53 protein-coding genes, 4 tRNA genes and 1 pseudogene (1 of these 58 running past the window's edge) are annotated in these 57056 nt (G+C 67.0%); 39 read left to right on the top strand and 19 right to left on the bottom strand.

All coding sequences use genetic code 11. The annotated features are described in order from the left end of the window. Positions 1-328, bottom strand: the 5' portion of a protein-coding gene (locus A5713_RS01485; protein ID WP_068091786.1) for a nucleoside deaminase. 173 nt of this gene lie to the left of the window's left edge; only the first 328 of its 501 coding nucleotides appear in the window; it begins with the start codon at positions 326-328; its stop codon lies off the left edge, out of view. 94 nt (positions 329-422) lie between these two features. Between A5713_RS01485 and A5713_RS01480 the strand changes: the two genes are divergently transcribed. Beyond that, positions 423-1319 (top strand): class I SAM-dependent methyltransferase, encoded by an 897-nt coding sequence (locus tag A5713_RS01480; RefSeq protein WP_068091783.1) that lies wholly within the window; start codon positions 423-425, stop codon positions 1317-1319. A gap of 34 nt (positions 1320-1353) precedes the next feature. Here A5713_RS01480 and A5713_RS01475 read toward each other — a convergent pair. Next, positions 1354-1426 (bottom strand) — tRNA-Lys (locus A5713_RS01475). A 124-nt stretch (positions 1427-1550) separates the two neighbouring features. Between A5713_RS01475 and A5713_RS01470 the strand changes: the two genes are divergently transcribed. From A5713_RS01470 to A5713_RS01460, 3 genes are all read left to right on the top strand, one after another. Beyond that, a tRNA-Glu gene (locus A5713_RS01470) sits at positions 1551-1623 on the top strand. A gap of 29 nt (positions 1624-1652) precedes the next feature. Beyond that, positions 1653-1726: transfer RNA gene (locus A5713_RS01465), tRNA-Asp, on the top strand. Between the two features lie 29 nt (positions 1727-1755). Next, positions 1756-1829, top strand: a tRNA-Phe gene (locus A5713_RS01460). 205 nt (positions 1830-2034) lie between these two features. Here A5713_RS01460 and A5713_RS01455 read toward each other — a convergent pair. The 6 genes from A5713_RS01455 to A5713_RS01430 form a co-directional block, all read right to left on the bottom strand. After that, positions 2035-2583, bottom strand: a complete 549-nt coding sequence (locus A5713_RS01455) for a TetR/AcrR family transcriptional regulator (RefSeq protein WP_158243990.1) — start codon at positions 2581-2583, stop codon at positions 2035-2037. Positions 2584-2723: 140 nt separating this feature from the next. Beyond that, the gene (locus A5713_RS01450) at positions 2724-5621 is read right to left on the bottom strand and encodes an RND family transporter (protein WP_068091778.1); all 2898 of its coding nucleotides are present in this window, start codon (positions 5619-5621) and stop codon (positions 2724-2726) included. Beyond that, entirely contained in the window at positions 5618-6052 is a 435-nt protein-coding gene (locus tag A5713_RS01445; RefSeq protein WP_068091775.1) for an MmpS family transport accessory protein, read from the bottom strand. Before A5713_RS01445 ends, A5713_RS01450 begins: the two co-directional genes overlap by 4 nt. Positions 6053-6542: 490 nt before the next feature. Next, a complete protein-coding gene (locus A5713_RS01440; protein ID WP_068091773.1) occupies positions 6543-7196 on the bottom strand; it encodes a TetR/AcrR family transcriptional regulator in 654 nt (217 codons plus the stop codon). Between the two features lie 9 nt (positions 7197-7205). Continuing rightward, on the bottom strand, positions 7206-7622 hold the full coding sequence (locus tag A5713_RS01435) for a hypothetical protein (RefSeq protein WP_068091770.1): 417 nt from the start codon (positions 7620-7622) through the stop codon (positions 7206-7208). A 78-nt stretch (positions 7623-7700) separates the two neighbouring features. Continuing rightward, on the bottom strand, positions 7701-9410 hold the full coding sequence (locus A5713_RS01430; protein WP_068091762.1) for a CocE/NonD family hydrolase: 1710 nt from the start codon (positions 9408-9410) through the stop codon (positions 7701-7703). Between the two features lie 61 nt (positions 9411-9471). Here A5713_RS01430 and A5713_RS01425 point away from each other — a divergent pair, with 61 nt between their 5' ends. The 7 genes from A5713_RS01425 to A5713_RS01395 all read left to right on the top strand — a co-directional run bounded on the left by A5713_RS01425 (position 9472) and on the right by A5713_RS01395 (position 15759). Next, a complete protein-coding gene (locus tag A5713_RS01425; RefSeq protein ID WP_102419542.1) occupies positions 9472-10071 on the top strand; it encodes a TetR family transcriptional regulator in 600 nt (199 codons plus the stop codon). A 42-nt stretch (positions 10072-10113) separates the two neighbouring features. Then, on the top strand, positions 10114-10815 hold the full coding sequence (locus tag A5713_RS01420; RefSeq protein ID WP_068091759.1) for a M15 family metallopeptidase: 702 nt from the start codon (positions 10114-10116) through the stop codon (positions 10813-10815). Positions 10816-10870: 55 nt separating this feature from the next. After that, positions 10871-11683, top strand: a complete 813-nt coding sequence (locus tag A5713_RS01415; RefSeq protein WP_068091756.1) for a methyltransferase domain-containing protein — start codon at positions 10871-10873, stop codon at positions 11681-11683. A 95-nt stretch (positions 11684-11778) separates the two neighbouring features. Continuing rightward, positions 11779-13356 carry a methylmalonyl-CoA mutase family protein gene (locus tag A5713_RS01410; RefSeq protein WP_068091753.1) on the top strand — a complete coding sequence of 526 codons (1578 nt, stop codon included), beginning with the start codon at positions 11779-11781 and terminating at the stop codon, positions 13354-13356. Continuing rightward, a complete protein-coding gene (locus A5713_RS01405) occupies positions 13356-13787 on the top strand; it encodes a cobalamin-dependent protein (protein WP_068091750.1) in 432 nt (143 codons plus the stop codon). The genes A5713_RS01410 and A5713_RS01405 overlap by 1 nt, the downstream gene beginning before the upstream one ends. Further along, on the top strand, positions 13772-14728 hold the full coding sequence (locus tag A5713_RS01400) for an LLM class F420-dependent oxidoreductase (RefSeq protein ID WP_068091749.1): 957 nt from the start codon (positions 13772-13774) through the stop codon (positions 14726-14728). Before A5713_RS01405 ends, A5713_RS01400 begins: the two co-directional genes overlap by 16 nt. Positions 14729-14775: 47 nt before the next feature. Beyond that, on the top strand, positions 14776-15759 hold the full coding sequence (locus A5713_RS01395) for a CaiB/BaiF CoA transferase family protein (RefSeq protein ID WP_369804348.1): 984 nt from the start codon (positions 14776-14778) through the stop codon (positions 15757-15759). Between the two features lie 72 nt (positions 15760-15831). Here the strand turns inward: A5713_RS01395 and A5713_RS01390 are convergent, their stop codons facing one another. Beyond that, the gene (locus A5713_RS01390; protein ID WP_068091744.1) at positions 15832-16734 is read right to left on the bottom strand and encodes a LysR family transcriptional regulator; all 903 of its coding nucleotides are present in this window, start codon (positions 16732-16734) and stop codon (positions 15832-15834) included. 163 nt (positions 16735-16897) lie between these two features. On the opposite strand from A5713_RS01390, the gene A5713_RS01385 reads away from it, so the two are divergent. Both A5713_RS01385 and A5713_RS01380 read left to right on the top strand, forming a co-directional pair. After that, positions 16898-17791, top strand: coding sequence for an SDR family oxidoreductase (locus A5713_RS01385; RefSeq protein WP_068091741.1), 894 nt, complete (start codon positions 16898-16900; stop codon positions 17789-17791). Between the two features lie 8 nt (positions 17792-17799). Continuing rightward, positions 17800-18690: an LLM class flavin-dependent oxidoreductase gene (locus tag A5713_RS01380; RefSeq protein ID WP_231980205.1), complete on the top strand. Its 891-nt coding sequence runs from the start codon at positions 17800-17802 to the stop codon at positions 18688-18690. A 6-nt stretch (positions 18691-18696) separates the two neighbouring features. Here A5713_RS01380 and A5713_RS01375 read toward each other — a convergent pair whose 3' ends face one another. From A5713_RS01375 to A5713_RS01365, 3 genes are read right to left on the bottom strand one after another with little or no spacing between them, the layout of a single operon-like run. Then, the gene (locus A5713_RS01375; RefSeq protein ID WP_068091739.1) at positions 18697-19962 is read right to left on the bottom strand and encodes an amidohydrolase family protein; all 1266 of its coding nucleotides are present in this window, start codon (positions 19960-19962) and stop codon (positions 18697-18699) included. Between the two features lie 3 nt (positions 19963-19965). Next, complete coding sequence (locus A5713_RS01370) at positions 19966-20280, bottom strand: DUF4286 family protein (RefSeq protein ID WP_068091873.1); 315 nt, start codon at positions 20278-20280, stop codon at positions 19966-19968. 23 nt (positions 20281-20303) lie between these two features. Continuing rightward, on the bottom strand, positions 20304-20639 hold the full coding sequence (locus A5713_RS01365) for a 2Fe-2S iron-sulfur cluster-binding protein (protein WP_068055534.1): 336 nt from the start codon (positions 20637-20639) through the stop codon (positions 20304-20306). Positions 20640-20762: 123 nt separating this feature from the next. On the opposite strand from A5713_RS01365, the gene A5713_RS01360 reads away from it, so the two are divergent. The 4 genes from A5713_RS01360 (at position 20763) to A5713_RS01345 (ending at position 25066) form a co-directional block, all read left to right on the top strand. Further along, positions 20763-22166 carry a class I adenylate-forming enzyme family protein gene (locus A5713_RS01360; RefSeq protein ID WP_068091736.1) on the top strand — a complete coding sequence of 468 codons (1404 nt, stop codon included), beginning with the start codon at positions 20763-20765 and terminating at the stop codon, positions 22164-22166. Then, on the top strand, positions 22144-23049 hold the full coding sequence (locus A5713_RS01355) for an acyl-CoA dehydrogenase family protein (RefSeq protein WP_068091735.1): 906 nt from the start codon (positions 22144-22146) through the stop codon (positions 23047-23049). The genes A5713_RS01360 and A5713_RS01355 overlap by 23 nt, the downstream gene beginning before the upstream one ends. Next, positions 23036-24133, top strand: coding sequence for an acyl-CoA dehydrogenase family protein (locus A5713_RS01350; RefSeq protein ID WP_068091731.1), 1098 nt, complete (start codon positions 23036-23038; stop codon positions 24131-24133). The genes A5713_RS01355 and A5713_RS01350 overlap by 14 nt, the downstream gene beginning before the upstream one ends. A 165-nt stretch (positions 24134-24298) precedes the next feature. Further along, positions 24299-25066 (top strand): enoyl-CoA hydratase/isomerase family protein, encoded by a 768-nt coding sequence (locus A5713_RS01345; RefSeq protein ID WP_067921218.1) that lies wholly within the window; start codon positions 24299-24301, stop codon positions 25064-25066. Positions 25067-25206: 140 nt separating this feature from the next. Here the strand turns inward: A5713_RS01345 and A5713_RS01340 are convergent, their stop codons facing one another. Beyond that, the gene (locus A5713_RS01340; protein ID WP_068091722.1) at positions 25207-26058 is read right to left on the bottom strand and encodes a proline iminopeptidase-family hydrolase; all 852 of its coding nucleotides are present in this window, start codon (positions 26056-26058) and stop codon (positions 25207-25209) included. A gap of 199 nt (positions 26059-26257) precedes the next feature. Between A5713_RS01340 and A5713_RS01335 the strand changes: the two genes are divergently transcribed. The 3 genes from A5713_RS01335 to A5713_RS01325 all read left to right on the top strand — a co-directional run bounded on the left by A5713_RS01335 (position 26258) and on the right by A5713_RS01325 (position 29331). Further along, positions 26258-27397 carry a thiolase family protein gene (locus A5713_RS01335; protein ID WP_067921309.1) on the top strand — a complete coding sequence of 380 codons (1140 nt, stop codon included), beginning with the start codon at positions 26258-26260 and terminating at the stop codon, positions 27395-27397. Beyond that, complete coding sequence (locus A5713_RS01330) at positions 27398-28276, top strand: ArgK/MeaB family GTPase (RefSeq protein ID WP_068091719.1); 879 nt, start codon at positions 27398-27400, stop codon at positions 28274-28276. A 140-nt stretch (positions 28277-28416) separates the two neighbouring features. After that, a complete protein-coding gene (locus A5713_RS01325) occupies positions 28417-29331 on the top strand; it encodes a thiamine pyrophosphate-dependent enzyme (RefSeq protein WP_068091869.1) in 915 nt (304 codons plus the stop codon). Here A5713_RS01325 and A5713_RS01320 read toward each other — a convergent pair. Then, a complete protein-coding gene (locus A5713_RS01320) occupies positions 29324-29977 on the bottom strand; it encodes a response regulator transcription factor (protein ID WP_068091715.1) in 654 nt (217 codons plus the stop codon). The two genes, A5713_RS01325 and A5713_RS01320, sit on opposite strands and share 8 nt — an antisense overlap. Positions 29978-30084: 107 nt before the next feature. Between A5713_RS01320 and A5713_RS01315 the strand changes: the two genes are divergently transcribed. Continuing rightward, positions 30085-31305: a sensor histidine kinase gene (locus A5713_RS01315; RefSeq protein ID WP_068091866.1), complete on the top strand. Its 1221-nt coding sequence runs from the start codon at positions 30085-30087 to the stop codon at positions 31303-31305. 31 nt (positions 31306-31336) lie between these two features. On the opposite strand, the gene A5713_RS01310 is transcribed toward A5713_RS01315, so the two are convergent. Together A5713_RS01310 and A5713_RS01305 are read right to left on the bottom strand one after the other, a co-directional pair. Next, positions 31337-32968, bottom strand: a complete 1632-nt coding sequence (locus A5713_RS01310) for an FAD-dependent oxidoreductase (RefSeq protein ID WP_068091712.1) — start codon at positions 32966-32968, stop codon at positions 31337-31339. Positions 32969-32994: 26 nt separating this feature from the next. Further along, positions 32995-33672, bottom strand: coding sequence for an IclR family transcriptional regulator (locus A5713_RS01305; protein ID WP_068091709.1), 678 nt, complete (start codon positions 33670-33672; stop codon positions 32995-32997). 134 nt (positions 33673-33806) lie between these two features. Between A5713_RS01305 and A5713_RS01300 the strand changes: the two genes are divergently transcribed. From A5713_RS01300 to A5713_RS01265, 8 genes and pseudogenes are all read left to right on the top strand, one after another. Next, entirely contained in the window at positions 33807-34670 is an 864-nt protein-coding gene (locus tag A5713_RS01300) for an alpha/beta fold hydrolase (protein WP_068091706.1), read from the top strand. After that, positions 34670-36394, top strand: coding sequence for a bifunctional 3-(3-hydroxy-phenyl)propionate/3-hydroxycinnamic acid hydroxylase (locus A5713_RS01295; RefSeq protein WP_068091695.1), 1725 nt, complete (start codon positions 34670-34672; stop codon positions 36392-36394). The genes A5713_RS01300 and A5713_RS01295 overlap by 1 nt, the downstream gene beginning before the upstream one ends. Further along, positions 36342-37259 (top strand): 3-carboxyethylcatechol 2,3-dioxygenase, encoded by a 918-nt coding sequence (locus A5713_RS01290; RefSeq protein WP_068091692.1) that lies wholly within the window; start codon positions 36342-36344, stop codon positions 37257-37259. Before A5713_RS01295 ends, A5713_RS01290 begins: the two co-directional genes overlap by 53 nt. Then, a pseudogene (locus A5713_RS01285) lies at positions 37256-39005 on the top strand (FAD-binding protein). Before A5713_RS01290 ends, A5713_RS01285 begins: the two are co-directional and overlap by 4 nt. 2 nt (positions 39006-39007) lie before the next feature. Continuing rightward, entirely contained in the window at positions 39008-40306 is a 1299-nt protein-coding gene (locus A5713_RS01280; protein ID WP_068091686.1) for an LLM class flavin-dependent oxidoreductase, read from the top strand. A gap of 30 nt (positions 40307-40336) precedes the next feature. Next, positions 40337-41158 carry a coniferyl-alcohol dehydrogenase gene (locus A5713_RS01275; protein ID WP_068091683.1) on the top strand — a complete coding sequence of 274 codons (822 nt, stop codon included), beginning with the start codon at positions 40337-40339 and terminating at the stop codon, positions 41156-41158. Then, complete coding sequence (locus A5713_RS01270; RefSeq protein WP_068091679.1) at positions 41155-42147, top strand: cyclase family protein; 993 nt, start codon at positions 41155-41157, stop codon at positions 42145-42147. The genes A5713_RS01275 and A5713_RS01270 overlap by 4 nt, the downstream gene beginning before the upstream one ends. Beyond that, on the top strand, positions 42147-42971 hold the full coding sequence (locus A5713_RS01265) for an alpha/beta fold hydrolase (protein WP_068091676.1): 825 nt from the start codon (positions 42147-42149) through the stop codon (positions 42969-42971). The genes A5713_RS01270 and A5713_RS01265 overlap by 1 nt, the downstream gene beginning before the upstream one ends. Here A5713_RS01265 and A5713_RS01260 read toward each other — a convergent pair. Both A5713_RS01260 and A5713_RS01255 read right to left on the bottom strand, forming a co-directional pair. Continuing rightward, positions 42968-44599, bottom strand: coding sequence for a multicopper oxidase family protein (locus tag A5713_RS01260; protein ID WP_068091672.1), 1632 nt, complete (start codon positions 44597-44599; stop codon positions 42968-42970). The genes A5713_RS01265 and A5713_RS01260 overlap by 4 nt on opposite strands. 159 nt (positions 44600-44758) lie before the next feature. After that, entirely contained in the window at positions 44759-45523 is a 765-nt protein-coding gene (locus A5713_RS01255) for an SDR family oxidoreductase (protein ID WP_068091861.1), read from the bottom strand. Positions 45524-45671: 148 nt separating this feature from the next. On the opposite strand from A5713_RS01255, the gene A5713_RS01250 reads away from it, so the two are divergent. After that, positions 45672-46478, top strand: a complete 807-nt coding sequence (locus A5713_RS01250) for an SDR family NAD(P)-dependent oxidoreductase (protein ID WP_068091669.1) — start codon at positions 45672-45674, stop codon at positions 46476-46478. 9 nt (positions 46479-46487) lie between these two features. Here the strand turns inward: A5713_RS01250 and A5713_RS01245 are convergent, their stop codons facing one another. Continuing rightward, positions 46488-47132 carry a PAS domain-containing protein gene (locus A5713_RS01245; RefSeq protein ID WP_068091666.1) on the bottom strand — a complete coding sequence of 215 codons (645 nt, stop codon included), beginning with the start codon at positions 47130-47132 and terminating at the stop codon, positions 46488-46490. 205 nt (positions 47133-47337) lie between these two features. Between A5713_RS01245 and A5713_RS01240 the strand changes: the two genes are divergently transcribed. The 9 genes from A5713_RS01240 to A5713_RS01200 all read left to right on the top strand — a co-directional run. After that, positions 47338-48003 carry a TetR family transcriptional regulator gene (locus A5713_RS01240; RefSeq protein ID WP_068091663.1) on the top strand — a complete coding sequence of 222 codons (666 nt, stop codon included), beginning with the start codon at positions 47338-47340 and terminating at the stop codon, positions 48001-48003. Between the two features lie 11 nt (positions 48004-48014). Continuing rightward, positions 48015-48209 carry a ferredoxin gene (locus tag A5713_RS01235; RefSeq protein WP_068091857.1) on the top strand — a complete coding sequence of 65 codons (195 nt, stop codon included), beginning with the start codon at positions 48015-48017 and terminating at the stop codon, positions 48207-48209. A gap of 1 nt (position 48210) precedes the next feature. Next, positions 48211-49458, top strand: coding sequence for a cytochrome P450 (locus A5713_RS01230; RefSeq protein WP_068091660.1), 1248 nt, complete (start codon positions 48211-48213; stop codon positions 49456-49458). A 51-nt stretch (positions 49459-49509) separates the two neighbouring features. After that, entirely contained in the window at positions 49510-50685 is a 1176-nt protein-coding gene (locus tag A5713_RS01225) for an amidohydrolase family protein (protein ID WP_068091851.1), read from the top strand. Beyond that, on the top strand, positions 50682-51929 hold the full coding sequence (locus A5713_RS01220) for a Xaa-Pro peptidase family protein (protein WP_068091657.1): 1248 nt from the start codon (positions 50682-50684) through the stop codon (positions 51927-51929). Before A5713_RS01225 ends, A5713_RS01220 begins: the two co-directional genes overlap by 4 nt. After that, positions 51919-53037 (top strand): Xaa-Pro peptidase family protein, encoded by a 1119-nt coding sequence (locus A5713_RS01215; RefSeq protein WP_068091654.1) that lies wholly within the window; start codon positions 51919-51921, stop codon positions 53035-53037. Before A5713_RS01220 ends, A5713_RS01215 begins: the two co-directional genes overlap by 11 nt. 2 nt (positions 53038-53039) lie before the next feature. Beyond that, a complete protein-coding gene (locus tag A5713_RS01210) occupies positions 53040-54032 on the top strand; it encodes an enoyl-CoA hydratase/isomerase family protein (RefSeq protein WP_068091651.1) in 993 nt (330 codons plus the stop codon). Between the two features lie 14 nt (positions 54033-54046). Further along, positions 54047-56449 (top strand): CaiB/BaiF CoA-transferase family protein, encoded by a 2403-nt coding sequence (locus A5713_RS01205; protein ID WP_068091849.1) that lies wholly within the window; start codon positions 54047-54049, stop codon positions 56447-56449. A gap of 6 nt (positions 56450-56455) precedes the next feature. Continuing rightward, positions 56456-57056, top strand: a 601-nt coding sequence (locus tag A5713_RS01200; RefSeq protein WP_068091648.1) for an SDR family NAD(P)-dependent oxidoreductase, incomplete at its 3' end; no start/stop codon positions are given.

The raw sequence follows: 57056 nt of genomic DNA, 5'->3' as shown, positions 1-57056 counted from the left end.
CGAGGTAATACCGCTCGTAGGCCTCGCGGGTGATCAGAAAGATCACTTCCCGGGGGGAGCAGTAGTACAGCGATCCCAGGCACATCGGACACGGGTGCGCCATCACGTAGATCGTGGCGTCGACGAGGTGCTCGGTGCCCAGCTTCATGCACGCCTCACGGATCGCCAGGATCTCGGCATGCGCGGTCGGGTCGTTCGTCTGGGCCACCCGGTTGGCGCTCTCGGCGAGAATCTCACCGTCGTTGACGATCACCGTCGCAAACGGGCGACCGCCCTCCGCGACGTTTCGGCGGGCCAGCTCGATCGTCCGCTGGGCGAAGTCGGTCACAGCTCGCAGGGTAGTCGCGCCAGGGTGCGGAATCGGCGCTGTGATACTGACTAGATCGTCTATTCAATTTGTGATCGGGATGAGGGAGAGCACCATGGCGCGCACCGATCGCGATCGCTGGGATCTGGGGACCAGCGTGGGGGCGACGGCGACCATGGTCGCCGCCCAGCGGGCCCTGTCGTCGGACGCGAAGTTGATCGACGACCCGTACGCGGCCCCGCTGGTGCGCGCCGTCGGAATCGACGTCTACGTCCGGCTGGTCAACGGCGACATCCCCGCCGGCAGGGCTTCCGAGTTCGACCCGCACCGGATGGCGCGAGGGATGGCCTGCCGCACAAGGTTTTACGATGACTTCTTCCTGGAAGCGACGCGCAATGGCATCTCGCAGGCCGTGATCCTCGCGTCGGGGCTGGACGCGCGCGCCTACCGCCTGCCGTGGCCGGCGGGCACCGTCGTCTACGAGGTGGACATGCCGGAGGTGATCGAGTTCAAGACCCTGACCCTCGAGGATCTGGGCGCCGAGCCGACCGCCGAGCGGCGCGCCGTCGCCATCGACCTGCGCGACGACTGGGCCGCGGCGCTCCGTAAGGCCGGCTTCGATCCGCGGGCGCCCTCGGTGTGGAGCGCCGAGGGACTGTTGGTGTACCTGCCGGAGGAGGCCCAGGACGCGCTGTTCGACAACATCACCACGCTGAGCGCCCCGGGCAGCCGGCTGGCCTTCGACTTCGTGCCGGACACCGCCGTCTTCGCCGACCCGCGGTGGCGGGCGCACCACGACCGGATGAGCGAGCTCGGGTTCGAGGTCGACTTCAACGACCTCGTCTACCACGGCGAGCGCAGCCACATCGTCGACCACCTCAGCCAGCGGGGCTGGCGAACGTCGTCGCAAACCGTCGCGGAACTGCATGCCGCCAACGGCTTCGCCTACGCCGACGACGAGGTGGCCCAGGCATTCGCCGATGTGACCTACAGCAGCGCGGTGCTCGGGTGATGAGCGCCGCTCTGCCGAGGCCAACACGCGTCGGTGCCCCCACTAGGACTCGAACCTAGGACCTGCGGATTAAAAGTCCGTAGCTCTACCAACTGAGCTATAGGGGCTGCGGACATTCAGGATACTTGGGCCCAAAGCGCGGCTCGTTTGAGGATTGGGCCCGCGGTGACCTAAGCTGACGTGGCTCCTAACGAAACCTCGTTGCGAGTACCCCGGAGTGATTCGGTTCTGGCCCCCATCGTCTAGTGGCCTAGGACGCCGCCCTTTCACGGCGGTAGCACGGGTTCGAATCCCGTTGGGGGTACGCGACGCGGTGACGCGGAGCAGCAGCAAGGCCCTGTGGCGCAGTTGGTTAGCGCGCCGCCCTGTCACGGCGGAGGTCGCGGGTTCGAGTCCCGTCAGGGTCGCCGATTCGGCGAGGCACTTCATGCCTTCCGGCCAGGTAGCTCAGTCGGTACGAGCGTCCGCCTGAAAAGCGGAAGGTCGGCGGTTCGATCCCGCCCCTGGCCACCGTGAAAGAACGCACGGCGCGGCGGACGGCGCCCTATGTCTCGCCGCAACCCGGGATCTGGTCAGACTCGCGGGGGCCAGGGTCGAGCTCGGCAGCGCGACGATTGACCGTCACTGGATGCTCGTGCCCATTTCGTGCCCTCGCGAGGGGTGGCCGCCGCGACAGGGGAGTCGTTCGTCGCCGGCACGCCTCTCGGCTGAGTGGCTACCGGCTTGCGCAGGGGTTCACCGCCGCCGTTGGCTGGTCGCCGGGGCGACCGAGCATGGTGTCGATGATCTGCTCGATCTCGAAGGGCGTGGGAACGGTTCGCACCAGCAGCGCGTGCTGGAGGATCAGAGCCGGTCCCGTTTGTACGGCGAGGGCCGTTACCGAAGCGGGGTCAACCTCACCGGAACAGATGCCGGCAAGGATGATGTTCTCGAGGACGGCCGTACTGCGTGCCAGGACCGAATCGACGTATAGGGACCGTATTTCGGCGTCGTGGAAGAGACCTACGATGACGATCGATTCCGGGTAAGGCGTGTTGCCGACGAGAACCTCGGCCAACGAGCTCAGGGTCGCAAACAAATTCTGCCGCGACGACCCCAAGCGCTGGCCGGTTGGCATCAACGGAACCAGCGACTTCAAAGCGGCCAGTATCAAGTCTCGTTTTCCGGGCCACCGGCGATACAGTGAGGCCTTGCCGCAGCCTGCCCGAGCGGCGACCTTCTCCATGGTGAATCGGTGGTAGCCCGCCGTTTTCAGTTCGGTCAATGTCGCGTCGTACACGGCTCGTTCGAGTTCGCTCGCCCGACGGCGACTTGTCACCGCCGGTCGTCCGGTCGTCACTTACGGCTCGGATTGGCTGAATCGGACCGCTTCGCGCGTGATTCGCGAGCCTGACGCGTGCGCAATCATGCCCTTTGCGCCACGGGCTCTTTGCGCAGCGGTTGCGGCCATGGTTGGGGACGAGGCCGCGGGCGGACGCGGGCTGGCCACCAGAACCAGCGGCCCAATAGCGCTGCGAGGGAGGGCGTCATCAACGAGCGCACGACCAGGGTGTCGAAGAGCAGGCCCAGACCGATTGTGGTTCCGACTTGGCCGATCACGATCAGTTTGCTCACCGCCATCGACATCATGGTGAAGGCGAACACCAGGCCGGCGGAGGTGACCACCGAACCGGTGCCGACCATAGCGCGAATGATGCCGCTGTTCAGACCGGCGTGGATCTCCTCTTTCATCCGCGAAACGAGCAACAGGTTGTAGTCCGATCCCACCGCCAGCAAGATGATGACCGACATCGGCAGCACCATCCAGTGCAGCGGAATCCCGATGATGTGTTGCCAGAGCAGTACTGAGAGTCCGAAGGAGGCGGACAGGCTGAGCACCACGGTTCCCACGATGACTGCCGCGGCCGCCACGGCCCGCGTGAGTACCACCATGATGACAAAGATCAAGATGAGTGCGGCGACCGCGACGATCAGTAGGTCATAGTCAGCGCCTTGCTGCATGTCGGTGTACATGGCCGCGCTGCCGCCGAGATAGATCCTCGATCCCTCCAGCGGCGTTCCCTTGATGGCATCTGCGGCTGCGATTTTCAGCGGCCCGGTGCGCGAGGTTCCTTCCTCTGTCAACGGGTCGCCTTGATGAATGATGGTGAAACGTACAGCATGGCCGTCCGGTGACATGAACAACTTGATGCCCCGTTTGAAGTCCGCGTTGTCGAAGGCTTCCGGCGGCAGGTAGAACGAGTCGTCGTTCCTGGCAGCGTCGAACGCTTGGCCCATCGCAGTGGCGTTGTCCTGCAAGGCCATCGTCTGGTCTTGTTGTGCCTTCTGCGCCTGATACTGGTTAAGCATCATTTGCTTCTGGTTTCTCATCGATTCGATCATCGGCGGCATCAGGGCGACCATTTGGGGCATCACCGCGTCGAGGCGCTCGATGTCGGGCACCAGATCGTCGAGGTCGTCACTCATGGTGCTGATGCCGTCGAGGGCGTCGAACACCGAACGCAATGCCCAGCAGGCCGGGATATCGAAGCAATGCCTTTCCCAGTAGAAGTAGCTGCGTATAGGTCGGAAGAAGTCGTCGAAATCGGCCATGTGGTCGCGCAACTCCTGCACATCCGCACTGGTCTTCCTCATTTTGGTGGCCATGCTGTGGGTGATCTGGGCCATTTGCTGGGTGATGCTGAGCATCTGCTCCATCGAGTCGATGTTGACCTGCATGTCGTCGGCCTGTTTGAGGGTGTTCTTCAAAACGGTCTGTTGGTAGTCGTTGTTCATCACCTGGCCGGTGCTGTTCATGCTGATGTTGTACGGGATCGACGTATGCTGGATCGGCTTGCCGTCCGGGCGCGTTATGGTCAGCACTTGGGCGATGCCATGAACGCGGACAAGCGCTTTGGCGATTTTGTCGATCACCAGGAAGTCGGCGGGGTTGCGCAGATCGTGATTGGATTCGACCATCAAAAGATCAGGATTCATCTTGGCCTGGGAGAAATGGCGATCGGCGGCGGCATAACCCACGTTGGCCGATACGTCAGCGGGCAGATATATGCGGTCGTCGTAGGTGGTGCGGTAGCCGGGTAGCGTCAAAACGCCGACCAGGGACAACAGGATCGCACAGACCAAGATCGCGCCCGGCCACCGCACGGTCGCCGTACCGATGCGGCGCCATCCCCGCGACCGGCTCGAACGTTTCGGCTCCAGCACCTGCCTGAAGCGACTGGTCACCGCGATCAGCGCCGGACCAAGCGTCAAGGCCGCGGCGACCACAATCGCCATACCGATAGACAAGGGGATCCCCATCGTCTGGAAGTAGGGCAGCCGCGTGAAGCGCAGGCAGAAACTCGCGCCGGCGATGGTCAATCCGGAAGCCAGCACGACGTGCGCCGTGCCGTGAAACATGGTGTAGTAGGCGGCTTCTCGATCTTGGCCGGCCTTACGCGCCTCCTGGTATCGCCCAATCAGGAAGATGGCATAGTCGGTGGCCGCGGCGATCGCCAGTGTCACGACCAGATTGGTCGCGAACGTCGTGAGGCCGAAAACCCCGAAATAGCCCAGAAAAGCCACCAGTCCCCGGGCACCGGACAATTCCAGGACCACCATCGCAAGCACGATGCACACCGTGATGAACGATCGATACACCAGCAGCAGCATCCCGATGATGACGGCGAAGGTGAGCAGCTCGATGACCTCCATGCTCTTATCGCCCGTCGCGTTTTGATCTGCGCTCGTCGCTGCCGGGCCGGTCACATAGGCCTTGACCCCCGTAGGCGCAGGCACGCTGGCGATGACATGGCGGACGGCGTCCACAGATTCGTTGGCGAGCGCTTCTCCTTGGTCGCCGCTGATGTAGACCTGGACGTAGGCGGCCTTGCCGTCGACACTTTGCGCACCCGCAGCCGTCAGCGAATCACCCCAGAAATCCTGCACGTGCTGGATGTGCTTGGTGTCGCCCCGCAACTCACGCACCACGCGGTCGTAATACTGGTGCGCGTCGGCGCCCAACGGTTTGTCCCCTTCGAACACGATCATCACCGAACTGCTGGTGTCGTATTCGTGGAACACCTTTCCCACCCGCTTGGTGGCGATCAACGACGGCGCATCGTTGGGAGTCATCGACACCGCACGCATCTTCCCGACCGTTTCCAGTTGCGGAACAACGGTATTGAGGATCACCACGATGGCAATCCAGGCAAGGATGATCGGCACCGCCAGGGCGCGGATCATGCGCGGTATACGGGGGTGGGCCGCGTGACGGGCCGCCGGTATGGGCTGGGTCCGGACCTCGTCCGTAGCCGCGGTCACGCCGACTTCACCAAGCAGAACGTTTCGGCATTGAAACCAGTGACCGATCTTTCGTCCTTGACCTCGCGATCGACGGTGATCCGGCAGGCGATCGACTGACCGTCGCCCTGCGCGAGGAGGTTCGGTGTGGCGGCCGGTGCAGTCGTGCGCAACGTCAACGACCACGGCAGCAATACGTCGGGGGCCCGCTGAGGCTTCCCGTCAAGGTCGAGATAGTTGATCACGGCGGTGGCCGCAGAGCCGAACACCTCATACGTCACGACCTTGGGGGTGAAGCGTTCCGCGGTGTCGGAGCCGTTGGGCGCCACCAGGACGGCATTGGAACCAAAGACTGCGCGCAGATTCATCACAGCGACACCGCCGATCGCAACTGCCACCACGATGAGAAGTGGAAGCCACACGCGCCGCACGAGTCCGAAGATCGCCGTCATCGTGACGCCCAGCGGTCAACGAATGAAGCAGCGTCCGCCCCATGCGTCCCGCCCCGCGCCGAGGACTCAATACCGCGGGGGCGCAGAGGGTTTGCGCACGATTCGTCAGCGTGGGGATAGGCGCACACGTGCGGACCTCTCATTGGCGGGCGGTCACCTCCGGCGACGGCCGATGACGGCGTTGCGGTTCTTTCGACAACCTAACCAGATAAGTGGACAAAGTCAATCCACTTATTCTGCGACGGTCGTCATACCAAGGGTCGCCTGTGAATTGATGCGCAGCTCGTCGCCCAAGATGCGCAGCCGCGATCACAAATGGATAATCCGGGCGTTGTTGAACTACCGCGTCAGGGTTCTAGGCGGCGGCCGATCAGCGCTGCTACGCAACCGCGGATAGGTGGCGATCGATCACCAAATCCGTTGTTGACGAGGGCATACGGTCTTCACGTGGCCATCGTCTCCGAAGGGGTATCAGCCCTTCCCGTCACGATCACTCAGACGCTGGATGCATCGCCGCGTCGAGCTGCTCGTCGTCGAGCGCACCAATCGCCAACGGCTGCTGTCCCCTGCGCCGGCGCATGCCCTCGAGGAGCATGGACACATATCGTCGCCACAGCTCCGGCTCAACATGGGCGGCAAACTCGCCGACCGTCCCCGCCATCAGGCCGAGGAACGGCATGTCGGTGGGTGAGACGTCCGCACGCAGATAGCCGTCGTCCTTGGCCCGTTCAACGAGCTTCGAGACCACGGGGGCCATCCGCAATCGCGAGGCCTCCACCCGGTCTCCGCCGTAGGTCTTGCTGAACACGGCTTCCCGCAGCCCCCGGTCGGTCACGGTAAGTTCACACATCTGCTCAACGAACCACACAAATCCGTGCCAGGAGTTCTTGTCTCGCAGTGCCGACTCCGCAAGCGCGGTGAGCTGGTCGATGCCGTCTTCGAAGATTGCCTCGACCAGGTCTTCTTTCGTCGGAAAACGCCGGTAGACAGTACCTACGCCCACGCCTGCGTGGTGTGCAACTTCGTTGAGGGTCGCCTCAAGTCCCCTGGACGCGAAGAGATCTCGGGCAGCCTCGACCACCCGCTGGCGATTGCGCTGAGCATCCTTGCGCAGCGGGCGGCACGGCCAACCATCCACTGACACGTCACCAGTCTAATCTCCCGGTCCGTCGATCGAATCGGGGTCCGGCCAGCGATAAGGCGCCGCGGTTTGCGCGCCACCGGTGACGGCAGGTGGTTCCATGCGCATTCGCCAGCTAATACACGGCTCGCTCGATCGCCGGTACGATGTCGGTGGTTGCGATGGACCCGCCGCGAACTGGCCCAGCGCCCCGTAGACGACGCCCGTCATGATGCGGTGCCGCCGGCGATGTGTCGCCGAGTTGCGATGAGGGTTTACCCGCCAGAAGAACGATGTTGCTGTCCGAACCTCGAGGGTTCCGCGCGAAACCAGCTGCGCGGTAATCACCTTGCGTTGGATCTCGTTGGTCCCCTCACCGACGATCATCAGTGGCGCATCGCGGAAGTCCCTCGCGAATTGAAGGTTGGTGTAGCAGAGCTGGTGTGCCACTACGAACCATGCGCGGGCTCACCGACCTGCACATCGAATTCACTCCGGCGGACTGACGATCCTTCTTCGCGCCGACGGCTAGCCGAGTACCGGCAGCAATAGCCGCGACGACGAGCGCACCGCGTTCAGGCTCGAGGTGCCGACGCTGGCATGCCGGAAGTTCATGATCGCCGGCGTCGACGGGTCATGGTCGTCACTGGTGAGCGTCAGGCGAATGCGGTGGCCCGCCCGGAACCGGCGAGCATTGGGAACCAGCGGGATTCGGTATTCGACGTCCTCTCCCAGCGGTACCGCTTGCGGGTGGCGGCAGGGCAGCACCGGCGCGCCGGGGCGGCTGGCCGCTTCGTCGACCTCGCGCAGGCTGGCGCGCAACCAGCCCGCGGTCACGGCGGTCGTCTCCCCGTCGGGTGCCACGTCGTGCAGCATCGCCATCCAGGCGGTGTCGATCGCCGTCGCCGAGGCCACCAGCCGCAGCTCGATGTCCCCGACCACATCGACGTCCTGGTCCAGCGGCGCGCTGGTCCACACCAACAGCGACGGCGGGTCGATCTCGCTGGCTTTGATGCGGCCCAAGCCGGAGCCCAGCACCATGAATTCGCGACCGCCGGGCTCGCCCTCGTCGGCCCCCAACGTGCCGTCGGCGCGCAGGGCCAGCTCGCAATGCGGGGTCGTTGACGGCGGCCAGGAGTCGGCGGTTCGCCACTCGTCGGCGCCTGGCAGGAAGTAGCGGATCGGCGGCCCTTCGGTGATTCCAGTGTCGCGGCCCTTGAGCCAATGGTCGTACCAGGCCAGTGCCTCGGTGTGCATGCTCTCCCATGGCCAGGTCAGCCCGAACTCGCCAAGCATGCCCATCCGCACATGTGCGTTGTGCGACAGCCCGTTCCAGGTGGTGAACGTCGAGGGCAGGTGCAAAGGCACGTTCTGCCAATCACACCCCAGGTAGACCGGGATGTCGATTTTGTCGAGTAGCGGCAACAGGTTTCGCTCCTCCCACCACTCGTCGCGCGTCGGGTGCTTGACCGCCGCCTGATGCCACAGCTCGTCCCACGGGTGGGGATCGTGCGGCAGTCTGAGCAGCTGGCGCAGCATGGTGACTGCCGCCTCGCCGTTCATGGTCTCGAATTTCTTGTGCACGCCCGGACTGTTCAGTACGCGTCGCGCCAAACCGATCGGCTTGCTGCGCCACAGTTTGTCGCTGCGCTCGGAGGTCAGGCCCATCATCGCGAGAAACGGGGTGATGAATGACGAACTCAGTAGTCCTTGGTGGTTGGCGCCCTCGTACAGGTCGCTGGTCACGGCAAGGGGAAAGATCGCTTTGAGGTGAGGCGGCCGCTCGACGGCCGCCTCGAGCTGGGTCATCGCGAAGTAGCTGATGCCGATCATGCCGACGTTTCCGTCGCACCACGGCTGGGTCGCGACCCACTCGACGAGGTCGTGTACATCGCGGCGCTCCTGCGCGTCGAAGAAGTCGAAACAGCCCTCGGAGCCGCAGGTGCCGCGTAGGTTCGCGATCACGTGCACGTAGCCGCGCGGCACCCAGAAGTCCGTCCTGCCGGCCTCGATGAACCCCGCGGGTGCGCCCAGGTCCTGCATCTGCCGCGGATACGGCGAGGCGGCCAGCAACGCGGGGAAGCGGCCCTCGGCGTCGGGCCGGTGAACATCGGCCAAAAGCGTTGCGCCGTCGCGCATCCTGATTGCAGTGTTGATGTCGGTGCGTGACGCGTACTGCGCCTCGCTGAGGTTGCGGTATTGCCGGCCCGTCGTCTGGGGGCCATTGAGCGTGGTCACAGTTTCACGCTACGTTGAGATTAGTCTCAACGCAACATGAGACTTCCGGTATGGTGAGACGGTGGCGAAGCCACCGATCACCCCGGGTCCGCGCGACGAGCGCGGCGTGCTGGCGGCGCGCATCCTGGCCGCCGCCCGCGACGAATTCGCCGAGTGCGGCTGGGACGGCACGGCCATGCGCGCGGTCGCCCGGACCGCGGACGTCGACCCGGCCCTCATCTATCACTACTTCGGCTCCAAGGAGGGCCTGCTCGACGCGGCCACCACGCCGCCACAGAAGTGGCTCGACGCGGTGGCGGCGACCTGGGCGACACCCAAGGCCGACTTGGGCCGGCAATTGATCCGGACCGTGCTGGACTCCTGGGCCGATGAGGAGGTGGGTCCGGTCCTGCGGGCGATCGTGCTGACCGCCGCCCATGAAGACAAGACCCGAGCGAAACTGAGGCTGATTGTGGAGCGTGGCCTCATCGGCGGTTCCAGCCTAGGGGCCAACGAGGAGGAACGACTGCGGCGCAGCGGTCTGATCGCCACCCAGCTGATCGGCTTCGCGTTGTTGCGCTACGTCTGGAAGATCGAGCCGATCGCTTCGATGCCCGACGACGAGGTGGTGGCGGCGATGGCCCCGAACCTGCAGCGCTATGTCGAGGGCGACATTGGCTAGCAGATAACGCAAGTCGGCGCGGCCAACCGCGACAATGGCCGGATGCGTGTTTTGCGCCGGGTCCTTACGCCTGTGGCCGTCGCGGGTCTGGTCGCGGCCTGCGGGGCCGGGAGCGCCCAGGCCGGTCCCGATGTCCCGCCGGTGAGCGATGCGGCGCGTGCGGCCGGGTTCGTCGACGTCCGCAGCGTCGTCCCCGACGCCGTCATCGATCTGCGCTACGCGACGACCAACAACTTCACGCGCACGCAGCTGTACCCGTCCGACGCCCGCTGCCTCGTGCATCAATCGATGGCTGCGGGGCTGGCCGCGGCGGCGACCGCGCTGCGTCCGCAGGGGCACCTCCTGGTGTTCTGGGACTGCTACCGGCCGCACGATGTGCAGGTCAAGATGTTCAACGTCGTCCCGAACCCGGCGTGGGTCGCGCGCCCCGGCCAGTATGCGCACAGCCACGAATCGGGACGCTCGGTGGACGTGACGTTCACAACGACGCAGCAGCCGTGCGCGTCCGGCCAGCATGCCGACGGCCTCTGCCTGGCCGACATGGGGACCGACTTCGACGACTTCTCCCCGCGCGCAACCGCTTTCGCAACCCAGGGCGTCAGCGCCGACGCGCAGGCCAATCGTGCGGCGCTACGGAACGCGATGAAGTACGGCGGCCTGGCCCCGTACTCCGGGGAGTGGTGGCATTTCGACGGCCCCGGCGCCGCGGTCGACCGGCCGATCCTCGACGTGCCGGTCGATTAATCTCATATAACGAGACAATAGTTTCAAGATATGAGCGAGTCGGTAGGCTTCGGGCATGACCGACGAACGCGGGCCCACCTACACCCACGGACACCACGAGTCGGTGCTCCGGAGTCACCGGCGACGCACCGCGGAGGATTCCGCGGCATACCTGTTGCCCCACCTGAAGTCCGGCACATCGCTCCTTGACATCGGTTGCGGACCCGGGACGATCACCGCCGACCTCGCCGCCCGCGTCGCACCGGGACCGGTAACCGCCGTCGACCGGTCGGCCGACGTGCTCGGCGTGGCCCGCGCGGAGGCCGAGCAGCGTGGCCTTTCGAACGTCTCGTTCGCCACCGCCGACGTGCATCGGCTCGACTTTCCCGACGGCGCATTCGATGTCGTGCACGCGCACCAGGTGCTCCAGCACGTCGCCGACCCGGTGGGCGCGCTGCGCGAGATGAGGCGGGTGTGCGCACCGGGCGGCGTGGTGGCGGCCCGGGACGCCGACTATGCCGGCTTCATCTGGTTCCCGCAGTTGTCGGCGCTGGATCTGTGGCGCGACCTCTACCGGCGGGCCGCTCGCGCCAACCGCGGCGAACCCGATGCGGGACGGCGGTTGCTGTCCTGGGCCCAGCAGGCGGGTTTCACCGACGTCACCCCCACGGGCAGCGTGTGGTGCTACGCGACGCCGGAGGCCCGCCAATGGTGGGGCGGCATGTGGTCCGACCGAATCCTGCACTCGCGGATCGCGCGCGACCTGCTGGATTCGGGGCTGGCGACGGCCGCCCAACTCGAGGAGATCTCCGCGGCGTGGCGCGCCTGGGCGGCCGCGCCGGACGGCTGGATCGCCATCCCACACGGCGAAATCGTCTGCCGGGCCTAGGCGATCGGGGCCGATCGGGGCTGGCGCACTCGTGTTTTGCCTGGTCAGCCATGCGGTATTGGCATTCTCTTTTTTTGCAAGTACGTTATTCAACGATGGATAACGAGGCCCAGACACCATCCGGCATTCCGCTTGCGCCGGTCTATGGCCCCGGGGATATCGCGGCGCCGCCGCCACCACCCGGGGAGTTCCCCTTCACCCGAGGTAACTTCGCGTCCGGCTACCGCGGCAAGCTGTGGACGTTTCGCCAGTATTCGGGCTTCGGCACCGCCGAGGAGTCCAACCGTCGTTACCGCTACCTGCTCGAGCAGGGCGGGACCGGGCTGTCGGTGGCGCTCGACCTACCGACTCAGTGCGGCTACGACTCCGATGACCCCGAGTTCGGCGAAGAGGTCGGCCGGGTCGGCGTCGCGGTCGACACCCTGGCCGACTTCGAGATCCTGTTCGACGGCATCCCGTTGGACAAGCTCAGCACGAGCATGACGATCAACGGGACGGCGGCGATCCTGCTGGCGTTCTACGTTGCCGCCGCCGAGAAGAAGGGGATACCGCGGGCGAAGCTGACCGGCACCATCCAGAACGACATCCTCAAGGAGTACGCGTCGCGCGGCACGTGGATCTGGCCGCCGGAGCCCTCGCTGCGGTTGATCGCCGACACCATCGAGTTCTGCGCGGCCGAGGTTCCGCGGTTCAACGCGATCTCGGTGGCGGGCGCCCATTTTCGCGACGCCGGGGCCAACGCGGTACAGGAGATGGCATTCACCCTGGCCGACGGGGTGACCTACTGCGACACCGTGGTGGAACGCGGCCGAATGACCATCGACCAGTTCGCGCCGCAGATCTCGTTCTTCTTCTACACCCACGGCGATTTCTTCGAGGAGATCGCCAAGTACCGTGCGGGGCGGCGCCGTTGGGCGACGATCGTGCGCGAGCGCTATGGGGCGACGACGGACAAGGCATCGATGTTCCGCTTCGGTTGTGTCTGCGGGGGTGCGTCGCTGTACGCGCCGCAGGCGCACAACAACGTCGTTCGGGTGGCCTACGAGGCGATGGCGGCGGTGTTGGGCGGTGTGCAGTCGATGTTCACCGCGGCCTGGGACGAGCCGTTCGCCCTGCCGACCGAGGAATCGACCACGCTGGCGCTGCGCACCCAACAGATCCTGGCGTACGAGACCGGCGTCGCCGGCGTCGCCGACCCGCTGGGCGGCTCCTACTTCGTCGAGGCCCTCACCGACGCCACCGAGGCCCGCATCATCGAGATCATGGATGACCTGGACCGGCACGGCGGCATGGTGCACGCGATCGAGGACGGCTACCTGCAGGGCCTGATCGCCGACGAGGCGTACCGGGTGCACCAGGACATCGAGGCCGGCGCCCGGCCCGTCGTCGGGGTCAACCGGTTCGTGACCGACGAACCGGAGCCGGATGTCGTGACCTACGAACTGGACGCCGAAGGACGCGATCTCCAGCTCAAGCGACTCTCCAAGGTGAAGTCCGAAAGGGATTCGGCAGCAGTCGAATCCAGTCTTGCGGCGCTCTCGCGTGCTGCCAAAGGAGACGACAATCTGATGCACAAGCTGATCGACTGCGCCAACGCGTACTGCACGGTCGGCGAAATGGTCGCCGCGCTCAAGGCGGTGTGGGGCGAGTTCCAGCAACCGGTGGTGTTCTAGTGGCCGCCCGGATTCTCGTCGCCAAGCCCGGCCTGGACGGGCACGACCGAGGCGCCAAGATCGTCGCCCGCACGCTGCGCGATGCCGGATTCGAGGTAATCTACACCGGCATCCGGCAGCGCATCGAGGACATCGCGTCGATCGCGGTCCAGGAGGACGTGGCGGTCGTCGGCCTGAGCATCCTGTCCGGTGCCCACCTGGCGCTGACCGCTCGCACCATCGAAGCGTTGCGGGCCGCCGACGCCGCGGACATCGCCGTCGTGGTGGGCGGAACCATCCCGCACGCCGACGTGCCCAAGCTGCTGTCCGCCGGCGCCGCCGCGGTATTCCCCACCGGAACACCGCTGGACGACTTGGTGTGCGAAATCCGTGCGCTCACCAGCGCCCCCGAACCCGTTGCAGAAAAAGAGGAACAGTGCGCGTCGGAGTGATGGTCGGCGCCGAGCGCGGCGATATGGCCCGCAAGGTGAACAAGCTGGCCGCCGATATCGAATGGGCCGAATCCGCGGGCCTGGATACCGCATGGATGCCGCAGGTGCCCGACGACTTCGACTGCCTAACGATGGTGTCGCTGATGGCCGCGCACAGCTCACGCATCGAGCTGGGCACCGCGGTGGTGCCGCTGCAGGCCCAGCATCCCATCGCCCTTGCCCGCCAAGCCCTTTCGACGCACGCGGTGTCCGCAGGCCGGCTGGCGCTGGGGGTAGGGCCGTCGCACCACTGGATCATCCGGGACATGCTCGGCCTCCCGTATGACAAGCCGGCCGCGTACACCCGCGACTACCTGCAGGTGCTCAACGCGGCCATCGCCGGCCCGGGACCGGTTGACGTCGAGAACGATTCGTTCACGGTGCACAACCCGTTGGCGATCGGGGCCGACACCCCGATGCCGGTGCTGGTCGCCGCGCTGGGGCCGGTGATGTTGCAGATCGCCGGCGAATTCGCCGACGGCACAGTGTTGTGGATGGCCGACGAGCGCGCGATCGGTGACCACATCGCGCCGAAGATCACCAAGGCCGCCGCAGATGCCGGACGGCCCGCACCGCGGATCGTCGCGGGTATCCCGGTATGCCTGTGCGCACCGGCGCAAGTCGTCGAGGCCAAGGAGCGGGCCAACCGCATCCTGGGCGAGGCTGAGGTGTCACCCAACTACCAGCGCCTGCTCGAACGCGGCGATGCCCGCGACGTCGGCGATCTCTGTGCGGCCGGCGACTCGGAGGCCATCCTGGCCCGGATGCGCCGGTTCGCCGATGCCGGCGTGACGGATCTGTCGGTGCGGCTGCTGCCGATCGGTGACAATCGCGACGAGCTGGTCGCCTCCAAACGTCGCACCCGCGAGATGATCGCCTCGCTCGCAACGGAATTGCGGTGACGTCTGCAGGGCCGCTCGCCGGGATCCGCATCCTCGAGGTTGGCACCATGCTGGCAGGCCCGTACGCGACCATGCTGCTCGCCGACCTCGGCGCCGAGGTCACCAAGATCGAGCCGCGGGGCGGCGAGATCTCGCGCGGGGTCGGGGCCACCTACTTCGCCAGCCTCAACCGCAACAAGTCGAGCGTCTGTCTGGACCTGAACTCCGACGCGGGGCGGCGGCGCCTGGGCGGGCTGGTCGCGGAATCCCATGCGCTGCTGGTGAACCTCAAGCCGTCGGCCATCCGTCGGCTGGGGCTGACCTACGAGCAGCTGCGAGGGCACAACGAGCGGATCGTCTGCGTGGCGATCACCGGGTTCGGTCTGCACGGCGGCGACGATCCGGCCTTCGACTACGTCGTCCAGGCGGGTTTCGGGATCGCCGCGTTGACCGGTGACCCGGACGGACCGCCGACCCTGCCGGGTTACTCCTCGGCCGACAACTCGACCGGGATGTGCGCGGCCCTAGGGCTTTTGGCCAAGATCATTTCCGGCACCGGTGGGCAAGTGGACGTGTCGCTGCGCGACGTCATGCTGTCGCAATTGAATTATCACGCGTCGGCATACCTCAACGGCGGCGTCGAGCCGCAGCGGCACCCCCATGGTGCGCATTCGTATTACGTTCCGGCCCAGCTCTTCCCGACGGCCGACGGGTATCTGGCGCTGTTCATCACGCACGACGGCTTCTGGAAATCGTTCGCCAGCGAGGCGGGTATCGGCGGCTTCGAGACGATGGCCGAACGAGTGGCCCGCCGCGAAGAAGTGCTGGCGGTGGTCTCGGCGATGTTGGCGACCGACACCGCCGCCGGGTGGGAAGGCCGACTGCGGCCACTCGGGGTGCCGGCGGCAGCGGTCAGGACGCTGCCCGAGGCGCTCGAAGCGACCCCCGAGGCCGTCATCACCGCGGGCGATTTCCGCCTGGTCGGCAGTCCCATCCACGTAGCGGGTTACCGGCCCGAATACCGGCCCCCGCCCGAGCTTCCCGAGGGCTAGCTGCGGTCGCCGCCGAACGTGAAAATAGTTTCACGCCCGGGCGCGACCGTGAAGTTGGCTTCGCGCTCGGGCTCAGGCGCGCGGTCCCGTGAGGTGTGCCTCGGCGAGCTTGCGGAACGCCGCCACCAACCGGCTGCGGTCCCCGGCGCGCGTCGCCAGAACCACATGGCAAGGGTCGACGCCCTTCAGCGGCACCGTGGTGATGTCCGGCCGCAGGCTGTTGCCGTGAAAACCCGCCGTGATGGCCACGGCCTGTCCCGAGGCGATGAGTTCGAACTTGTCCTCGAGCGCGTCGATGAACGGACCGTCGGGCGCCCGGCGGCCGTCGGGTCGGGGGTCGATGCGCCAATAGGCGCTCCACGCCGGGTCCGAGTTGCGCACGCGGGGCATCGGCTCGTCGGCGATGTCGTCGAGTGTCACGAAATCCCGACCCGCTAGGCGGTGGTCAACGGGGATCGCCAGCACCCGCGGCTCGTCGTACAGGACCGTCACGTGCAGCCCGTCGGTCGGGAACGGTAGCCGGGTCACCACCGCGTCCACCCGATGCCCGAGCAACGCGTCCAGGGCGTGACCCCAATCCAGGTGCGAGACGTGCACTTCGGCGTCGGGGTGTTCGCGGCGCATCTCGCGTACCGCGGGGGTGACGATCATCCCGGTCGTGTATCCGATCGCAATTCGGCTCGGCTGGGCGGCGGCCCGGGCCTGGGCGGCGGCTTGCGTGGCCGAACGCAGTAGGGCCTTGGCCCGCGGCAGGAACACCTCCCCGGCCTCCGTCAGCCTGGTGCCTTGCGGCGTGCGATCCAGCAGTCGAGCGCCCACCTGTTGCTCGAGCCGGCGGATCTGCCGGCTCAGCGACGGCTGCGCTACCCGCAGCGCGGTCGCGGCCCGGCCGAAGTGTCGATGTTCGGCCACCACGACGAAGTATCCGACCAGCCGCAGATCGAGGTCGATCACGGGCAATACCGATTCGGCCATGCGAGCAGTGTAACGGCGGCGGCAGCCGCGCCGCGCTGTAAGCCGGCAGTGACATGCGGTGATGTCGATTTGGTATCACGTCATATGAAACGGGTCTTGGACAGCCGGCCCGCCCGGTCAGTTGACTGGAATCCGCGAACATGGAACAGCGAAAGGGACTTTCATGCATGTCTTTGTGACGGGCGCGAGCGGGCACATCGGTTCGGCCGTCGTCGACGAACTCCTGCAAGCCGGGCATCACGTCACCGGCCTGGCCCGCTCCGACGAGTCGGCCGCCGCGCTGGACACGAAGGGCGTCAGGGTGCACCGCGGCGACCTCGACGACCTCGACGGTTTGCGGTCCGCCGCCGCGGCGTCCGACGGCGTCATCCACCTGGCCTTCAAACACGACTTCGACGACTTCCTGGGTGCCGCCGAGGCGGACCTGCGCGCCGTGCAGGCCATCGGGGAGGTGCTCGTCGGCTCGGACCGCCCATTCGTCAGCACCTCGGGCACCTTGCTTCTTTCGCTGCTGGGGCAGGGCGGGCCTGCAACGGAACAGGACACGCTGCCCGGCGGGCCGCGGGTCGACTCGGAGAACGCGGTGATCGCGCTGGCCGAACGCGGGGTGCGGTCCTCGGTGATCCGGCTGTCCCCGATCGTGCACAGCGACCTCGACCACCACGGCTTCACGAATCACCTCATCAGCACCGCCCGCGGCACCGGAAAGTCCGCGTACATCGGCGACGGGGCCAACCGCTGGCCCGGGGTCCACACGCTCGACGCCGCCCACCTGTACCGCCTGGCGCTCGAAAAAGCGCCCCCGGGAACGCGTTTGCACGGCGTAGCCGACGAAGGCGTGCCGTTCCGCGACATCGCCGCCGTCATCGGCCGCCACCTGGATGTGCCGACGGTCAGTATTCCCGCGGAAGAAGCCGGTCATTTCGGCTTCCTTGCCCTCTTCGCGGCGCTGGACAATCCGACGTCGAGTGCGCTGACGCAGAAAGTGGTGGACTGGCAGCCCGAGGGGCCGGGACTGCTCGAGGATCTCGACGCCGGCCACTACTTCGGCGAGTGAGCGACGCCGTGGCTGATTCGGTCGTCGACGCGGCACGAAAGGTGTTGGGACCGGTGGGCGTGTGCCTGCCGGTCTCGTTCACGAGCTCACCGCCCGTCCATCTGCAACGTGAGGCGGTGGGCCGGCTAGAACGGGCCGGATACCGCACCGTATGGACCAACGAGGTCATCGGGAAGGACGCCCTGGTACAACTCGCCCTGCTGCTGAGCGGCAGCGAGCGAACGATGTTCGGCACTTGCATCGCCAACATCTGGGCGCGGCCGGCTCAGACCATGCATGCCGCGGCCGCCCAACTGGCGCAGGCCTATCCGGGTCGAATCGTGCTCGGACTCGGGGTGGGTTACCCGGAGCAGGCCGTCAGCGTCGGTCAGGAGTTCGGCAGTCCGCTGGCCACGATGCGCGACTACCTCGACCGGATGAATAGCGCCACCTGGCCCCCGGCGCCCGATGCGGCGTACGCCCGGATCATCGCCGCGAACGGACCCAAGATGCTCGCGCTGGCGGGCGAGCTCGCCGATGGGGCCTTTCCCGCCGGTCTGCCGACGGAGTTCACGGCCCGGGCCCGGCGCACACTCGGATCAGACAAGCTCTTGGTCGTCGGGCTGTCAGTCGTCCGCGACATCCAGGGCGCGCGGGACGCGGTGTCGGGCCGGCTCGCCGTGCCGTCCTATGCGGCCAGGCTCGCAGAGTTGGGCTACTCGGCCCGTGACATCGACGAGGTGAGCGATCGGCTGGTCAACGCGCTTGTGACTCACGGTGATCCGGCCCGCATCGCTGCCAAAGCCCAGGAGCACTTGGCCGCCGGCGCGGACCACGTCACGCTGCTGCCGCCCATTGGCGGTGACTTCGCCGAGGGCATGGCGCAACTCGAAGAGGTTGGCCCGGCGCTGGCCCAATGAACCGCGCTAGCCTAGCCCGGCCAGTTGCCTCTCCTGGTAGAGCCGCGCCCATTCGGCGCGGGACCGGATCGACACGTCCACGTCAACGGCGTTCGCGCGCAACGCTTTCACGGTCGCCGTTTCGCGCGGCGTCCGCGCGAACGGATCCCAGCCGAAGAACCGGCAGGCGTTGCCCCAGGTGATCTTATCGATGTCGGAGTCGTCGGCACCGGCGGCGTTCAGCTCGGCCAGCACCCGCTCGGGCGCGTCCGGCCAGAAGCAGTCCGAGTGCGGATAGTCGCATTCCCAGGCGATGATGTCGATGCCGATCTCGTGCCGCAGCTTCAACGACGTCTTGTCGGTGACGTAGCAGGCCAGGGAGTGTTCGCGGAAGACCTCGCTGGGCAGCTTGTCGCCGAAGTCGCGGCGCAGCCACTTCTGGTTGGTGTAGTGGCGGTCGCTGCGGTCCAAATAGAACGGGATCCAGCCGATGCCGCCTTCGGAGAACGCGAACTTCAGGTCGGGGTAGCCGCGCATGGCGGGACCCCACAGCAGATCCTGCGCGCACATCGCCGAGACCTGGGTGGCCAGGATGATCAGGTTGTCGATCGGCGCGTCCGGTGCCATGCTGATCGCCCCGAACCCGGTGCCGATGTGCAGGCACATCACCACGTTCTGCTCGGAGAGCGTGCGGAAGACCGGTCCCCAGTAGTCGTCGTCGTGGTAGCTCGGAAGCCCTTCCAGGTGAGGCAATTCCGGCATCGTGACCGCCCGGCAGCCCTTGGCCGCCACCCGGCGGATCTCGGCGCACATGGCCTCTGGATTCCAGGTCGGCAGGATCGCGATCGGAATGAAGCGATCCGGGTAGGAGCCGGCCCACTCGTCGATGTGCCAGTCGTTGTAGGCCGACACCATGACCAACGTCGCTTCCTCGCGGTGCATGTTGAGGTGACGCGCGGAGAAGCCGGTGAAGGTGGGGAAACACATCGACGCCAGGATGCCGTTGCGGTTCATGTCGCGAACGCGTTCATGGACGTCGTAGACGCCGGGACGCATCTCCGCGAAACCCGCTGGGTCGCGGCCCCATTCCTCGGCCGGCCACGACACCACGGCGTTGAGCCCGCTCACGCCCTGCGGCCTGCCCTGGTACATCCACTGGTCGACGCCCTTCTCGTCGACCACGACGATCGGGGCCTCGTCCCGGTATTTGGCCGGCACGTGGCGCAGGAACATGTCCGGCGGCTCGACCACGTGGTCGTCGATGCTCACCAGGATCAGGTCGTCGACATCCATGATTCAGCGGCTCCGGTCGCTAGTCGTCTCGAGCACTCGGGGGACGGGCGCAGGATCCAACAGCAACGCATCGGACATGGTGAGCTGGCCGGCATTGGCGATCATGTTGTCCAAGACGGCCTGCAGGTCGTCGCCCTCCAGCTCGTAGATGGCGACATAGGGGCCGTTCCCGTCGACCGGACGAAACCGGCGTGCCGCGACGATTCCGGTGAGCGTCAGAAGCTCGGGTATGTGTATCTGGTCGTACCAGGTGTTGTACTCGTCCTCGCGGTCCGGGGAACTGGGCCGACTCTCGACGTACATGATGCCCTTGGCCATCGCCGCCACCTCTCTTCGGGCCGCTACTCGTAGCGCACCGTGACCGAATCGGTGTCCGGCACGCCCTGGCACGTCAGAATGTAGCCCTCGGCGACCTCGTCGTCGTCGAGAGCGTCGTTGACCCGCATGGTCGCGCGGCCCTCTTCGAGCTTGGCCATGCACGTGCCGCAGTTGCCCGCCTCGCAACTGAACGGCGGCTCCAGGCCGGCGCGCCGCGCGCTCTGCAGCAGCGTCTCGCCGGGGACCAGCGGCACCGAGACCTTCTTACGGTCCAGGTGGATGGTCACCGTCCCCGCCCCGGAGCCGTTTGACGGATCAGTCACCCGTGGGGTCTCCTCGATGCTTCGGGTGACCGTCATTCGTCACCACCCTCCCGTACTTGCATTCTTCACTATAGAGAATACTATTCTCACAGATCGATAGGATCTTCTCAAGCGTGCGCGGATGTCAGGTCGGCCCGGCCTGTCAGGGAAGGACGGGACGTGACCGAGCCGGCTGCGGTCGTGTTCGAGGACCGGCGATTCGGCCCGGCTCAGCTCGACGCGTTGGCCGACGGCTGGGCCGCCACCCTGGCGAAAAGCGGTGTCGCCCCGGGCCAGCGGGTCGCGGTGATGGCGTCGAACCGGCCGGAATTCGTCGCCGCCGTGCTGGGCATCTGGAGGCTGGCGGCAACGGCGGTACTCCTCAGCCCGGCATGGAAGCGCGACGAGGTCGACCACGCGCTCGCGCTGACCGACCCCGCCCACGCCGTGGGGGACCACCCGGTGCTGGCCGCCGCGATGCCGATGCGCCACCTCGACGAGCCGGTGGCATCCGGGGAGCCGTTGTCCGGGACGCCGCCGCCTCGGTCCGACGCGGTGCTGGTGTTCAGTTCCGGCACCACCGGGCTGCCGAAGGCCGTCCGGCACACCCACGCGGCGCTCGACGAGGCCGTGCGGCACTGGCGCGAGGCGCTGCGACTGACGCCGCGCGATCGGATTCAAGTCGCCACTCCGCCGTCGCACATCCTCGGGCTGCTCAACATCCTCACCGCGCTGCGCACCGGCGCGTGGCTCCGGCTGCATCCCCGATTCGACATCGACCGGATGCTGCATCACATCGAAACCGACCGCATCACGGTGGAAATGGCGGTCGCGCCCATCGCGCTGGCGATCGCCTCGCATCCCGCGCTCGAGTCCTATGACCTGTCCTCCCTGCGCTACATCATGTGGGGGGCCACGCCGGTCAGCACCGAGGTTGCGCAGACGGTGACCCGGCGCACCGGCGTCGGCTGGGTTCCGGCTTACGGAACCACGGAACTGCCTGTCATCGCCTGCAATCCGATCGAGGGCGCGCGGCTGGACGCCGTCGGGCGTCCCGTGCCTGGCGTGGACGTGCGGGTGGTCTCACTGGAGACGGGCGAGCCGGCCTGCCCGGGGGAGGTCGGCGAGATCCAGGCCCGGTCTTCATCGCTGATGGCCGGTTACCTGCCGGCCGAGGCGACCGCCGAGGTGATCCACGACGGGTGGTACCGGACCGGCGACGTCGGCTGGCTCGACGCCGACGGCTGGCTGCGGATCACCGATCGACTCAAAGAAATGATCAAAGTGCGCGGCTTCCAGGTTGCGCCAGCCGAAATCGAGACGGTGCTGCACGGTCATCCGGCCGTCAGGGACTGCGCGGTGTTCGGCGTGCCCGACGGCATCAACGGCGAAGCGGTGGTCGCCGCGGTGGCGACCTGCGCACCCGTCGACGCCGGCGAGCTCACCGCCCGGGTCGATCAGCGACTGGCCTCCTACAAACACCTGAGCCGCGTCGTGTTCGTGCCCGATATTCCCCGCCTGCCCTCGGGCAAGGTGCTGCGCCGAGTTCTGAAGGAGCGCTATGGATGTACGTCTGACAGCTGAACAGCAGCAACTGCGCGACGCCGCCGCCAAGCTCGCCGACGATCTCGGGCCCTCGGCGGTTCAGGACCTCGACGACCGGGGCCGAATTGCCCGTCTGGACAAGCAGGTGGCGGCGACGGGCTGGCGGTCGCTGCGCTCCGACGGGGCGTCGGGGGTCGAAGTGGCCATCGTCGCAGAGGAATTCGGACGCCGACTGGTGGACGCCCCGTTTCTGGGTCCGGCGCTCGCCGACGACCTGACCCGCCGCGTCGGTGCCTCAGGCGCGGGCGCGACGGTCGCGGTCGACGGCCGCGCCGTCGACGCGCGGGGCGCCCAGCGGGCGCTGAGTCTCTCCGATGGCAAGGCGCTGGCCGCCGACGTGCTGGACTCAAGGGTCGGCGTGGATTTGACCCGCACGGATGCGGACATCGCGGAAACGCCGGTGGCGCTGGGTGACGTGTCCGCCGACGTCGCGGCGCGGTGGCTGGCGCTCGCACTGGTCACCACGACGGCGGACCTGGTGGGGATCGCCAGGGGAGCGCATGCCGTCGCCTGCGACTACGCCAAGATCCGCGAGCAGTACGGCAAGCCGATCGGGTCCTACCAAGCCATCGCCCACCTGCTCGCCGAAAGCCTTGCGCTGATTGAAGGTTCGATCAGCGTATCGCGGCATGCCGCCTGGGCGGTCGACGAACTGCCCGCCGCCGAGGCAATCCGCGCCGCGCAGGTCGCGAAGGTCTACTGCGCGCGCGCCACCCGCACCGTGTGCGAGACGGCCATTCAGGTGCACGGCGGCATCGGCAACACCTGGGACTGCTTGGCGCACGTCTACCTGCGGCGCGCCCTGATATCGACCGAGCTGTGGCCCGTCGCGTTGAAGGAGATCGACCTTGGACTTTCGTGACTCACCGGAGGAAGCCGCCTTCCGGAAGCGGCTGTCGTCCTGGCTTTCCGTGCACGCCGGGGACTTCGCCGGATCCGGCGACGAATACTGGGCCCGCCAGGCGGAATGGCACCAGGCCCTGTACCGGGAGGGATTCTTCGGGCTGTCGTTTCCCCGCGAATACGGCGGACAGGAGCTGCCGCCGGTGTATGACGTCATCGTCGACGAGGAACTCGCCCGAGCCGGCGCCCCGCCGCGCCCCAGCGTGGGCTACCTGATCTATGGGATCGGGCGGCACGCCAACGACGAAGTGCGGCAACGGTTCCTGCCCGGGATCATCAACGGCACCGAACGATGGTGTCAGGGCTTCAGTGAGCCCGGCGCCGGCTCCGATCTGGCCTCGCTGACCACCGCCGCCCGCCTCGAGGGCGACACCTATGTGGTCAACGGGCACAAGATCTGGACCAGTTACTCCGATGTCGCGGACTGGTGCCTGTTGCTGGCGCGCACCGACCCCGAAGCCAAACGCCACCGCGGCCTGTCGGCGTTCGTGCTGGAGATGAAACAGCCCGGCGTGCAACAGCGCCCGCTTCGGATGATCAACGGGGTGACCAACGAGTTCGGTCAGGTGTTCTTCGACGACGCGAAGATACCGGCCGACCGGATGGTCGGCGCGCCCGGTGACGGCTGGGCGGTCGCCATGACCGTCGTCGGGCACGAGCGCGAACCCGCCACGCTCGGCTACGCGGCCCGATACGGCAAGTTGGTGCGAAACCTCTACGCCCGCAACAGAAATTCTGGGGGTCCGGTTCCCGAAGAGCTCGCGTGGGCGGCGGTCCAGTCGGAGATGTTGACCCACCACGTGCGGCGGCGGCTGTCCGAACAGCTCGACGGCGTCTCGCACGGGCCCGAAGGGTCACTCGACAAGCTGCTGATGACCTGGGTCGAGCAATCCGTCGGACACGCCGCACTGGCGGTCACCGGAACCGGCGATCCGGACCTGCTCAGCGCCTACCTGTACAGCCGCGCGCAGAGCGTGATGGGTGGGACATCGCAGATACAAAAGAACATCATCGCTGCACGCATCTTGGGATTGTCGGAGTGATCGCGAACGCGGGCGGAGCCCGGGTGAAGCGGGTCACGACCGTAGAAGGAGTGATCGCGAAGGCGGGCGGAGCCCGGGTGAAGCGGGTCACGACCGTAGAAGGAGTGATCGCGAAGGCGGGCGGAGCCCGGGTGAAGCGGGTCACGACCATAGAAGGAGTCTGACGTGTACGACATGCCTGCCGAGATCGACGTCCAAGCCGACGGACCGCTGCGGATCATCACCTTGAACCGGCCGGAGTCGCTCAACTCGGTCAACGACGACCTGCACGTCGGGCTCGCGCGGCTGTGGCAGCGGTTGACCGACGACCCGACGGCCCGCGCCGCGGTGATCACGGGCGCCGGCAGGGCGTTTTCGGCCGGCGGCGATTTCTCATACCTCAAGGAACTGTCGGCCAACGCCGATCTGCGCGCCAAGACCATCCGGGACGGGCGCGAGATCGTCCTCGGCATGGCGCGCTGCCGAATCCCCGTGGTGGCCGCGGTGAACGGGCCGGCCGTCGGGCTGGGCTGCAGCCTGGTGGCGCTGAGCGACATCGTCTACATCGCCGAGGAGGCCTACCTCGCCGACCCGCACGTGCAGGTGGGGTTGGTGGCCGCCGACGGCGGCCCGTTGACCTGGCCGCTGCACATCAGCCTGCTGCTGGCCAAGGAGTTCGCGTTGACCGGCACCCGTATCAGCGCGCAGCGCGCCGTCGAGCTGGGGCTGGCCAACCATGTGGCCTCCGACCCGCTGGCGGACGCAATCGCTTGTGCCAAAAAGATTTTGGAGCTGCCCCAGCAGGCGGTCGAAAGCACCAAGCGGGTGCTCAACATTCACCTGGAGCGGGCGGTGCTGGCCAGCCTCGACTATGCCCTCTCGGCCGAGCAGCAGTCGTTCACGACCGAAGACTTCCGGTCGATCGTCACCAAGCTGGCGGCCGGCAAGAACTGACTGGCCGAGTGCTTCCCAGCTCCGGGGTCGCGTACCGCTCGCGAGCGTAACGCCATTGCGACTTTGCAGCCGATTATTCGCAGTCCCGTTACGCTCGCGGGCCAGCCGGCGTTTCGACCCGGGCGCTTCCCAGCCAGCACTCAGTCGTGCAACCGCAGGAACTCACGCATCACCCGGTCGAACTTTCCCGGCTCCTCGATGAAGGGCATGTGGGCGGTCGACTCGAACAGCTCGAACCGCGAGCCGGCTATGCGCTGGTGCATGTCCCACATGTGTTCGGGCACGCATTCGTCGAACCGGCCGGCCAGGATGAGGGTGGGCAGCCGGATTTCTGCTAACCGCTCGAACACGTCCCAGTCGCGGATGGTCCCAACGATGCGAAAGTCACTCGGTCCGAACATCGTCTCGAAGATCTCGGTGCCCATCTCGGCGAAGGCCGCCAACAGCTCTGGCGGCCAGGGACGCAGCCGGCAGAGGTAGGTCTCGTTCCAGGTGCGGATCGCGTCCTGGTACTCGGCCGCGTCCGTCGTGCCCGCGGCCTCATGTCGTTCGATGGCCGATTGGGTGGCCGGGTCCAACTCGGACTTGAGCCGGGCCACCATCTGCGCGAACTGCGGGATGGACGCGATGCTGTTCGAGATGGTGAGGCTGCTGGCGGCGGCGGACGGCACGTCGAGCGCGTACTGCTGCGCCAGCATCCCGCCCCACGAATTGCCGAAGATGTGAAAGCGGTTGAGTCCCAGTCCCGTCACCACGGCGTGCATTTCGGCCACCGACCGTTGCATGGTCCACAACTCGCGGTTGGACGGGCGGTCGGATTTGCCGCAGCCGAGCTGATCCCAGTAGATGACTTCTCGCTCGTCGGCCAGCCGTTCCAGCGAACGCAAGTAGCTATGGGGCAGACCGGGCCCCCCGTGAACCACCAGCAGGGGAAGACCCGCGCCGCCGCCGGCCCGTTCGAACCACACGTTGCCGCCCGGAGCCGCGATCATTCCCTCCACTCCGACGACGCCTCCTCGGTTGGTGAGCAGACGCGAGTCGCAGCCTGCGATGCCGGTATATGCGATTGTGCCGCTGCTCGCGAGGGCACCGCTCCTTGCAACGCTGACTCTCAGAATGAGAGAATAGTGTTCTCATATGTCCCGGGGGCCGTCGAGCGTCCGCGACGCGCTCGCCGAACTGGAGAAGACCGTGCCTGAAGCCGTCATCGTGTCCGCCCTGCGCACCCCCATTGGCACCGCACGGAAGGGCACGTTGCGCGACACCAGTGCCTTCGACCTCGCGCACCACGTGGTCTCCGAGACGGCGAAGGACCTGGACCCCACGCAAGTCGACGACGTGATCCTCGGCGAAGGGCTCTACGGCGGCGGCGTGATCGCACGCCACGCCGCCGTCACGACCGGCATGACCCAGGTACCCGGCCTGGCCAACAACCGCCACTGCGCGGCCGGCCAGGCGGCGGTGCAGAGTGCGGCGGCGAGCGTTCGCGCTGGGATGGACCGGCTTGTCATCGCCGGCGGCGTGAACTCCGCCTCCACGTCCCCGCGGTCGCGGATGCAGGTGGACGGCGACTGGGTCGACTGGTTCCCCCCGACCCACCCGGACAGTCCGGAGGCGCCGAACCTCGACATGTCGATCACCGTGGGCTGGAACGCCGCGGTGAGGGCCGGCGTGAGTCGCGAAGAGATGGACGCGTGGGCGCTGCGTTCGCACCGCAACGCCATCGCCGCGATCGACGAGGGCCGCTTCAAAGAGGAGATCGTCCCGATCGAGACGCCGCACGGGCTGTTCGCGGTCGACGAGCACCCCCGCCGCGACACCACCATGGAGAAGCTGGCCGCACTCAAGCCGTTGCATCCGGAGATCGAGGGGTTCTCCATCACGGCAGGAAACGCGTGCGGCGCCAACGACGGTGCGGCGGCGCTGACGATCGCGAGCGACGAACTCGGCCTGCCGGCGTTGGCGACCCTGCGCTCCTGGGCCTCGGTCGGCGTCGACCCCGCCATCACCGGGCTCGCCCCGGTGGAGGCGATCCCGAAAGCGCTTGCCCGTGCCGGGCTTTCGCTCTCGGACGTGGATCTGTTCGAGATCAACGAGGCCTTCGCCGCGATGTGCGTGGCCACCGTCAAGCTGCTCGACCTCGATCCCGACAAGGTCAATGTCAGCGGCAGCGGCTGCTCGCTCGGGCACCCGGTGGCGGCGACGGGCGCCAGGATGCTGGTCACGCTGGTGCACGAATTGCGTCGTCGTGGTGGTGGATTCGGGGTCGCGGCCATGTGCGCGGGCGGCGGGATGGGATCCGCGACCGTCATCGAGGTCCCCGCCCCCTAGATGGAGATCGCCGACTTGATTGCCAGCGCGCGCAACGGATCTCCGCGCGCGACGGGTCGGCTCCTTTCCCTGGTCGAGGGCGAGCGCCGCGACGAGGTGCTGGCGAGCATCGAGCCCACGCCGGTCAGCGTCATCGGCATCACCGGGCCGCCGGGGGCCGGCAAGTCGACGACGATCGCCGGCCTGGTCGGCGCCTACCGGGGACGCGAGTGCCGGGTGGCGGTGCTGGCGGTGGACCCGTCGTCACCGTTCAGCGGTGGTGCGCTGTTGGGCGATCGGATACGAATGGCCGCGCACATCAACGACTCCGAGGTGTTGATCAGGTCGGTGGCGACCCGCGGTCATCTGGGGGGACTGGCCGCGGCGGTCCCGGCCGCCATCCGCCTGCTGGGCGCGATCGGTTACCACGTGGTCCTGCTGGAGACGGTGGGGGTCGGGCAGTCCGAGATCGAGATCGCCGCCGTCGCGGACCCCACCGTCGTCATCCTCAATCCCGGTGCGGGCGATGCGGTCCAGGCCGCCAAGGCGGGGGTGCTCGAAGTCGCCGACATCGTCGTCGTCAATAAGGCCGATCGCGACGGTGCCGCGCAGACGGTGCGGGACCTGCGGGCCGAGACCGACGCCCCGATCCTCAGCCTCATCGCCGACCGCGGGCAGGGCGTCGCGGAACTGGTGGCCGCGATCGAGGACCACCACCGCGCCGACAGTCGCGCGCGGCGACTGGCCCGCGCCAAAGCGCAGATCCTGTCACTGGCGCAGACGCGGTTGCGCAGCCGGCCGGACATCGACCGGCTCGCCGAGGCGGTCGTCGACGGCGACCAGGATCCGTACTCGGCGGCCGAACGGCTGCTGTCGCCGGCCCCGCAAGAGCCGGACTGACGCCTCGCCTTGTCCCCCGATCGGGGGAATGGGGATTCATCCCGTTTGCGGACCGATCGGCGGAGGCCAGGCCGCACCGATCTCCCTACGTTGATCTTGTGCTCAACGGCACGATCCGCGATGAGTTAGGAGACCCGGCAATGGCTCGCACACCCGAACTGTCGGCCGCACACCTCGGTGAACAGCTGGAGCTGTACCGCCAGATGTGGGTTCTGCGACTGCTCGACATGGCACTGGAAGAGTCGCGAATCGACGGTCTGCTCAACGGCCCCATGGTGGCCGCGTTCGGCCAAGAGGCCGTGGCCGTCGGCACGATCGCGGCGCTTCGGCCGGGTGACATCATGAGCACCGCGATCCGCCATTTCGAACACGCCCAGCGAGTCGGTCGCGTCCTGCCATTGGGACCGGCCATCGCCGAGATGATCGCGCCGAGTCCGGTCGCGGCCGGCGGTGTGCAGGAGAGCCCGTTCGCGGCCGAATGGAAGCAGATATTCGCCACGTCGAACCCGCTGCGGCGATCGATCCTGTTCGCGCTCGGCGACGCTTACGCGCAGCAGGTGGCCGGCGGAGGCAAGGTCACGCTGTGCGTCGTCGGCGACGACGCGGTGAACTCCGCCGAGTTCAAATCGGCAGCGACGATCGCGCTGTCGTGGCGCCTTCCCGTGGTGTTCGTCGTCGAAAACATTCGCGACGGGTCCGGTGTGCGCCGGGGGCCGCGCGAGCGCCATGGACTGCCCGTGCTGTCGGTCGATGGCAAGAACGTTGTGGCGGTGCATGACTCGGTCGCCCAGGCCGTGCAGCGAGCCGGCGCCGGCGGTGGCCCCACCCTGGTCGAGGCGGTCACCTACCGGACCAGCCACCCCGCCGGAGTCGATCCGCTGGTTTACGCCCGGCGCCAGCTGACCCGTGCGGGCGTCAGCGCCGCCCACCTCTACGAGGTGGAACGCCGGGCGCGGCGCCTTGTCGGCGAGGCGGCCGCGTTCGCGAACGCACAACTGCGCGCGGAGCGTCCGGCCCCGGTGAGCGAACCGGGCCACTGGTCGCCCGCTAGCTGAGCAGGCCTTGCCGCATCGCCTCGGCAACGGCGGCTCCGCGATCGCTGACGCCGAGCTTCTCATACAGGCGCTGGACGTGGGTCTTGACCGTGGACGGGGCCACATACAGCTCGGCCGCGATCACGGGGATGCTTTGACCGCGCGCAATCCTGTTGAGTACCTCGCGTTCTCGCGCGCTGAGCACGGGACCCGTCGGTTCCGCCCGGTGACGGATCTCCGCGGTGAGGCCTCCCACCAGCGCGGGCGCCACCACGTCGCGGCCCTGCGCGCAGTCGAGCACGGCCTTGACGATCTCGCTGCGCGTCGAGTCCTTCAACACGAACCCGGCGGCCCCCTGCTGCAGTGCCTGGTACACGATGGCGGGCTCGTCGTGCGCCGAGATCAACAGGACGCGGGTCGGCAACTGCTGACTCCGCACCGCCGCCGCCACCTGTCCGCCATCCATGCCGGGCATCCGGTAATCGAGCAGGGCGACGTCGGGAGAGTGCTGCTTGATCAATTCCAGTGCCGTCGAGCCATCCTCGGCCTCCGCGACGACATTCACCGAACCGCTCGACGAGAGCGCGCGCACAACGCCTTCCCGAAACAGCGGGTGATCGTCCCCGACAACCACCCGCACCTTTTCGGACGATGCTGGGCCGGCCATGGCGATGAGTCTAGCCCGCAAAGAGTCGACGGCAATCGGCCGAAACGCTGATGCGCGTCGGCGCGGTTTGCCCCGACGGAGCCGCCGCGGCTGAGTACTGTGTTCGCGTGGCGGTCGCCAGTGACGTGGAACTGGGTCGGGTGCGCAGGCTTCACCAGCTGCGCTCGTACCGGCTTGCGGCGGTCCTGCGGATCGGTGTGGTGGGCCTGATGATCGCTGCGATGATCAGCGGCACCCGCCGGTCCGAGTGGGCCCAGCAAACTGTGCTGATCATCGCGTACTCGGGGGTCGCGCTCTGCGCGCTGGCGCTGGCGTTTTCACGCAGCCGGCGATGGTTCGGCCGGGGCCGGCTGGCCCGGGTCGGCCGCCTGGAGCCGTTCGCGTTCACCGTCGTCGATGTTGTCGTGCTGACGGTCTTCCAAGTGCTGTCCACCAACGGGCTCCACCCGTTGCTGATCATGACCGCCCTGCCGATCTTGATAGGACTCGACGTCTCGTCCCGGCGCGCGGCGATGGTGCTGATCTTCTCCATGGTGGGATTCGCGATCGCGGTGCTCGAGGACCCGGAGATGGTCGGCTCGATCGGCGTCACCGAGGCCACATTCCGGTTCCTGCTCTACGGGTTCTTGTGTGTCACAGCGTTTGTGGCCGTGCGCGTTGAGGAGCGGCATACCCGGTCGATAGCCGGGCTCAGCACCTTGCGCGAAGAACTGTTGGCCCAGACGATGACCGCGTCCGACGTCGAGCAGCGCAGGATCTCGGAATCCATTCACGACGGGCCGCTGCAGGACATCCTGGCCGTGCGCCAAGAGCTCGTCGAATTGGATGCGGCGCTGCCCGGTGACGACCGGGTGGGGCGCGCGCTGGCCGGGCTGCAGATGGCGTCGGAGCGATTGCGGCAGGCGACTTTCGAGCTGCATCCGGCCGTTCTCGAGCAGGTCGGCCTGGCGGCCGCGGTCCAGCAACTGGCCACCTTCGCCGCCCAGCGATCGGGCATCGAGATTGCGACCGACATCGACTACCCGATTCGGAGCGACATCGACCCGGTGGTGTTCGGGGTGGTGCGCGAGCTGTTGTCCAACGTGGTGCAACATTCGCGGGCCCGCAGCGCGTCGGTCACGCTCGGCATCACCGACGAGATGTGCGTCTTGCACGTGGTCGACGACGGTGTGGGATTCAACGACGAGACGGTGGCGCGCCGCGTCGGCGAGGGCCACATCGGACTGGCGTCACACCGGGCCCGCGTGGAGGCCGCCGGGGGAGTGTTCGTCTATCTCGATGTTCCGGTGGGCACGCACATCTGCGTCGAGCTGCCGATCGTGAAATAGCCGATCCGCCGACACTCGGTGCAATAGCCCGCTACTTCAAGTCCACGGACTTCCCGGTGGCCGCCGCATGGCCGGCTCGATATCCGAAAACCATTGCGGGGCCGATCGTTCCACCGGCACCACCGTAGGCGCGGCCGGTGACCCCACCCATTGCGTTGCCGGCGGCGAAAAGGCCCGGTATCGGCTCACCGCCGACGTGCAGCACGCGCCCGTCACGGTCGGTGCGCGGGCCGCCCTTGGTGCCCATCGCGCCGATGCACACCGGCACCGCGTAGTACGGCGCCGTGTCGATCGGGCCGAGGGTCTTGCCGGCGAGTGTGGTCGCCGTGTCGTCACCCCAATAGCCGTCGTAGGCGCTGGAGCCACGCCCGAAGTCGGGGTCGGCGCCGGCGGCCACGTGCTGGTTCCAGTCGCGGATGGTGCGGGTCAGGCCGTCGACGTCGATGCCGGTCTTGGCGCCCAGCTCGGCCAGGTCCGCCGACTCGCAGAACCAGTCCGGAGCCGCCCCGCCGGGGGCCACGCCCAGGAATCCATAGCGCTGCAAATGAACCGAGTCGAACACCATCCATCCGCGGTCGTTGACGTACCCGCCGCGAGGGTCCAGGTATTGGAAGGCCCCCGCCATCGAGTTGTAGTCGGAGGCCTCGTTGACGAACCGCCGCCCCGCGGCGTTGACGATGATGCTGCGTGGGCGGGTTCGTTCCAGACGCACGCTGCGGCTGCGCGGCTTTCCTTCGATGGTGTCGCCCGGGAGCTGCACGATCGGCACCCACCACGCTTCCCCCATGTTGGCCAGGTCCGCGCCGTGGGCCATCGCCATGCGCAACCCATCGCCCGTGTTGTACGGCGGAGAGACCGCGCCGTGCATCGGGCCGCGCAGAAACGCTTGCACCAGAACGGGATCCCACTCGAAGCCGCCGGTACCCAGGATGACGCCGTGGCGGGCGCGGACCCGGATTGTCTGATCCGGCAGGGCTACCTGCACTCCGGTGATCTCGCCGGCGTCGGCTATCAGCTGCTCGGCCCGGGCCTGGGTGCGGACCGTGCCCCCTGCCTCGAGCAAACCGTTGAGCAGGCCCCCGATCAGTGCGGCGCCGGCGACGCACAGGTTGCCGGGTCGCTCGTCGGCCGCCGCATCCAGGCGGGCCGCATGCAAGCGGGCCAGCGTCTCGGCGTCGAAACCGACGTTGGAGAAATCGACGGGAAACGACGTGATCCTCGTGCCCCATTCACCTAATCGATCCAGGTCGTAGGGGGCCGGGACGAGCGATCTGCCGCCTCCGGGTTGTCCGCCGGGCAGCTCGGGCCGGTAGTCGGGAAAGCCGGTCGCGATCTCGAAGCGCACTCCGCTGTGTGATTCGACGAAGTCGAGCATCACCGGCCCGGTCCGCACGAATGTCTCGACCATCTCGTCGTCCATCGCGCCTAGGGACTGCGCACGCAGGTATCGCAGCGCGTCCGCCACCGTCAATTCTCCAGCGGCAGAACGGTTGTGGGCGGGGATCCACACAACGCCACCCGATACCGCGGTGGTTCCGCCGACGGTCGAGGCCTTTTCGAACACCTCCACCGACGCGCCGGCGACCGCTGCCGTCAGCGCGGTTGTCAGCCCGGCGCCCCCTGTGCCGAGTACGACGACATCGACTTCATGGTCCCAGGACATGGCTGGCTATCCCTTCGGCTCGGTGGCTAACTCAGTAGTTCGGACAGTTGCTTCGCGGCCGTGACGACCGCGTCTTTCCCACGCATCACGACGTCTTCCCGGTGCGAGATGAGGTTGATGCAGGTCGGCGGCGATGGCGGGGGGCGACGGACCGGCACGGCCAAACCGTAGGTGTTCGGTTCGATCTCGCCGTACGTCGTTGCCCAACCGCGTTCGCGGGTCTGGGTCACCAGGTCCCGCTCGCCGGGGCGCGGCGGCATGCTCGCGAGCAGAGCGATCCCGGCGGCGCCGCGGTCCAACGGGTAGCGGCTGCCCTCGTGGAAGGACAGCTGGTAGGCGACCAGGCTGGGCACGATCACCGCGATCGCCACCTGCTGGTCACCTTCGGCGATGAGCAGCGACACCGTGGTGCCCAGATCGTCGGCCAGCGCGCGCAGGATCGGCAGACTGACTTGGCGCACATTGCGATCGAACGATGCGCCGAGAACGGCAAGCCCGGATGCGGGCCGGTAGCGCCCGTCTTCCCCCTTGGCCACCAACCGGAACTCGGCCAGCGTGGAGAGCAGCCGATAGGCGATGGTGCGATGCACGCCGACCTGGTCGGCGAGCTGCTGCACAGTGAGCCCGCTCGGGGATTCCGCCACCATCTGCAGCGCGGCCAAACCCCGGGCAAGTGTCTGGGAACCCGTTCCCGAACCCGTCACAGCCTTGACAGACCCCCATGCGGGGGCGTAGCTCTATATATAACGCACATTAGCGTGCGATATTAGCACAAGATGTCGGCGAAGAAGAGACCAAATATTTCCGGGTTTTCCGGGCTACAGGTGTGAGAGGGACCGTGGCGGAATTCGAAAGCATTTGGAGCGATCTCCAGGGTGTTGCGTTTTCGCAGGGCTATCTCCACGCCGGTGGAGTGCGGACCCGCTATCTGCGCGCCGGTGACTCCGGCAAGCCCGTGTTGGTATTCCTGCACGGCTCCGGCGGCCATGCCGAGGCCTACGTCCGGAACCTGGCGGCGCACGCGGAGCACTTCTGGACCTGGTCCATCGACATGCTGGGGCACGGCTACACCGACAAGCCGGGGCACCCGCTGGAAGTCAGCCACTACGTCGACCACTTGATGGCCGTGCTGAGCGCCATCGGGGTGGATCGGGCCTGCGTGAGCGGTGAGTCGCTGGGTGGCTGGGTGGCCGCCCGCGCCGCCATCGACCATCCGGACGCGGTTGAGCGGCTGGTGCTGAACACCGCCGGCGGCTCCCAGGCCGATCCGGTGGTGATGAAGCGGATCATCACGCTTTCCATGGCGGCCGCCGAGAACCCGACGTGGGAGACCGTTCAGGCGCGGATCAAGTGGCTGATGGCCGACAAGTCCAAGGATTACGACGACCTGGTCGCCAGTCGGCAGCGGGTTTATCGTCAACCGGGCTTCGTCGACGCCATGCGGGACATCATGGCGCTGCAGGATCCAGAGATCCGCGCCCGCAACATCATCGGGCCGGACGGCTACGGCTCGATCACCGCGCCGACGCTGGTGTTGTGGACCAGTGACGACCCGACGGCCGACGTGGCCGAGGGTCGCCGGATGGCGTCGATGATTCCCAACGCGCGGTTCGAAGTCATGCCCGGTTGTGGCCATTGGCCCCAGTACGAGGACGCCAAGACCTTCAACCGCCTCCATCTCGACTTCTTGCTGGGGCGGTGATGGTCGCCGCGGAGCCGGAGGCGCCCGGGGCGGGCGTCGACGTTCTCGTCGTCGGCGCCGGCCCCGTGGGGTTGACGTTGGCCAACATCCTTGGTCTGCAAGGCGTGCGCACCCTGGTGGTCGATGAGCGCGACTCGCTGATCGACTACCCACGCGGGGTCGGGCTGGACGATGAGGCGCTGCGCGCCTTTCAGTCGATCGGCCTGGTGGACCGCGTGCTGCCGCACACGGTGCCCAACCAGATCTTGCGTTTCGTCGATGCCAAGCGCCGGGTATTGGCCGAGATGGCGCCTGCCCAAGCACTTTTTGGATGGCCGAGGCGCAACGGCTTCGTGCAACCGCTCGTCGACGCCGAACTGCTGCGCGGCCTGGACAGATTCCCCCACGTCGAGGTGCATTGGAAACGACCGATGACGGCGTGCCTGCGGGACGACGACGCGGTCACCGTGGAGTTCGGCGGCGAGAACGAAACACCAAGCGTGCGAGCGCGTTACGTCGTCGGCTGCGATGGCGGGCGCAGCACCACCCGGCGCATGATGGGCGTGTCCTTCGACGGGACGACATCGTCGACGCGCTGGCTGGTCGTCGACGTCGCCAACGATCCGCTCGGCCATCCCAACAGCGAGGTGGGCGCCGATCCCGAACGCCCCTATGCCTCCATCTCGATCGCGCACGGAATACGGCGCTTCGAGTTCATGATTCACGGCCACGAGACCGACGAACAGGCCGAGGATCCCGAGTTTCTGCGGCAGATGCTGGCGCGGATGGTGCCTCACCCCGACCGGGTCGATGTGATCCGGCGCCGCGTCTACACCCATCATTCGCGGATCGCCGGCGCGTTCCGTGACGGGCGGCTGCTGTTGGCCGGAGACGCCGCCCACCTGATGCCGGTGTGGCAGGGCCAGGGTTACAACAGCGGAATCCGCGACGCGTTCAATCTTGGCTGGAAGCTGGCGGCGGTGGTGCGCGGCCTGGCCGACGACAAGCTGTTGGACAGCTACGACGTCGAGCGTCGCAAGCACGCGCGGGCGATGATCGACCTTTCCACCATGGTCGGACGGGCCATTTCGCCGACCAACCGTCGGGTGGCCGGCGCGCGCGACCTGCTGGTGCGGTCGGCGTCGGTGGTGCCCACCCTCAAGCGGTACGTGCTGGAGATGCGATTCAAGCCGATGCCGCGCTACGAGCAGGGCGCGGTCGTACACGCGGCAGACCGTGGAAAGCCGGGGCGCACCGACTCGCCGGTGGGCACCCTGTTCATCCAGCCGCGGGTCGATACCCGTAGCCAGCAAGACATGCTGCTCGACGACGTGTTGGGCAACTGGTTCTCCGTGGTGTGCTGGAACAACAACCCGCGCGCAATCCTCGGCGACGTGGCGTTCAAGAGGTGGGAAGCGTTGGGAGCGCGGTTCTTCGCGCTGCGTCCGGTGACCCAGTTGCACTGGGAAGGGCATGACGACCCTGACGTCGTGATCGTGGGCGACCGCAACGGCGGACTCAAGTCGTGGTTCGACACCCATGAGGAATCGGTGCTGTTCCTGCGGCCGGACAGATGCATCGCGGGCGCCTGCATCGCTCAGCGGGCACCTGAGTTGAGCGCCGCGCTCCTTGACGCGCTGACCCTCACGCCGGGAGGGGGTGATCGCCAAAGTGGTACTGGCTCTGTGCTGTATGTCGCACAGCCCGCTGCTGAATCTTCCGGGACCGTCGCAGGACCTGCTTGACGAGATCGAGGGGGCGATCGCCCAGGCGCGACAGTTCGTGCAGAACTTCCAGCCCGACCTCGTCGTGGCCTTCTCCCCGGATCACTACAACGGGTTCTTCTACCGGGCGATGCCACCGTTCTGTATTGGTACCCACGCCAACGGAGTCGGTGATTACGGCACCTATGCCGGCCCGCTCGACGTTCCCGATGATCTCGCGAACGAGTGCGCCGAGGCGGTGCTGGACGCGGGCATCGACGTGGCGGTGTCGGTCAGCATGGACGTGGACCATGGCACCGTCCAACCGCTCGAAAAGCTCTTCGGCGACGCCACCGCCCGTCCGGTCATACCGATCTTCGTCAACGCGGTTGCGGCCCCGCTGGGGCCGCTGCACCGTTGCCGCGCGCTCGGCACCGCGGTCGGGAGTTACCTGGCGGGCCTGGACAAGCGGGTCCTGGTGTTGGGCTCCGGCGGGCTTTCCCATAGTCCTCCGGTGCCGACACTGGCGACCGCGCCTCCGCCGGTACTCGAGCGCATCGTGCACGGGCAGCCGATGACCCCGGAGCAGCGGCAAGCTCGGCAAGCGGCGGTGATCGACGCGGCCAGGAGCTTCGCAGTCGGCGAGAGTGCGCTCCAACCGCTCAATCCGGCGTGGGACCATCGGTTCCTCGACATCATCGACAGCGGCCTGCTTTCCGAGTTCGACCAGTGGTCGAACTCGTACGTGGGCCACGAGGGCGGCAGCTCCGCGCACGAGATCAGGACGTGGGTGGCGGCATTCGCGGCCCTGGCGGCCGCGGGGCCGTACCGGACCACGATGCGCTATTACAAACCGGCCCCGGACCTGATTGCCGGCTTCGCTATCAGGACGGCAGTGCCGGCATGACCGCTGAGTTTCCGGCATCGGAAGGCTTCGACCACGTGGTTGACGTACTCGTCGTGGGCTCGGGCGGCGGTGGTATGACCGCGGCTCTGACCGCGAACGCCGCCGGACTGGACGCGTTGGTGGTGGAGAAGTCCTCGTATTTCGGTGGCTCCACCGCTCTGTCGGGCGGCGGCATCTGGGTTCCCGGCGCCCCGGCTCAGCGCAGGGCGGGTTACACCCTGCCGCCGGAAGGGGTCGTCGGCTACCTGCGGCAGGTCACCGAAGGCCTGGTCAGCGAGGCGCGGATACGGCAGTATGTCGACACCGCGCCGCAGATGCTGGAGTTCCTCGAGAACCTTTCGGGTTGGTTCGAATTCGTCTGGAAGCCCGGCTATGCCGATTACTATCCGGAGTTGCCCGGCGGCTCCGAACAGGGCAGCACGATCAACGTCCCGCCCATCGACCTGCGGAAGCTGGGTCCCGACGAGCAGACGCTGCTCCAGCCGCTGGCACTCGCCCCCAAGGGAATATGGCTGGGCCCCAAGGAGCTTCGGACCTTCTATCGGATCAGGCAGTCCTGGGCGGGCAAAGGCGTTCTGCTGAAGCTGGTTTCACGAATGGTCAGGGCCAGGGTGTTCGGTGAGCGCATGGCGGCGATCGGGCAGTCGCTGGCCGCCCGGCTCAGGCTGGCGATGCGGGAACGCGGCATCCCGCTGTGGCTGGACTCGCCGATGGTGGAGTTGGTCACCGACCCCGGTGGGGCGGTGACCGGTGCGGTGCTGAAACGAGACGGCGTGACGCAGCGGGTCGGTGCGCGACTCGGCGTCATCCTGGCTTCCGGCGGCTTCGACCACGACCTCGCCTGGCGCAAGGAGCAGCTGCCGGTCATCGAGCAGGATTGGAGCTTCGGCAATCCGGCCGCGATGGGCGACGGCATCCGCGCCGGTGAGAAGGTGGGCGCCGCAACGGAGCTGCTCGACGAGGCCTGGTGGTTCCCGGCGATCCAGTGGCCGGACGGTCGGATGCAGTTCATGCTCAACGAGCGGATGATGCCCGCGCAGTTCATCGTCAACGGCGAGGGGAAACGCTTCATCAACGAGGCGGCGCCCTACATGGACTTCGGTCACGCCATGATCGACGGCCAGAAGTCGGGAGTGACGCACATTCCGTGCTGGCTCATCACCGATCACCGGTCGTGGAATCGTTATGTCATCGGCGGCCATCTGCCGATTCCGAAAATCCCCGGCGCACCCGTGCCGACCGGGCGTAAGGTTCCCGCCGCCTGGCTGGAATCGGGCGTGGTCAAAGCGGCGCATTCGTGGGACGAAATGGCGGCAAAGATAGGAGTACCGGCACGTCAACTATCCGAGACGGCAAGCCGCTTCAACGAACTCGCCCGCAAGGGACACGACGACGACTTCAATCGCGGCGCCAGCGTCTACGACAACTACTACGGCGACCCGACCTTGCCCAACCCAAATCTGTACCCACTCGGTAAGCCCCCGTACTACGCGTTCCGGGTCGTCCTCGGCGATCTCGGGACGTCGGGTGGCCTCAGCGTCGACGAATACGCCCGGGTACTGCGAAGCGACGGCACCGTCGTGCGCGGGTTGTATGCGGTGGGCAACACCTCGGCCCCAGTCATGGGCCGCAGCTATGCCGGCGCCGGGGCGACCATCGGCCCGGCCATGACGTTCGGCTACGTAGCGGCCAAACACCTTGCGGCCCAAGCAGATAAACGGACCCCTTAACTCTCACCGGAGGTAAATATGAAAATTTCACTGTTCTACGAGTTCCCGCTGCCGCGGCCCTGGGCGCCCGACGACGAGCGGCAGTTGTTCCAGGACGGCATGGACGAGATCGAGGCCGCCGACAAGGCCGGGTTCTCGACAGTCTGGCTCACCGAGCACCACTTCCTGGAGGAATACTGTCATTCCACCGCGCCGGAGATCATCTTGGCCGCTGCCAGCCAGCGGACCAAGAACATCCGGTTGGGATTCGGCATCATGCACCTGTTGCCATCGGTCAACCACGCCGCTCGGGCGGCCGAACGAGTCGCCACCATCGACCTGCTCTCCAACGGGCGCGTCGAGTTCGGCACGGGAGAAGGGTCCTCCATCAGTGAGCTCGGCGGGTTCGAAGTCGACCCCGCCGACAAGCGCGCCCAGTGGGAAGAGTCCCTCGAGGTGGCGATCCGATGCATGACCGAAGAACCGTTCACCGGCTTCAAGGGTGAGTACTACGACATGCCGCCGCGCAACGTTGTTCCCAAGCCGCTGCAAAAGCCGCATCCCCCCGTCTGGGTCGCTTGCACGCGGCCGGCGAGCGTGCAGATGGCCGCCGAGAAGTGCATCGGTGCATTGAGTTTCGCCTACACCGGTCCCGGGCCGCTTACCGAGCGGGTCAACGGTTACTACAAGGAATTCGAAGAGAGCGGTGTCCCGGTCACGCCGCAGATCAACCCGAACATCCTCGCCGTGGGCGGCGACCTGTCGATGATGGTCGCCAGGACGGACGAGGAGGCAGTCCGGCGCCTCGGAAAGGGTGGCGGATTCTTCTCGTTCGGCATCATGCACTACTACTTGACCGGGGAACACACCCCGGGCCGGACGGGTGTGTGGAAGCGTTACCTCGGCGAGGTGGAGAACGACCCGACGCTGGCCTACGGCCCCGGACGCGGAGCCATCGGGTCCCCGGCGACTGTCCGTGAATTTCTGCGTGGCTACGAAGAGAGCGGCGTCGACGAGCTCATCCTGCTGCTCAACCCGCGCAGCCACGAGGGCACCATGGAGTCCATCGAACTGATGGGCAAGGAGGTCCTGCCCGAGTTCATCGAGCGTGACGCGAAGGCGGTGGCCGATAAGGCCAAGCGGCTCGAGCCGGTCATCGAGAAGGTCGAGGCGCGCCGGCCGGAGTCGACCGCACCGAAGTTCGACGAGAGCTACTCGTACGGCGGCCTGCCCACCGGCCGCAACAAGTTCACCGCGACCGAAATCCCGGAAGCCATGGCGGAGATGAACCAGGGTCGGGTGGAGGCGGCGCGGCGAATGAAGGAGCAGAAAAAGTGACCGGCGGACATCCATAGACCTTTGGAAAACGTGTCGGGAGGACTGGATCAACTGTGGGGTTACGCTGGTCGCCGCGCGGTGGTGACCGGCTGCGCCTCCGGCATCGGCGAACAAGCGGTGCGGCAGCTCACTGAACTGGGTGCCGAGGTGGTCGGTCTCGACAAACGCCGACCCCCTTTTGAGCTCAACGAGTTTCACGAGGTCGACCTCGCCGACTGCCAGTCGATCGACGGTGCCGTGGCGTCCATAGGTGGGCCGGTCGACGCACTATTCAACGTCGCCGGCGTCTCGTCGGGCATCGGGGACCCGCCGCTGGTCGTCACCATCAACTTCCTGGGCACCCGGCACTTCACCGAGGCGCTGATCCCCAAGATGGCCCCGGGCTCTGCGATCGTGAGTGTGTCGTCACTGGCGGCAGCCGGCTACCGCGACCATCTGCGCTCGGTCGCCCCGTTGCTGCGCACCACCTCGATGTCCGAAGGAATCGATTGGTGCCGTGACCACCCCGATCAGCTGGCCGGCGGCGGGTATCAACTGTCAAAGGAAGCGATCATTCTGTACACGATGCAGAGCGCTACCCGCCTCGGCGCGCGCGGCATCCGGATCAACTGCACCGGGCCGGGAGTCACGGAGACGCCGATCCTGGACCAGTTGCGGACAAAATATGGGCAAAGCTACCTCGACGACATACCCAAACCGTTGGGGCGGGTCTCCGACCCCGCTGAGCAGGCTTCGGTGCTGCTATTCCTGAACAGCCGTGCGGCCAGCTATATTTCGGGACAGGTCGTCTGGGTCGACGGTGGAAATGTCGGTGCCGCAATTGCACTGGGGCTCGAGGAAGGAGCGCCGTGACCGACTTGACTGATTTCCGGCGGGTCGCGCGTGACGTCTCGAATTGGGGACGGTGGGGGGACGACGACGAGCTCGGCACGCTGAATTTCATCACCGCGGACAAGGTCGCCCAGGCCGCGAGTCTGGTCAGACACGGCAAGGTGTTCCCGCTCGGCGTCGACTTCGGCGCCTCGGGTCCGCAGGGTGCGTTCGAGTTCCGGCACAACCCGGTCCACATCATGACGGTCGACGGCGGCGACGTGAACACGCTGGCCAAGTACGGGCCCAGCTGGCCGCGCAACCCGTTGGCCCAACAGCTGAGTGGCTACATGACGGCCGACAACCCGTTTCGGTTCAACGACGACATCATCATCATGCCGTTGCAGGCGGCAAGCCAGTGGGATGCGCTGTCCCACGTCTACTACGACGATCATCTCTACAACGGCTTCGCGGCGGATTCGGTGACCAGCATGGGCGCCTACCACTGCGGCATCGACAAGGTCGACGTCAAGGGCATCACGTCCCGCGGTGTGCTGCTGGACTTGGTTCGCCATCGAGGGGCGGAGGTCTTCCTCGAAGCCGGCAACCCGATCTCGCCGGAAGAACTCGACGACGTGGTTCGCGCCCAGGGCGTGACGATTGGGCGCGGCGACATCGTGCTCATCCGGACCGGTTGGTGGACAAGGTTTCTCATGACCGGCAACAAGACGGAAGGCTACTCCGGGCTGGACTGGCGATGCGCCCAGTGGCTGCACGATCACGAGATCGCGGCCGTCGCCGCCGACAACCTCCAGGTCGAAGACCTGGTGTCGGGGATCGATGGCATCACCTTCCCCCTGCACCTGCTCTGCCTGCGCGACATGGGGATGATCTTCGGCGAATACTGGGATCTCACCGCCTTAGCCGAGGACTGCGCCGCCGACGGCGTCTACGAGTTCCAGCTCGTCGCCCCGCCCCTGCGGGTGGTCGGCGCCGTGGGCTCTCCGGTCAACCCGATTGCGATCAAGTGATGGACTTCCAACGCAAGACCATGCTGGTGGACGGCCTGACCACCGGCTATCTGGAAGCGGGCGAGGGCGATCCGGTGGTGCTGCTGCACGGCGGTGAGTTCGGCGCCAGCGCCGAACTGGGCTGGGAACACAACATCACGGTGCTCGCCGAGCGATACCGAGTGCTGGCGCCCGACCAGCTGGGCTTCGGACAGTCGGCGAAGGTCATCGACTTCGTCGACGGGCGCGGGATGCGGATCCGCCACGTGGCGCGGTTCTGCGACCTGCTCGGCGTCGGCTCGGCCCACTTCGTGGGCAACTCGATGGGGGCCATCAATCTGCTCACCGATGCCACCTCGGAAGCACCGCGGTTGCCTGTCCGCAGCCTGGCGATCATCTGCGGGGGCGGAGAGATTCAGCAGAACAAGCACTTCGAGTCACTGCAGGAATACAACGCGACGCTCCCGGCCATGCGCAGCATCGTTGAAGCGCTGTTCCACGATCCGGCCTATCCGGACGATGAGGAATACGTGGGCCGACGCTTCGAGTCGAGCACCGCGCCAGGAGCGTGGGAGGCGGTGGCCGCGGCCCGTTTCCGTCGCCCAGGCTCGACACGGCCCCCGGCCCCGTCGAGTGCGCGAGCTTACCAGCGCATCACCGTGCCGACGCTGGTCGTGGAGGGAGGGGACGACAAGCTGCTGCCGGCCGGCTGGGCCGCCGAGATAGCCAAGGCGATCGACGGCGCGCGGTCGGTCGTGGTCGACAAGGCCGGCCACTGCCCACAGATCGAACAGCCTGCAACGGTGAACAAGCTGCTGCTCGACTTCCTGGCCGGGAACGCCTAGAACACGTAATCCAGCCGGGTCTGCATCCCGGCCTCTTGATGATAGGTGTTGTGGCAGTGCAACATCCACGAACCCGGATTGTCGGCCACCAGCACGGCGAGCAGCTTCTGCCTGGGCAGCACCATGAGAGTGTCCTTGCGGGGACCGGGGCTGCCGTCGGCCTTGATCAGCTGGAACGTGTGGCCGTGCAGGTGCATCGGGTGATACATCATCGTGGGGTTGTCGAACGTGATGGTCGGCCGCTCACCCTGTCGGACGTGCAACGGTTCGGCGTCGCTGTAAGGCTTTCCGTTGATCGTCCAGTTGTACTGCGTCATGTCGCCGCCCAGGACGACTGGGAGGTCCAGGCCGGGCTGCGGCCGGCCCAGGTTGACGGGCGTTGTCGCGGTGAACATCTCGACCGTGCCCACCCGCCGGTCGAGTTCGGCCGGGTGAAAACCCGGGTCGGGTGCGCTGCCCGACCCGGTGGACAGCAGCGTACGCGCCAGGGCGTTCTTCCCTTCGGCGAGCGCGACCAGCGGGAAAACACCCTCGGCTGCGGTCACGATGACGTCGTAGCGCTCGGCCATGCCGACGAGCAGGGCGTCGACCTGGACCGGCACCACGGGATAGCCGTCGGTATGGGTGACCGTCATCGTGTGGCCGGCCAGCGCGACGCGAAACGTGGTGTCGGAACCGGCGTTGATGAAACGGATCCGGATGCGTTGTCCAGGCTTGGCGTTGAAGGTCATGGGCGCGGCGGGAATTCGGCCGTTGATCAGATAGTAGGGGTAAGCGATATCGCCGGCGTCGCCGCCGAGCAGATCGCTTCTGCCTACACTTGCGCCGGACATCGCGGCCGTCGGGCTTGTCGAGGTGGACTGGCTGGTCGAGGTTGCCGAGGTCTCACTCGACGACGTCGTCGTCGGCGTCTCACTGGTCGTGGTGGTGGTCGCGCTCGTCGTGGTCGCGGGAGTGCTTGGTGGGGCGGACTTGTTCGGGCTGGTCAGTTCGGTGTACAGCTGCTGCGGTGACTTCCCGACGCCGTCGGTCCAATCATCAAGGACCACAATCCATTCGGCGTCGTAGTTGCCTTCGGTCGGGTCGTCGACGATCACCGGCAGGTACAGGCCCGTGTCGGCGTCGAGCCCGCCGGTGTGCGGGTGGGCCCAGTAGGTGCCGGCATTCGGAACGGAGAAGCGGTAGGTGAAGTCCTGCCCGGCGGCGACGTTCGGGGTGGCGGGCGCGGCACCGTCCATGTCGTTGCGCAGCGCGATGCCGTGCCAATGCACCGACGTCGGGTGGTCCAGCCGGTTCGACACCGTCACCACCAGCTCGTCGCCGATCCTGGCCCGGATCGGCGAGCCTGGAATGGTGTTGCCGTAGGCCAGCGTGCGGACGACCGGTCCGCCCAGGTCGACCTGGACCTGCTGGGCGGTCAGGCCGGCGGTGACGGTGCGGCCACTGTGCGGCCGGGCGGCCTCGGCCGAGGCGATGGCGGCGGCCAGCCGAGCGTTGCCGGACGGCGGCGGCTTTGACTGGCTGCACGCTGCCAGTGCGAATCCGCCGGCGATGCCGGCGGCCATGAATCCGCGCCTGGTGAGCCGAGCGCCGGGGACGGTGGCCTCGCCCGTGGGAAGCACAGACATCACCGCTCCTCGTCGTCGTCGATCTCTGGCGTCCTATACGCTGCTCGGCCGCGGGGCTCAGCGCAACCACCTACGCGGTTCATGTCGAGATTGCCGCCAGGGTCGTGCCGTCGATGGAGACCGCAACCCTCACGGCAATCTCGGGTTGTCGGGCTCGGACTAGCCGCCGTTGGGCGCGTGGGAAGCCATCCAGTCGCTGAACGTGGTGGGGTAGACAAGCACGTCTTCGCCATCGATGGGAACGATGCTGCGATCGTCGAGCACCGCACCGTAATAGCGGGCGTCGTTGTCAGTGATCACCTGGCGGTCATCGCCGGTCGCGGCGAACCGCGTCCGGATGAAGTCGTCCATACCTGCCTTTTCTGGGCCGGCGATGTTGATCACCCCGTTTACCGGGTCCCCGCAAGCCGCACGGGTGACAGCCGTGGCGACGTCCGCAGCGGCGATGGGCTGGAACGCGCCATGCGGGGCACGGACCGCTGCGCCGTCGACCATCGAATCGGCAATCCCGTCAACGAATTCGAAGAACTGAGTAGCCCGCACGATCGAATACGGGAATCCCGATTCCACGATCTCTCTTTCCTGAGCGATTTTCGCCCGCATGTAGCCGCTTTCGGCCGCCCGGTCGGCCCCCACGATCGAGAGCGCGACGTGGTGCCGCGCCCCGGCGGCCCGCTCCGCGTCGAGGAGGTTGCGGGTGGACGTGGTGAAGAAGTTGAGGACATCGTCGTCGGCCCAGGATGGCGAGTTGGAGACGTCCACAACGGTATCGACGCCACCGAGAGCACCGGCGAGGCCTTCTCCGGTGACGGTGTTCACTCCCGAACTCGGCGAGGCCGGGATGACCTCGTGTCCCAGCTCGGTGAGCTGGGAGACAACCTGCGATCCGATCAGTCCGCTGCCCCCGACGACCAGAACCTTCATGAGCATTCCTCCCGAGCTTCCCGATGAACTGGCCCTCTCAGCATGGCGTGTGTGCCGGACCAGCGGAACCCTCGAGCGGCAGCGATGCACCCCGGCCGCTTAAATCAACTGCTTGACTTAATGGTTGCCGCCCCGATTAACTCGTCGGGTGGTCAACGAATTGGACGGCAAGGTTGCCATCGTCACCGGCGGGGCCTCCGGCATCGGTCGCGGCATAGCGGAACGGTTCGTGGCCGAGGGCTCGCGCGTGGTCATCGCCGACGTCGAGACGGCCAGGGGTGAGGAACTGGCCGCCACGCTCGGCTCCGCCGCGCTGTTCCGGCGGACGGATGTCTCCGATCCCGAACAGGTCGCGGCGCTGATCGCCAGCACCGTGGCGACACTCGGGGGTCTGCACGTAATGGTCAACAACGCCGGAATTTCGAGCCCGCTGCGCCGACTGCTCGACGACGATCTGGCCGACTTCCACCGGGTGATGGGCGTCAACGTCCTGGGAGTGATGGCCGGCACCCGGGATGCCGCCAGGCACATGGCTGAGAGCGGTGGTGGATCGATCATCAACCTGACATCGATCGGCGGGATCCAGGCCGGCGGCGGTGTGATGATCTACCGGGCCTCGAAGGCGGCGGTCATCCAGTTCACCAAGTCCGCGGCAATTGAGCTGGCGCGCCACGAGATTCGGGTCAACGCGATAGCGCCGGGCAGCATACCGACGCCGATCCTGGCTTCGTCGGCGGTCGACGTGGACCCGGCCGAGCTGGCGCGGTTCGAGGCGCGGATTCGCCAGGGGATGCGCGACGACCGGCCACTGAAGCGGGAGGGCACGCCCGACGACGTCGCCGAGGCGGCGCTGTACTTCGCCACCGATCGGTCCCGCTATGTCACCGGCGCGGTGCTGCCGGTCGACGGGGGGACCTCCGCCGGCAAGGTGATCCGCTCGCGCAACAGCGGGTGAGGTTTCGCGTCAGTGCCCTTCGGCGGGATGTCCGGCGTGGGTTTCCAGCCGTAGCTTGGCCAGGGCCTGCGCGCGCGTGAGGTCTTCGGTGCCGGCGCTTTCCGCGATCACGCTGTGGGAATGCGTCAGCACGCTCAGCACCGCCTCGCTGGGAAGGTCGGGGAACTGGCGCGCCAGCCCTTCGGCCGCGCTCCTCAACTCGAACAGTTTGGGATACGCGCGGTCCGCGGGGGTGGGCGGCACCACGCGGGTGACGTCCTGGGCGTGTTGCAGCACGCCGACCGTCTTCTTGCCCTCTTTGATCGGCGAATTCATCGGTGTCCACACCTTGTAGACGAATTCGCCCGGATTCTGCGGGTCGGGAAGGTCGTAGCGCTGTACGCCCAGCCAATGCCGGACCCCGCGGCGAAGGACGAACTCCAACGACGCCGAGACGTTGGCCACGCCGTCGGCTTCCGGATCGGCCGGGTTGTCCGGGAAGGCGTCGAACAGCGGGCGGCCGAGCAAGCTTTCCCGCGGATGCCCCGACGCCCGTTCGCCGGCCACGTTCACCGCACGGATCCGCCAGTCGGCATCGGTCACCAGGTACGGCGCCCACTTCGACTGAAACCACGCGGAGTCCTCGATGGCCGAGACCCGACTGGCTGACAACATGACTACCCCCACCGGTCCTTCACTGTCCTGGCATCACCACGCTCCCGACGCGCAAGAAACCATCGTGGCCCCGCGGGGCCGACCCCGGCGAGGGACCTTTGTCACCCGCCGTCCGCCAAGTGGCATCCAAGCGGCCGCTCAGCGGTAAGATTCCAAATTAAATCAATCGCTTGACTTAATCGATCGGCCACGGTTGACTAGCCGGGTGACCACCATCGGCCGGACCGTTCGCACCGAACGGGCCAGCTCCACCCAGGAAGCGATCTTGGTTGCGGCCGAGCGGCTGTACGCCGAGCACGGCATGTTCGCGGTGTCGAACCGGCAGGTGAGTGAGGCCGCGGGCCAGGGCAATAACGCCGCGGTCGGCTACCACTTCGGTACCAAGGCCGACCTGGTGCGAGCGATTGAACACAAGCACCGCAGGCCGGTCGAGCAACTTCGCGAGCAGATGGTGGCCGAGCTGCACGAATCGGGTGGTTCCACCGAGATGAGGGATTGGGTGGCCTGTCTGGTGCGTCCCCTCACCGATCACCTGGAGGAGCTCGGCAATCCCACCTGGTACGCGCGTTTCGCCGCGCAGGCGATGACCGATCCCGCGTACTACAACATCATCGTCAAGGGCGCTTTGAGCTCGCCCTCCCTGGTTCAGGTCGTCGGGGGCATCAACCGCTGCCTGCCGGACCTGCCGGCCGAGGTGCATTTCGAGCGAAACATCATGGCCCGCAACCTGTTGATGCACACCTGCGCCGACCGGGAGCGTGCGCTTGCCGCGGGCACCTCGCCGCCTCAACGGTCCTGGCGGGCCGCCGCATCGGGTCTCATCGACGCGATCGTGGGCCTGTGGCTGGCGCCCGTGACGCCGTACGAGTGAAAGGTCTGCGGATGAAAGTCACTGTCGACCAAGACGTCTGCGCTTCGTCGGGAAACTGCGTGCTGAATGCCCCCGAGCTGTTCGACCAGCGCGACGACGACGGCGTCGTCGTTCTGCTCAACCCCAATCCGTCGGCCGAGCAGGCCGAGGGTGCGCGGCGGGCGGCCGCGGCGTGCCCCGCGCTGGCCATTCACATCGAGGAATGACATGTCAGAAACGATGACGAACGCTTCTGCGACCTCGGCGGCCGCCGAGATCCCGGACTATCCGATGCCCAGGCAGGCGAGCTGCCCCTTCGCGCCGCCGCCCGGTGTCATGGCGCTAGCTCAAGCGCGCCCGCTATCCCGGGTCCGGATCTGGGACGGCAGTACGCCGTGGCTCATCACCGGCTACGAGCAAGTGCGGGAACTGTTCTCGGATTCACGGGTCAGCGTCGACGACCGGCTGCCCGGGTTCCCGCACTGGAATGCGGGCATGCTGTCCACGGTGGACAAGCGGCCGCGATCGGTCTTCACCGCCGACGGGGAAGAGCACACCCGATTCCGCCGCATGTTGTCGAAGCCGTTCACCTTCCGCCGAGTTGAGGGTTTACGCCCGGCGATTCAGCAGATCACCGACGACCACATCGACGCCATGCTGGCCGGCCCGCAGCCCGCGGACCTCGTCGCGGCCGTCGGGCTGCCGGTCCCGTCCCTGGTGATCAGCGAGATGCTCGGGGTGCCGTACGAGGACGCCGAGATGTTCCAGCATCACGCCACGGTCGGCCTGGCGCGGTACGCGACGGGCGAAGACACCGTCAAGGGTGCCATGAGCCTGCACAAGTACCTCGCGCAGCTGGTCGAGGCCAAGATGGAAAACCCGGCTGAGGACGCGGTCTCCGACCTCGCCGAACGGGTCAAGGCCGGCGAGTTGAGCGTCAAGGAGGCCGCCCAGTTGGGCACAGGCCTGCTGATCGCAGGGCACGAGACGACGGCCAACATGATCGGCCTCGGTGTGCTTGCGCTGCTGCAGAACCCGGACCAGTTGGCCGTCATCCGCGACGCGGAAGACCCTAAGATCGTCGCCAGCGCGGTCGAGGAACTGTTGCGCTACCTCAGCATCATCCAGAACGGCCAGCGGCGTGTGGCCCTCGAAGACATCGCTATCGCCGGAGAGACGATCCGTGCCGGCGAAGGCATCATCATCGACCTGGCCCCGGCCAACTGGGATCCGGACACCTTCTCCGAACCGGACCGGTTGTACCTGCACCGCTCGAACGCCGACCGCAACGTCGCCTTCGGTTACGGCCGGCACCAGTGCGTGGGTCAGCAGCTTGCCCGTGCCGAGCTGCAGATCGTCTATCGGACATTGTTCCGCCGCATCCCGACGCTGAAGCTGGCGATCCCCTTCGAAGACGTGCCCTTCAAGGATGACCGCCTCGCCTACGGTGTCTACGAACTGCCAGTGGCCTGGTAGCCCCGCGAATCCGCCCGTCTCAAGTATTTCGATCCGAATGGAGGGTCAATGATGACAACTCAAACGAGCACCGTTTCGCTCTACCCGCCCGGAGGTTACGGCGCACCAAAGGATCGCCGGGGCCACGCCGCCGGCAGCAACGTCGGCCTGCCGGAGGGAACCACCGTCTTCTCCGCGGACAACCACATCTCGTTGGCGGAAGACATCTTCTACCAACGGTTCCCGGATGACCTCAAGGACAAGGCGCCGCGCATCTGGTATGAGGACGGCGCCTATCAAGTGGGTCGCAAGGGGCAATCGTTCCTCCCAGGTGACTTCAGCGCGGTCCTGATGCAGTACGACGACCTGGCGGGCGCCGCGAGCACCAACATCGAAGCCCGGATCCAGGAGCTGCGCGAGGACGGCGTCGACAAAGAACTCGCGTTCCCCAATGCCGTGCTCGCGCTTTTCCACTACCCGGACAAACAGCTTCGCGAACTCACCTTCCGGATCTACAACGAATACATCGCCGACATCCAAGAGCGCTCTGGTGGACATTTCTACGGCGCCGGGCTGATCAACTGGTGGGACCCGGCGGGCACCAGGCGCACACTAGAGGAACTGAAGTCGTTGGGCCTCAAGACGTTCCTGATGCCGCTGAACCCGGGTAAGGACGACGACGGGAACGTCATCGACTACTCGAGCACGGCCATGCGCGCCGTCTGGGACGAGATCGAGGCGTCCGGTCTTCCCGTCACCCACCACATCGGCGAAACGCCGCCAAAGAGCCCGTGCGAGTTCAACAGTGTCGTCGTCGGAATGATGATCAACGTAGACGGCTTCCGGGAGACGTTCTCCAAGTACATCTTCGGCGGCATCCTCGACGAGCACCCGGGGCTTCGGATCGGCTGGTTCGAGGGCGGCATCGCCTGGGTCCCCTGGGCGTTGCAAGACGCCGAGCACTTGGTGGCGTCCTATCAGCACATGTTCAACCGGCCACTGCAGCACGACGTGCGCTACTACTGGGACAACCACATGTGCGCATCGTTCATGGTCGACCCGCTGGGCCTGGAGCTGATCGACAAGATCGGTGTCGACAAGGTCATGTGGTCGAGCGACTATCCGCACAACGAAAGCACTTTCGGGTACTCCGAGAAGTCGCTGGCGGCCGTCGTTGATGCGGTCGGTGCGCAGAACGCGGCCAAGATCGTCTCCGGCAACGTCACAGAATTCCTGGGGCTGCAATGACGACCGTGGCCCCAGCCGTCGCTACGGGTACCGCTCGAGGACTGGTGATTCCCGACATTCCCGACCTCGTGCGGATGCGCCGCGAGACCGGGGCACGGCTTCGCGCGGCGATGGCCGAACGCGACGTCGACGCGCTGATCCTGCTCGGCAACAGCGCGGTGGTGTACGCCACCGGAGCCAGTTGGCCGCTCGGCGACGCGGGTCTGTCCTACGTCGAGCGACCCGTCGCGGTCGTGGTGGCCGGTGACGAGTGGCCCCACCTCTTCCTGCCGTTCCGCGAGGGCGCCTCCTACGAAACGGAGCTGCCCGCCGACCACCTACACGGCCCCGTATACCTCGAGTTCGACGAGGGCGTACAGGAATTCGCTCGACTGCTCGCCGATCTGATACCGCCCGGCGCGGTGATCGCGGTCGACGAGTCCACCGGCGCGATGAGGCGCGCCGGGAAGGCGCTGTTCCGGGGCGGCGATCCCGCCGACGCGGCAGCCATTGTCAGCGCCGCCAAGGTCGTCAAGACCCCGGACGAATTGGCCTGCATCCGCACCGCCGTTCGGATCACCGACGAGGCCATGGTCGACGTCGATAAAGCGCTGGCCCCCGGCATCCGCCAGATCGACCTGTCGGCAAGCTTTCTGCGGCGCGCCTTCGAACTGGGCGCGTCGGCGAGCATGCTGGAGCCGATCTGGCAGGTCATGCCGCCGAGCAAGGCCGAAGGCGTGTGGACGACGCACGGCGACTTGGCCCTGCCGCTCCTGACCACCGAGCGGGAGCTGCTCGAAGGCGATGTGTTGTGGACCGATGTCAGCATCACCTACCGCGGCTATTGCTCCGATTTCGGGCGCACCTGGCTGGTGGGACGGCAGCCGAACGCCCGTCAGCAGGCACAGTTCCAGAGGTGGTCGGAGATCATGGCCGCCGTCGAGCGGGTGGCCCGCGGTGGCGCTACCGCAGGTGACCTTGGCCGGGCCGCCGTCGCGGCCAACGGCGGTGACAAGCCCTGGTTGCCGCACTTCTACCTCGGCCACGGAATCGGCGTGAACGCGGCCGAGATGCCCATGATCGGAACCGATCTCGGGCAGGAATTCGATGACAACTTCGTCCTAGAGCCCGGCATGGTGCTGGTGCTCGAGCCAGTGGTCTGGGAGGACGGCACCGGCGGCTACCGCAGCGAGGAGGTCGTGGTGATCACCGAGGAAGGCTCGATCCGATTGACCGACTACCCCTACACTCCCTATGGCAACTGAAGTTCTGCCCGACGACCGGGCACTGCGATCGGGGCGCCGCCAGCGTGTACTGGACCAAATGGCGGCACACGACCTCGACGTGCTGGTCCTGGGGCGTCAGGCCAACATCCGCTACGTCAGCGGGACGCCGCAGCTGTGGATCGCCGGCACCCGTCCGTTCGGCCCCTCCTGCGTGCTGGTGCGCGCGACGGGTGCCCTGCACCTGCTGAGCACCTGGGACGAGGGCGTGCCCGACGACATTCCACGCGAGAACCTGTACGGCATTTCGTGGAATCCGGTCAACACCATGGCGGTGTTGCAGCGCATCGACGGCGCGGCCGACGCGCGTCGCGTCGGAACAGACGCGCTGTCACCGGCTTTCGCGCGGCTACTGCCCACCGCGTTCCCCAACGCCCAACTGGTCGACGGCGAACTCGCTATGCGTGCCGCGCGGCGTGTCAAGACGGCAGAGGAAGTGGTCGCGCTGCGAGAAGCGATCGCGGTCGCCGAGGCGGGGCTGGCGGCAGGGGTTGCCGAGCTGCGCCCCGGGGTGCGCGAGCAAACGCTGGCCGGGGCGATGATGGAGGCCATGGCGGCCGGCGGGGTGAGCACTCCGTCGAATCAGGAATTCGCCTGGGTCACTTCGCCGGAGCACCCGTGGCGGCGAGACGACGGCGACGGCCGCGTCCACGACGGCGACCTGGTTGCGTTCACCTCCGGCGTGCTCGCCGGTGGCTACATGGGCGAGGTCGGCCGCACCTGGCCGGTCGGCGCCCCGGCTGGGGCCGGACCCCTGTACGGGCGGTGGGATGCCCTGTGGGCCAGGCTGATCGCCGCCTGCCGCCCGGGTGCTGCGGCCGCCGAACTACTGGCCGCGTACGACGCCGCGGGGGAGCCGCTCCCGCCGATGCCGGTGGCCCGCGGGCTCGGCATGGGCTTCGACCCGCCGGTCATCTCCAAGCACCTGCCTGCGACCGCGACCGAGGAACGGTTGGAGCAGGGCATGGTGCTGGCCGTGACCGGCTACGTCTGGGAACAGGGAGTCGGCGCCGTCTTCGGGCGGGAGGCGGTGCTGATTTCCGCCGACGGGCCCGAGGTGCTGACTTCCAGCCCTTCTTGGCACGAATAGTCATGTCCGGCAAGTCCGGTGCGGCCGCCGAGGAGATCATCAGGTACCACAAAGACCCGGACACGCGCATCGCCACGATCACGTTCGACCGGCCCGGTCAGCTCAACGCTCCCACGATCGCCGCGCGCCTGCGCTATGCCGACCTCTTGCACCGCGCCTCCATCGACGACGAGGTCAAGGTGTTGGTGGTCCGCGGGGCCGGTGACGACCTTGGCTCGGGTGCGGATCTCGTCGAGGAAATGGCGGTGCAGGACTCGGCCGATCCGCATCACCGGCTCGCCGAGTACCGGATCGACGACGAGGACGTCAGGTTTCCCCCGGAAGGTTCGTTTCGGCATGGCGCCACCCTCGGCCAGTGGTACGCCAACCCCAATTCGGGGATACGTGGATTGCAGGACTTCAAGAAGATCAGCATCTTGGAGGCGAAGGGCTACTGCTACGGCTGGCATTTCTATCAGGCGGCCGATGCGGATCTGGTGATCTCCAGCGACGACGCGCTCTTCGGGCATCCGTCGTTCCGCTACTACGGCTGGGGTCCACGGATGTGGTGGTGGGCGCAGACGATGGGGATCCGCAAGTTTCAGGAAATGGTGTTCACCGGAAGGGCTTTCACCGCGGCGGAGATGTACGACTGCAACTTTCTCAACAGTGTGGTCCCCCGGGAAGAACTCGAGGCGGAGGTGGAAAGGTACGCGCTCGCCTGCGCACGAAACCGCCCCACCGACACGGTGTTCATGCAGAAAGTCTTCTTCGAGATCATGAAGCAGTTCCAGGGCGAGTACCTGGGCAGCATGTTGAGCGGGTTCTTCGAGTCGATGGGCGGCCTTGTCCGGCCCGACGGGCCCCGCGATTTCACCCTCGGCGAAGCCATCGAACGGGGTCTGGGTAAAGCGGTGAAAGACAACGACGACAAGTTTCCGCCGGAATGGCGCCTGAGCAAGAAGGGGCGCAAGAGCGCAGGCGGCAAGGAGCCCGACCGAAAGCGAAAGCGCTAGTGGCGGAGCCGACCATGGAACCACCCCTGGCTGGCTACACCTTGGTCGACCTGTCCACCGGAATCGCGGGCGCCTACTGCACCAAGTTGCTGGCCGACGCTGGGGCGGACGTCGTCAAAGTGGAGCCGCCCGAGGGCGACCCGCTGCGGTCCTGGTCCGCCTCCGGCGCCGTCATGCCGCCGGGCAGCGACGGGGCGTTGTTCAGTTTTCTGGCCGGGTCGAAGCGCAGCGTCGTCGCGGATCCCGGCGTCTACGATGACGCCGACCTGGTCGACAGGTTGCTGGCGGCCGCCGATGCGGTGGTGTGGTCCCGGGGTTCGAAAGTCGCGGAGTGTCCCTACTTCGCACCGGCGGCGATGCACCGCCGGCATCCGCATCTGACCGTCATGTCGATCAGCCCCTTCGGGCTGGACGGCCCCTGGCGCGATCGCGCGGCCACGGAATTCACGCTGCAGGCGTGGTCCGGCGGGATCGTCGGCCTCGGACGTGGCGAGGCGGACCGCGCACCGGTGTTCGTGGGCGGACAGGTCGGGGAGTATCTGACCGGGGTTTACGCAAGTGCAGCCATGGTGGCATCGCGCTACGGCCGCAACGGCGATGGTCCCGGTGAACTCCTGGACCTGTCGATGCTGGAAACACAGATCCTGTCGCTGACCTACTATCCCGTCACCTATTTCGAGATGCTGGGACGGCCCTGGCGGGACGCGCGGCGCGTCACGGTGCCGGGGGTGGCGCGCGCCAAGGACGGGCTGGTCGACGTCGGCTGCGGGACCGCGCAGCAGTGGTTCGACCTGTGCGCGATGGTCGGCCACCCGGAATGGATGGATGAGGATTCGTCGCTGACGATCACCGAGCGGGCCAACCTCAAGGCCGACGAGATCTACGCTTGGTTCGAAAGCAACACGGTTGATGACATCCGCGAACTCGCAGCAGCGTTCCGCATCCCCAACGCCCCGGTGGCCAACGGCGCCAACATCACATCGCTCGACCACTTCCGCGAGCGCGGTTCGTTCGTGCGCAACCCGCGCGACGGGTTCCAGCAGCCGGGTCATCCCTACCGGACGACGCCCGCGCGGCTTCGCCGACCACAACCGGCACCGCGACTCGGAGAGCACACCGTGCATTACCGCGCGGCTGACCTGATGCCCCGCCCGTTGCCTACTGGGTCACCGAATCGAAGGCCCTTGAACGGGGTTCGCGTGCTGGACATGACAACTTTCTGGGCCGGCCCCTGCTGCACCCATTTCCTGGCGATGCTGGGTGCGGAGGTCATCCACGTCGAGTCCACCCGCCGTCCCGACGGGACGCGCCTCATCGCCGGCGTACCCGTCACCGAGGACCAGTGGTGGGAGAAGTCCCCGATCTTCGCGTCGCTGAACACCAACAAGAAGGGGCTTACGCTCGACCTGCAGAGCCCGCGCGGCCGGGAGCTCCTGCGTCGGCTCATCGCGACGTGCGACGTGGTCGTGGAAAACTTCACGCCGCGGGTGCTCGACCAGTTGGGATTGGATTTCCCTGCGGTGCAAGCGATCAAGCCCGACGTGGTGATGGTACGGATGCCCGGCTTCGGGCTGGACGGGCCGTGGCGCGACAACCCGGCGTTCGCCTACGTCATCGAGGCCGCGTCCGGACTGACCTGGCTTACCGGGTACGCCGACCGAACGCCCTACGACCCCTACTCGATCGGTGACCCCAACGCCGGCATTCACGCTGTGAATGCGCTGCTGCTGGCGCTGGAGCACCGACGCCGTACCGGCCAGGGCGTGTTTGTCGAAGCGGCGATGGTCGACGCCGCGCTCAGCATCGCCGCGGAGCAGGTCATCGAATATTCCGCGTACGGGGCACTGCTCGAACGCGCGGGCAACCGGGGGCCCACCGCGGCGCCGCAAGACCTCTACCGCAGCGCCGACACCGACGAGTTCGGCAGGCCCGACAGCTGGGTCGCGATAGCCGTGAGCACCGACGAGCAGTGGCAAGCGCTGCGCTTGGCGATCGGATCCCCTTCGTGGGCAAGGGATCCCCTACTCGCCACCGCAAGTGGCAGGAACGAACACCACGACGCCATCGACGAAAGGTTGGCCGAATGGTGTGAGCGGCGAGGCGGCGACGAGATCGTCGCAACCCTGTGGGATGCCGGCGTCCCGGTGGCCAAGGTGATGCAGCCACACCGCCAGACCGAGCTGGAGCAGCTCGCGTTCCGCGGCTTCTTCGAGGAAGTCGACCACCCGGTGGCCGGCCCCGCTAGGCTCAGCACCGTGCCGATGAGAATGTCAGCCGGCCCGTCAAGGTTCCACACCCGGCACGCGCCGCTGCTGGGCGAGCACAACAACGAATTGCTGACTGGGCTGGGGTTGAGCGACTCCGAGATCGCCGAGCTGGAGGCCGACGGCGTCATCGGCCGCGCACCGGTGATGTGATCGCAGATGGCGATCGATCCGTCGGACGTCTTGCTCACCGGCCGCGTGGCGGTGGTGACCGGCGGGGGAGCGGGCATCGGTCGCGGCATCGCCTCGGGGATGGCCGCCTTCGGCGCGTCAGTGGCGATCTGGGAGCGAGACGCGCAGACCTGCGCGCAGGCCGCGGAATCCATTGGGGCCCTGGGCATCGTGGCCGACGTGCGGGACAGCGGCCAGGTCGACGACGCGCTGCAGCGCACGAACGCCGAACTCGGCACCCCGACGATCCTGGTCAACAACGCCGGCGGAGTGTTCTCGTCGCCGCTGCTGGAAACCAGTGAGAACGGTTGGGATGCGCTCTACCGGGCGAACCTGCGTCACGTGCTGCTGTGCACCCAGCGCGTCGCGAGGGGGATGGTGTCTGAGGGCGTCGTCGGCAGCATCATCTCGGTGACGTCGATCGAAGGCGTGCGCGCGGCGCCGGGCTACGCGGCGTACGCGGCGGCCAAGGCGGGTGTCATCAACTACACCCGGACCGCCGCGCTGGAACTGGCGCCGCACGGCATCCGGGTCAACGCGATCGCGCCCGACATCACGCTCACCGAGGGGCTGGCGCAGCTCGGCGGCG

It is taken from the genome of Mycobacterium sp. E2497, assembly GCF_001668695.1.
Classification (GTDB): domain Bacteria; phylum Actinomycetota; class Actinomycetes; order Mycobacteriales; family Mycobacteriaceae; genus Mycobacterium.
Note: the sequence above shows the minus strand (reverse complement) of the source record. Positions and strands in the feature narration are given on the sequence as shown.

What these genes read in the sequence shown, in the direction of transcription:
- A5713_RS01480 (WP_068091783.1), top strand. Translation starts at nt 423, where the DNA reads ATGGCGCGCACCGATCGCGATCGCTGGGATCTGGGGACCAGCGTGGGG.
- A5713_RS01445 (WP_068091775.1), bottom strand. Translation starts at nt 6,052, where the DNA reads ATGACGGCGATCTTCGGACTCGTGCGGCGCGTGTGGCTTCCACTTCTC.
- A5713_RS01420 (WP_068091759.1), top strand. Translation starts at nt 10,114, where the DNA reads ATGCGTGTTTTGCGCCGGGTCCTTACGCCTGTGGCCGTCGCGGGTCTG.
- A5713_RS01415 (WP_068091756.1), top strand. Translation starts at nt 10,871, where the DNA reads ATGACCGACGAACGCGGGCCCACCTACACCCACGGACACCACGAGTCG.
- A5713_RS01410 (WP_068091753.1), top strand. Translation starts at nt 11,779, where the DNA reads ATGGATAACGAGGCCCAGACACCATCCGGCATTCCGCTTGCGCCGGTC.
- A5713_RS01395 (WP_369804348.1), top strand. Translation starts at nt 14,776, where the DNA reads ATGCTGGCAGGCCCGTACGCGACCATGCTGCTCGCCGACCTCGGCGCC.
- A5713_RS01390 (WP_068091744.1), bottom strand. Translation starts at nt 16,734, where the DNA reads ATGGCCGAATCGGTATTGCCCGTGATCGACCTCGATCTGCGGCTGGTC.
- A5713_RS01385 (WP_068091741.1), top strand. Translation starts at nt 16,898, where the DNA reads ATGCATGTCTTTGTGACGGGCGCGAGCGGGCACATCGGTTCGGCCGTC.
- A5713_RS01375 (WP_068091739.1), bottom strand. Translation starts at nt 19,962, where the DNA reads ATGGATGTCGACGACCTGATCCTGGTGAGCATCGACGACCACGTGGTC.
- A5713_RS01370 (WP_068091873.1), bottom strand. Translation starts at nt 20,280, where the DNA reads ATGGCCAAGGGCATCATGTACGTCGAGAGTCGGCCCAGTTCCCCGGAC.
- A5713_RS01365 (WP_068055534.1), bottom strand. Translation starts at nt 20,639, where the DNA reads ATGACGGTCACCCGAAGCATCGAGGAGACCCCACGGGTGACTGATCCG.
- A5713_RS01355 (WP_068091735.1), top strand. Translation starts at nt 22,144, where the DNA reads ATGGATGTACGTCTGACAGCTGAACAGCAGCAACTGCGCGACGCCGCC.
- A5713_RS01340 (WP_068091722.1), bottom strand. Translation starts at nt 26,058, where the DNA reads ATGATCGCGGCTCCGGGCGGCAACGTGTGGTTCGAACGGGCCGGCGGC.
- A5713_RS01330 (WP_068091719.1), top strand. Translation starts at nt 27,398, where the DNA reads ATGGAGATCGCCGACTTGATTGCCAGCGCGCGCAACGGATCTCCGCGC.
- A5713_RS01325 (WP_068091869.1), top strand. Translation starts at nt 28,417, where the DNA reads ATGGCTCGCACACCCGAACTGTCGGCCGCACACCTCGGTGAACAGCTG.
- A5713_RS01320 (WP_068091715.1), bottom strand. Translation starts at nt 29,977, where the DNA reads ATGGCCGGCCCAGCATCGTCCGAAAAGGTGCGGGTGGTTGTCGGGGAC.
- A5713_RS01310 (WP_068091712.1), bottom strand. Translation starts at nt 32,968, where the DNA reads ATGTCCTGGGACCATGAAGTCGATGTCGTCGTACTCGGCACAGGGGGC.
- A5713_RS01295 (WP_068091695.1), top strand. Translation starts at nt 34,670, where the DNA reads ATGGTCGCCGCGGAGCCGGAGGCGCCCGGGGCGGGCGTCGACGTTCTC.
- A5713_RS01290 (WP_068091692.1), top strand. Translation starts at nt 36,342, where the DNA reads ATGTCGCACAGCCCGCTGCTGAATCTTCCGGGACCGTCGCAGGACCTG.
- A5713_RS01280 (WP_068091686.1), top strand. Translation starts at nt 39,008, where the DNA reads ATGAAAATTTCACTGTTCTACGAGTTCCCGCTGCCGCGGCCCTGGGCG.
- A5713_RS01265 (WP_068091676.1), top strand. Translation starts at nt 42,147, where the DNA reads ATGGACTTCCAACGCAAGACCATGCTGGTGGACGGCCTGACCACCGGC.
- A5713_RS01260 (WP_068091672.1), bottom strand. Translation starts at nt 44,599, where the DNA reads ATGTCTGTGCTTCCCACGGGCGAGGCCACCGTCCCCGGCGCTCGGCTC.
- A5713_RS01255 (WP_068091861.1), bottom strand. Translation starts at nt 45,523, where the DNA reads ATGAAGGTTCTGGTCGTCGGGGGCAGCGGACTGATCGGATCGCAGGTT.
- A5713_RS01245 (WP_068091666.1), bottom strand. Translation starts at nt 47,132, where the DNA reads ATGTTGTCAGCCAGTCGGGTCTCGGCCATCGAGGACTCCGCGTGGTTT.
- A5713_RS01235 (WP_068091857.1), top strand. Translation starts at nt 48,015, where the DNA reads ATGAAAGTCACTGTCGACCAAGACGTCTGCGCTTCGTCGGGAAACTGC.
- A5713_RS01230 (WP_068091660.1), top strand. Translation starts at nt 48,211, where the DNA reads ATGTCAGAAACGATGACGAACGCTTCTGCGACCTCGGCGGCCGCCGAG.
- A5713_RS01225 (WP_068091851.1), top strand. Translation starts at nt 49,510, where the DNA reads ATGACAACTCAAACGAGCACCGTTTCGCTCTACCCGCCCGGAGGTTAC.
- A5713_RS01220 (WP_068091657.1), top strand. Translation starts at nt 50,682, where the DNA reads ATGACGACCGTGGCCCCAGCCGTCGCTACGGGTACCGCTCGAGGACTG.
- A5713_RS01215 (WP_068091654.1), top strand. Translation starts at nt 51,919, where the DNA reads ATGGCAACTGAAGTTCTGCCCGACGACCGGGCACTGCGATCGGGGCGC.
- A5713_RS01210 (WP_068091651.1), top strand. Translation starts at nt 53,040, where the DNA reads ATGTCCGGCAAGTCCGGTGCGGCCGCCGAGGAGATCATCAGGTACCAC.
- A5713_RS01205 (WP_068091849.1), top strand. Translation starts at nt 54,047, where the DNA reads ATGGAACCACCCCTGGCTGGCTACACCTTGGTCGACCTGTCCACCGGA.